This is a genomic window from Xanthomonas maliensis (assembly GCF_009192945.1).
GTDB lineage: Bacteria > Pseudomonadota > Gammaproteobacteria > Xanthomonadales > Xanthomonadaceae > Xanthomonas > Xanthomonas maliensis.
Genome location: NZ_NSET01000027.1, coordinates 1 through 53,444 on the forward strand (window position 1 = coordinate 1; position 53,444 = coordinate 53,444).

The window sequence follows — 53,444 nt, forward strand, 5'->3', positions numbered from 1 at the left end:
AGCTGTGCCAGTACGCCACTGCAAAACGCAGGTGCTCGGCCATCGTCTTCTCGCCGATGCGCTTGTTGGCATCGTAGACCTTGAAGGCCAGCGGGTTGTCCGAGTCGCGGCCTTCGAAGCCGATCTTGCCGATGCCGGGGAAGTATTCCTTGGCGCCGATGAAAACGGTGGTGCTCATGCGAACGGACTCCTGCAGGGTGAGGGAAGGCTCAGGATCTGGTCGTGCCGCGCGATCGGTCAGGCCAGTGCCGCACCGCCCGCCATGCGGCTGTCGTCCCGCCAGTACCCGCATGGCGGCGCCGGTCATGGTAGCGCTACCAAACGAACGTCTTAAAAAAGCCGCGCCGTGGAGCGAAGCCGGGGAACGTACCGATTCCAGATGAACTGTGCATCGACTTTACCCAGCCCGTCGGCGAAAGGCTTGCTGCGCTGCGAAACAGTGGCCGATGGAACCATTCGCCCGACCGCACGCAAGCGGTGTCTCAGCGCAGCACGCACACCGGCATCCAGCCAGCAGCGCTGCCGCGCTCAGGCGTCTTGCCGCTTGCCCTATGCATGCCGGTGCAGGCGGCCAGGGGGCTACAATGGCGGGCTTATGACTGCCGTCCTGCCGCTGCCGCGCCCCCTGGCCGATCCTGTATCGCGCGCGCCGCGTGCGCGCCTGCAGGGCGAGCAGGCGCAACTGGCGCAACGCCTGCGGCGCCAGGTCGGGCAGGCGATCGCCGACTTCCAGATGCTCGAGGCGGGCGACAAGGTGATGGTGTGTCTGTCCGGCGGCAAGGACAGCTATACCTTGCTGGATATGCTGCTGCAGTTGCAGCGCAAGGCGCCGGTGCCGTTCACCTTGCTGGCGGTGAATCTGGACCAGAAGCAGCCAGGCTTTCCGTCCGAGGTGCTGCCCGCCTATCTGCAGGCCTTGGGCGTGCCGTACCAGATCATCGAACAGGACACCTATTCGGTGGTCAGCCGGGTGATCCCGGCCGGCGGCACCCTGTGTTCGCTGTGCTCGCGATTGCGTCGCGGTGCCCTGTATGCCTTCGCCCAGGCCAATGGCGTGACCAAGATCGCCCTGGGCCATCATCGCGACGACCTGGTGACCACGTTCTTCATGAACCTGTTCCACCACGCCCGGCTGGCGGCGATGGCGCCCAAGCTGCGCAGCGACGACGGCCAACACGTGGTGATCCGCCCGCTGGCCTACGTGCGCGAAGCCGATATCGCCGCCTACGCGCAGGCGCGTGCGTTTCCGATCATTCCCTGCGACCTGTGCGGCAGCCAGGACAACCTGCAGCGCCAGCAGATCGCCCGCATGCTGCAGCAGTGGGACCGCGAGTCTCCCGGCCGGGTGGAGCAGATCGCCCGGGCGCTGGGCGATGTGCGGCCCGAGCAGCTGGCCGACCCGCGGCTGTTCGACTTCAGCCTGCCCGACGGCGCGCGCGCTGGTGCCGATGGCGCCGCGCAATCCGATTGATTCACCGCGCGCCAGCCTGGCGCGTGCCCCCTCCACGTTTGTTCTGGTTTGGTCCAACGCATGTTCTTTCGCAATCTCACCTTGTTCCGCTTTCCCACCACCCTGGACTTCTCGGAGATCGAGACCCAGTTGCCGCCGGTCCAGCTCAAGCCGGTCGGCCCGCTGGAAATGAGTTCGCGCGGTTTCATCTCGCCGTTCGGCCGCGACGAGCAGGAGGTGCTGTCGCACCGGCTGGAAGATTTCCTGTGGCTGACCGTCGGCGGCGAGGACAAGATCCTGCCTGGTGCGGTGGTCAACGATCTGCTCGAGCGCAAGGTCGCCGAGATCGAAGAAAAGGAAGGGCGCCGGCCGGGCGGCAAGGCCCGCAAGCGCCTGAAGGACGATCTGATCCATGAATTGCTGCCGCGCGCCTTCGTCAAGAGCTCGCGCCTGGACGCCATCCTGGACCTGCAGCACGGCTATATCGCCGTCAACGCGTCCAGCCGCAAGAGCGGCGAGAACGTGGTGTCGCAGATCCGCGGCGCGCTGGGCAGCTTTCCGGCACTGCCGCTCAATGCCGAAGTCGCTCCGCGCGCCATCCTGACCGGCTGGATCGCCGGCGAGCCCTTGCCCGATGGCTTGAGCCTGGGCGAGGAATGCGAGATGAAGGATCCGATCGAAGGCGGTGCGGTGGTCAAGTGCCAGCACCAGGAACTGCGTGGCGACGAGATCGACAAGCATCTGGAGGCCGGCAAGCAGGTCACCAAGCTGGCGCTGGTGCTGGACGACAATCTGTCCTTCGTGCTCGGCGACGACCTGGTGATCCGCAAGCTCAAGTTCCTCGACGGCGCGCTGGATCAACTCGAGCACAGCGAAGGCGACGGCGAACGGGCCGAGCTGGACGCCCGCTTCGCGTTGATGAGCGGAGAGCTGCGGCGGCTGTTCCTGTTGTTGGAAGGCGCGCTGAAGCTCAGCAAGGCCGAGGCCTGAGCCTTTCACCGGCTGACACATCGCGGCGCTATCCTTTGGGCATGTTCCGTCCCGTCCGCCGCCTGCTCGCGCCTCCCTCGCACATCGTCGAGCGCGATTGCGTGCGGCTGCAGCTGGAGGATCGCCAGGTCGAGGTGCTGCGCGTGCGCGACCCGCGCGCGCGCCGCATCAAGCTCAGCGTGGACGAGCGCGGCGCGCGACTGACCTTGCCGATGCGCGCCAGCCTGGCCGCTGGCGAGCGCTTCCTGCATGCACATTTGCCGTGGTTGAGCACGCAGCTGGCGCGCTACCAGCAGGTCGATGCGCTGCCGGCACTGGAGCGCGGTGCGCCTGGCTTGCTGCCATTGCGTGGTGCGCTGCTGCCGCTGCACTGGCACCAAGCACGCTATGCACGGGTGGAGGTCGACGCCGACGGCGCGCATCTGCATGTGCCGGCGCGCGTGAGCGATGCCGGCCTGCGGCGCACGTTGAAGGAGTTCTACGAGGCGCAGGCACGCGCCGATGTCGGCCGCTGGCTGCCGACCTATCTACCCGGACTGCCACGCGCACCGACGCGGCTGCGCTTCAAGGTGATGTCCTCGCAATGGGGGTCGCTGGCGCCGGACGGCACCGTGGCGCTGGACCTGGCCCTGGTGCTTGGGCGCGCGTCCGCCTTCGAATACGTGCTGGTGCACGAACTCTGCCATCTGCTGCAGGCCAATCACTCGCCGGCCTTCTGGGCCGAGGTGGAGCGACGCTGTCCGCACTGGCGGGACGAGCGCACGTATTTCCACGAGCATGGTCGCCAGTTGAAGGCGCAGCTGCGGCGTCTGTTGCAGGCCGGCTGAGGGCGAGGATTGGCGACGAGCGCTCGCCGTCGCTCCACCGATGCCGGCCTGGGCCGGCACCGCACGCTCAGGTGCGCAGGCTCGCCCAGAACGCGTCGATCACCGCCGCCACTGCGTGTGGCTGTTCCATGTGCACATGGTGGTTGCCCGGCAGCAGATGCAGCTGCGCGCCCGGCACCATGGCCACGCGATGATCGCGCAGCGCGGGCGGGAAGTACGGCTGCCCCGGGGTGGCGAAGATCACCTGGGTCGGGCAGGCGATGCCGGCCAACACCGCATCGATCTGCGCCTCGGTCATGCGGATGGCGGTCGGCAGGGTCAGCCGTGGATCGCTGCACCAGCTATAGCCGCCCTCCACCACACGCACGCCGCGTTCGACCAGCAAGCGCGCCGAGCCCTCGGTGAGCTGGTTGGCCATCATGCGTGCACGGACCGGCATCTCCATCGTCGGGAACACCCGCAACGGACGCTGCGCCAGCGTGCGTGCCGACGCCACCGCCTCGCGCAGCCGCTTGGCGGTGGTGGCGACCGGCTCGGCCAGCGCGCCCAGCGCTTCGATGGCGACCAGCGAGGCGATCCGCTCCGGCGCGGCCGCGGCCAGCAGGCTGGCGATGCCGCCGCCCAGCGAATGCCCCAGCAGGTCGAAGCGCTCCCAGCCCAGGGCGTCGGCGACCAGCAGCAGGTTGCCGAGTGCGCTGGCCAGGGTGTAGTCGGCCCCCACCGGCAGCCAGGCGCTGTGGCCGTGGCCAGGCAGGTCCAGCAAGACCAGGTCCATGTCGGCGGTCTGCAACTGCGCGCTCAGCGGCAGGAAGCTGGCGGCGTTGTCCAGCCATCCATGCAGGGCCAGCACGCGACGCGTTCCGCGTGTGCTGCTGCGCAATCCGCTGAGCGTGCCGATCGGCAACGCGCAGGTGAACGGCTCCAGCCTCACGCGCGACTCGCCACGGCGGCCAGCGCCTGCGCGTGCGCGGGGCTGTCGTTGAGGCAGGGGATGTAGCTGAGGGTGGCGCCGCGCTCTGCCAGCGTCTCGGCAAACCCCAGCGCCACTTCCTCCAGCGTCTCCAGGCAGTCGGTGGCAAAGCCCGGGCAGACCAGGTCGAAGCTGCGGACGCCGCCTTCGGCCAACGCCCACAAGGTGGGCTCGGCATACGGCTGCAACCAGCGCTCGGACCCGAAGCGCGACTGGTAGCCCATCTTCCAGGCCTCGGCCGGCAGCTCCAGCGCCGCGGCGATCGCCTGCGCACTGCGCTCGCATTGCTGCGGATAGGGATCGCCGGCGTTGGCCACCCGCTGCGGCAGGCCGTGGAAGGAGAACATCAGCAGCTCGCTGCGGCCATGCGCCTGCCAATGCGCGCGGATCGAATCGGCCACCGCCGCGACCCAGCCGCGGTCTTCGGCGTAATCGGAAATCAGCGCGACTTCGACCTGCGGCGCGCTGCGCTTCCAGGCGTCGACCACGTCCTGGATCGAGGCCGTGGTGGTGGTGGAATACTGCGGATACAGCGGCAATACCACGATGCGGCGGATGCCACGCCCGCGCAGGGCATCCAGCGCCTTGCGCAGCGCCGGCTCGCCATAGCGCATCGCCCAGGCCACCTGCCAGTCGGGCATGACCTGCTGCAGGCCGTCGGCCAGGCGACGGGTGTAGACCGCCAGCGGCGAGCCTTCCGGCAACCACACCTTGGCGTACTTTGCCGCCGACTTGGGACCGCGGATCGGCAGGATCACCCCGTACAGCAGGGGCTTCCAGAACAACGGCGGGATCGCCACCACGCGGCGGTCGCCGAGGAACTCGGCCAGGTAGCGCCGCACGGCCGGTGCGGTGGGCGATTCGGGCGTGCCCAGGTTGACGACCAACAGGGCGGTATCGGGGGAAGTGTCCATGTGGGCATTCTGGCAGAGGCGGCTGTCGCTGCCGACTACAGCGTGTCGATCGCCGCCATTGCCGGCCTCTTGCCACCCCTGCTGCGCTCACCACCGATTCATTGCGGCGCGACTAACGTCCCGCCAGTGCTTTATTGTTGCCCGATCGTCCCCTGGAGCTTGTCATGCCTCGTCTGCCACGCCTGGCCTTGTTGTTGTCGCTGACCCTCGCCGCCGGGCATGCCGTGGCCGGACCGGAAGAAGACCAGCGTGCGCGCAACGCGGTGCGTGTGCTCAACGAAATCATGAAGATTCCCGAGCAGGCCATTCCCGACAAGCTGCTCGACGAGGCGCGCGCCATCGTGGTGATCCCGGACACGCTCAAGGCCGGCCTGGTGATCGGTGGTCGCCGCGGCCACGGCCTGATGTCGGTGAAGAACGCCGACGGCAGCTGGTCGCAGCCGGTGTTCGTCAAGCTCACCGGCGGCAGCATCGGCTTCCAGGCCGGCGTGCAGTCCTCGGATGTCGTGCTGGTGTTCCGCAACGACCGCAGCCTGGACAACATCGTCAACGGCAAGTTCACCCTGGGCGCCGATGCCGGCGTGGCCGCCGGTCCGGTCGGCCGCAATGCCGCCGCCGCCACCGACGGCCAGCTCAAGGCAGAAATCTGGTCGTGGTCACGCGCGCGCGGCCTGTTCGCCGGCGTGGCGCTGGATGGTGCGGTGCTGCAGATCGACGACGAAGCCGACCTGAATGCGTATGGCAGTGGCAGTACGCCGCGCATGATCTTCGAAAGCCGTACCGGCGAGCGTCCGTCCACCGATGTGGTCGCCTTCCGCGACCGCCTGGAAGAAGTGACCTACGCGGCGCGCAACAACCGCCGCGATGGCGACGAGGCGCCGGCACCGATCGCCGTGCATCCGCCGGTGACACCGGCGCAGCAGGGCGGCAGCACGCCGCCGCCGCCGGCCGAGGCCAGTACCCAGCCGATGCAGTCCGGTGCCCCAGCACCGCAACCGCAAGGCTTCCAACCTGTGTCCGAAGGCGAGATCCGCACCGAATCGCTGGATGGTCACCGCTAGTGCTGTCATCCCCGTGCGCGGTCGCCTGGGGTATCCTGCGTCTTCTTCTCTTTAAGTAAGCGAGCGGATCATGGGCAGTCTCAGCATCTGGCATTGGCTGATCGTGCTGGTGATCGTCTTGGTGGTGTTCGGCACCAAGCGGCTCACCGGCGGTGCCAAGGATCTCGGCAACGCGGTCAAGGAATTCAAGAAAGGCATGCACGACGACGACAAGCCGACCGGCACGCTGGGTGACGACACCCGCACCGCCGAGCAGGCTCGCCAGGCGCAGGCCGAGCGCGACCGCGACGCTCGCTGACCCCGGTCGCGCGTCATGTTCGACATTGGCTTCAGCGAACTGGCGCTGATCGCGGTGGTGGCCCTGGTGGTGCTCGGTCCCGAGCGGCTGCCTAAGGCCGCGCGCTTCGCTGGTCTATGGGTGCGCCGCGCGCGCGCGCAGTGGGACTCGGTCAAGCAGGAATTGGAACGCGAGCTGGAAGCCGAAGAGCTCAAGCGCAGCCTGCAGGACGTGCAGGCCTCGCTGCGCGAGGCCGAAGGCCAGCTGCGCAGTACCCAGCAGCATGTCGAACAGGAAGCGCAGCAGTTGCATGAGGCCGTCAGTCGCGACATCGACATCCGCAGCGCCGCCCAGGCCGATGTGCTGGTGACACCGACCAACCCGGTCGACGCCCCAGTGATCGATCCGCTCGCGGCGCCGGCACCCGCGTCCCAGCCTACGCATCCGCCGAGCCCGCCGCTCGCCCATGGCCCGGCCCTGGTGCCGCCGCCGTCGCAGGCACCGGTGCCCGGCCCGCGGCTCACGCTGGTGCCTGGTCCGGGCCAGCGGCCGTCCGCGGCCAAGCCCGAATCAGACCGGGAGCCGCGTTCGTGAGCCTGTTTGACGATGCACAGGCCGAAAGCAGCCTGATCGAACACCTGGTGGAACTGCGCCTGCGCCTGGTGCGCGCGCTGATCGGCCTGGGCGTGGTGTTGCTGGCGATGCTGCCGTTCGCGCGCTCGATCTATTCGTGGCTGGCGATGCCGCTGATCTCGCGGTTGCCCGCCGGACAGACCATGATCGCGATGAATCCGGCCGGCGGCTTCTTCGCCCCGCTCAAGCTGACCTTCTTTGCCGCGGTGTTCGCCGCCGCGCCGTGGTTGCTCTATCAGGCATGGGCGTTCGTGGCCCCGGGCCTGTACCAGCGCGAGAAGCGGCTGGCGTTGCCGCTGCTGGGCTCGGCGGTGCTGCTGTTCTACATCGGCTGCGCCTTCGCCTATTTCCTGGTGCTGCCGTCGGTATTCCACTTCCTGACCACCTTCAAGCCGGACGTGATCCAGCTCACGCCCGATGCCGGTTCCTACCTGGACTTCGTGCTGGCGATCTTCTTCGCCTTCGGCCTGAGTTTCGAATTGCCGGTGGCGGTGGTGATCCTGGTGCTGCTGGGCTGGGTCACGCCCAAGCAGCTCACCGATGGCCGCGGTTACGCCATCGTCGGCATCTTCGTGATCGCCGCGGTGCTGACCCCGCCGGATATCGTCTCTCAGCTGATGCTGGCCATTCCGATGTGCCTGCTCTACGAGCTCGGCATCATCGCCTCGCGGGCGGTGGCGCCGAAGGCGATTTAGGGACAGTCCAAACGGTCATGTCTTTGACTGCCTCAGAGGGACTGTTTGAGGCCTTCTGCGCGCAGCACCGGCTCGATTGCCGGCGAATCGCTGAAACGTCGACCAAGACGCCGGATTATGCAGTGATGCTTGGCGGCACCGCAGTGGCGGTTGAGATCAAGCAGATCCAAAGTACACGGGGAATTTCCCCAGCAGGCGTCTGGTCGCGAACCATCCGATGGCACGTCCGACAACAGATCGTCGAGGCGCGCGGTCAGGTCCAGGCAGGCGCCAATGCGGGCATGCCGAGTGTGCTGTTGATTCACAACGCGATCGATCCGCTGCAGTCGTTCGGTACCGAACCTCATGACTTTCTCAGCGCCATGTATGGCGCATTGACTGTCCGGATCGACGCCTCAGGGAAGCGGGCGGGCGAGCCTTTCCATGGTCGAGACGCGCGCTTGCGCAAGGACACCAACACTTCTTTCAGTGGAGTCGGCCACTTGCAGAAACATTTTCGCCGCGCGTCCACTGCCGTTCGACGTCATGCCCACCTGTTTCAATGTCGTCCGGGTGGAGATCGACGAGATCGCCTAATCGATGGCGGGTCCTGCGGTGCGCAAAAGAGAGGGCTGCGCACCGGTTATGCCCTCGACCCTTGCCGCCTTGGCGGACAATCTCAAGCCGCAAACACATCCGGGCGCGTGGGCGCGCTCGGTTGGGTACCGCCTTCGTGGGTGAACAGCTGCTTCCACGCGGCGTAGACCGAACCGGCGAATACCGGCATCAGCACCGCCATCAACAGCAGCTGCGCCAGCCACATGGCCACCGTCTGCCCGGCGACCAAGCCGACGATCAACGCCACGATCATCACTGCGAAATAGATCGCGAAGATGGCAATGAAGGCCAGCACGAAGAACACCAGCATCGCCGGCAGGTTGTGCAGGCTGGCGCGCAGGCTCTCGCGCAGCGCATGGCCGCCGGTGCTGCGGTCGAACATCACCTGCGGCGGCATCACGAACAGTGCCAGCGTCAGTGCAGCGAAGGTCGCCACCATCATCAGCAGCCACAGCAGGATGCGACCGGCCGGCAGGCTGGCCGCCAGTTGCTCGATCTGCACCGGATCCGGCTGCGCGCCGGACTGGCTGATCGCGTTGATCTTGAGCATCACTTCCGACAGTTGCTGCAAGCCGCTGGGGCCGATCATCACCAGCAACAGCACGCCCAGCAGCAGCCCGGCGACCAGTTGCGGCAGCAGCGATACCAGCAGATGCGGCGCGCGTCCGTCCTGCAGCCCATGCAGCAGATGCACCGGGCGGGCGGTGCGGCCCTCGTCGACTTCGCGGATCGCCCACAGCAGGCCACCCATGAACAACGGGCCGGCCAGCACCATCAGGAACTGCAGTGCCGGGCCGAGCAGCGGCACCAGCATCGACAGCGACACCACCACGGTGGCGGCCACGGCCCAGATCACCCCCAACGTGCCCAGCGCCACTGGCGCCCGCTTGAGCAGGGAGAATCCCGTCAATAGCCATTCTGCGCCGGCGGAGGCCGGCACCTTGCGAATTTCGCTCATTCCCATTCCGGATCGATACGCACCGGACCATCCGGCTGGGTAGGATTATCGCGCCTTTTGCGTGTGTGCGGCGGGATGATGTGCAACGGCGTGCAGGCCGCGCGCATGTTGCACGAAACGCCGCAACAGCTTGCGCGCCAGCGGGGCAGCACTGACCTCGCGCGCGACCGTGCGGGCGCAGCGGCCGTGGCGGGCCAGGCACTCGGCACGCGCATGCACGTAGCCGCGCATGTGGTGGGTAGCGAACTCCGGGTGGAACTGCACGCCCCAGGTCGCCCGACCCCAGCGGAACGCCTGGCACTGGTCCTGCTGCGAGCGCGCCAGCACGGCGGCGCCGTCGGGCACGCGTACCACTGTCTGCAGATGCGTGGCATGGGCCGGGAACTGTGCGGGCAGGCCGGCGAACAGCGGATCCTGTGCCGCCAGCGGCTGCAGCTCCAGCACGATGGTGCCGGACTCGCGACCGGCCGGGTTGTAGTCCACCGCACCGCCCAGCGCATGCGCCAACAACTGGTGTCCGTAACAGATGCCCAGCAGCGGCGCGCCGCCCGCGGCGGCTTGCTGCAGCCAGGCCGCGCTGCGCTCGCTCCAGTCGGCCCGGTCGGTGACGAAGGCGGCCGAGCCGCTGATGAGGGTGCCGGCGAAGCCGGCGGGATCGGGCAGGGCGCCGCCGTGAGCGACGTCGACCACGACGGCCTCCTGCCGCGTCAGGCCGGCGGCGACGCGAATCCAATCGGCGAAGCGACCGTAGCGTTTCAGCGCCGGCACCGGCTGGCCGGTTTCGAGGATCAGGAACGGCAGGGAACCCATGCAGCACACACACCAGCCACCACGGAAGTCTCGATTGTAGGCAAGCCGGAGCGGCTGTGCGGCCTCAGCCGCCGGCTGGGGCCGGCGAGCTCATGCCTGGTTGGAATCTGTTTATACCGGGTGGCCGCGTGCGCGTTGGTCCGCACAGACGGGACGGGTCGCCGATCACATACCGTCACTCGGCATGCGCGCCGTCGCGATCTGCGGCCGGTCGCCAGCGCTACCGCGTCGCTGCCGGCCGCATTGCGCCGACACCAGTCCCAGCATCGGTACCGCGCCGGCTTCCATCGGCGCCGGCGGCAGTCGCGGCGGAGAGGGGCGATGCGCGTCTGACGACCACGCATCACGACGGTGGTTGCCTGTGGCCGGCCAAGATCCGTCGCGCCGACGCGGCTAGTCGCGTGGCGGCAGTACCGACAGCACTTCCTCGATGGTGGTCAGCCCGGCGGCGACCTTCTCCAGCCCGGTGCGGCGCAGTGTGCGCAGGCCTTCGCCGCGGGCGGCCTGGCTGAAGCTGGCCAGGTCGGTATCGGCGCGGATCAGGCTGCGCAGACGCGGTGTCACCGGCAACAACTCGTAGAGCCCGACCCGGCCCAGATAGCCGGTACGACGGCATTCCAGGCAGCCGACCGGCGCGTGTACGTTCAGTGGAGTCGGCAACGCTTCGCCGGGCTCGCGGATCGCCGCCCAGTCCGCTTCAGCCAGCGTGTGTGGCCGCTTGCAGTGGTTGCACAAGGTGCGCACCAGGCGCTGGGCCAGCACACCGTTGAGGGTGCTGGCGACCAGGTAATGCGGCACGCCCAGATCGAGCAGACGCGTGATCGCCGAGGCGGCGTCGTTGGTGTGCAGCGTGGACAGCACCAGATGGCCGGTCAACGAGGCCTGCACGGCCATCTGCGCGGTTTCCAGGTCGCGGATTTCGCCGATCATGATGATGTCCGGGTCCTGGCGCAGCAGCGTGCGCACGCCGCTGGCGAAATCCAGGTCGATGTTCTGCTGGACCTGCATCTGGTTGAACTCGGGCGCGATCATTTCGATCGGGTCTTCCACGCTGCAGACATTCACGTCCGGCGTGGCCAGCCGCTTGAGAGTGGAATACAGCGTGGTGGTCTTGCCCGAACCGGTCGGACCGGTGACCAGCACGATGCCGTGCGGGCGCTCGACCAGCGCGCTCCAGCCGGCGGCTTCTTCGGGGCTGAAACCCAACTGCTCGATGCTCTTGAACGCCGAATCCGGATCGAAGATGCGCATGACGCATTTCTCGCCGAAGGCGGTGGGCATGGTCGACAAGCGCATCTCGACCTCGCGCCCGCCCGGCGAACGGGTCTTGATGCGTCCGTCCTGCGGGCGCCGCCGCTCTGCCAGGTCCATGCGCCCGAGCACCTTGATGCGGCTGACCACCGCGGTCATCACCGACGGCGGCACTTCCAGCACCTTGTGCAGCACCCCGTCGATGCGGAAGCGCATGCGCCCGGCCTCGCGCCGCGGTTCCAGGTGGATGTCGCTGGCCCGTTGTTCGTAGGCGTACTGCAGCAGCCAGTCGACGATGTGCACGATGTGGTGATCGTCGGCATTGACGTCGCCCGTGCGGCCCAGCTCCACCAGCTGCTCGAAGCTGGGCAGCGTGGTGGTGCCGTCGCCGCCGCGCGCATCGGCACGCGCACCGCGCACCGACTGGGTCACGCCGAAGAACTCCATCGTGTAGCGATGCAGGTCCAGCGGATTGATCAGCGCCAGCTCGATGCGTCGGCGACTCAGATGCTGCAGGTCGGCCAGCCACTCCAGCGCCAGCGGTTCGCTGGTGGCCACCAGCACCCGCTCGGCGTCCACCGCCAGCGGCAGGATGCGGTGGCGGCGCGCATAGGCGTGCGAGACCACGCCGGTGACGGCGGCCACGTCGACCCGGGTGGGATCGATGCGCAGATAGCGCAGCCCGGTGCGCGTGGCCAACCATTCGGTCAGCCGCTCCAGCCCGAGCTCACCGGCCGGTGGCTGGGCGGCATGCAGCTTGAGGTTGGCCAGCAGCACCAGCGGATGCACCTCGCTGGCATTGCGTACGCCAGTGGCGGAGAAGCGCACGCGTTCGTGCTCGTGCGGCACCACCATGCCATCGTCCAGCAGCGCGGCGGCCACCGCATCGAAGCCCAGTCGCCCGCGCGGCAGGCCGGCAGGCGTGGGCTGGGGATCGGCCGTGCGCCGTTGTTCCATCTGCATTGGTCTCCGGCGGCGGTGTCCGGCGGCGAAGCGCCGCGGGTCGGCCGGTATACTAGCGCACCCCTTCCGTACGGCCTTGTTGCATGTCCGATTCCCGGCGCGTTCCGATCACCTTCCAGGGCCTGATCCAGACCCTCAACCAGTACTGGGCCGAACAGGGCTGCGTGCTGATCCAGCCGCTGGACCTGGAAGTGGGCGCCGGCACCTTCCATCCGGCCACCTTCCTGCGCGCGCTGGGACCGGAGCCGTGGAATGCCGCGTACGTGCAGCCCTCGCGCCGTCCAACCGATGGCCGTTACGGCGACAACCCCAATCGCCTGCAGCGCTACTACCAGTACCAGGTAGCGATGAAGCCCAACCCGGACAATATCCAGGAGCTGTACCTGGGCTCGCTCAAGGCGCTGGGCATCGACCCGCTGGTGCACGACCTGCGCTTTGTCGAGGACAACTGGGAATCGCCCACACTCGGCGCCTGGGGCCTGGGCTGGGAAGTCTGGCTCAACGGCATGGAAGTGACTCAGTTCACCTACTTCCAGCAGGCCGGCGGGCTGGAGTGCAAACCGGTGCTGGGCGAGATCACCTACGGGCTGGAGCGGCTGTGCATGTATCTGCAGAGCTGCGACAACGTCTACGACCTGGTCTGGACCTATGGCCCGGACGGTGCGGCCGTGACCTATGGCGATGTGTATCACCAGAACGAGGTGGAACAGAGCGCCTACAACTTCGAGCACGCCAACGTCGCCGAGCTGTTCCATCGCTTCGATGCCTGCGAAGCAGAGGCCAAGCACCTGGTGGAAGTCGACCTGCCGCTGCCGGCCTACGAGCAGGTCACCAAGGCCAGCCACGCGTTCAATCTGCTCGATGCGCGCCGCGCGATCAGCGTCACCGAGCGCCAGCGCTACATCCTGCGGGTGCGCGCGCTGGCGCAGGCGGTGGCACAGGCCTACCACGCGCAGCGCGAGAAGCTCGGCTTTCCTGGCGTCAAACGCTGATGCCGGCGGCTTGCTGATGCAGTTTCCTTCCCCCGCCTGCGGGGGAAGGTGCCCGCAGGGCGGATGGGGGCAGTAGGCCATCCCGCTCGGCACGACCCTCATTCGGCGCTGCGCGCCACCTTCTCCCGCCAGCGGGAGAAGCACATCCTCCAGTCACCTTCGCCCGTTGACGGCAGAAGGAACAAGCAAGGTCCATCTGACATGAGCGAACAACTTCCCCTGCTGATCGAACTGGGCACCGAAGAGCTGCCGGTCAAGGCGCTGCCGGGTCTGGCGCAGGCCCTCTTCGATGGCGTGCTGGCCGGACTGGAAAAGCGCGGCATCGCCGTTGAGCGCGGCGACGCCGTGCCGCTGTCGAGCCCACGCCGGCTGGCGGTGTTGCTGCCGGGCGTGGCCAGCGAGCAACCGGAGCAGCGCTCGGAAGTGTTGGGGCCGTATCTCAACATCGCGCTGGATGCCGACGGCCAACCGACCAAGGCACTGGCCGGCTTTGCCGCCAAGGCCGGCATCGATTGGACCGCGCTTGAGCGCACCAGCGACGCCAAGGGCGAGCGCTTCGTCCATCGCGCAGTGACCCCGGGCGCGCGCACCGCCGCGCTGCTGCCTGAGATCCTGCGCGAGGCGATCGCTGCGATGCCCATCCCCAAGCCGATGCGCTGGGGCGATCACGCCCACGCCTTCGCCCGCCCGGTGCACTGGCTGGTGCTGCTGCACGGCAAGGACGTGGTGGACGCAGAGCTGTTCGGTCTGCGCGCCGACCGCATGAGCCGTGGTCACCGTTTCCTGCACGACAAGACCGTGTGGCTGAGCCAACCGGGCGACTACGTCGAATCGCTGCGCGCGGCCAAGGTGCTGGTGGATCCGCGCCAGCGCCGCGCCCGCATCGTCGCCGAAGTCGAGGCCGCCGCCGCCCGCGCCGGTGGCAGCGCACGCATCACCGACGACAACCTGGAGCAGGTGGTGAACCTGGTCGAATGGCCGTCGGCGGTGCTGTGCAGCTTCGAGCGCGATTTCCTCGCGGTCCCGCAGGAAGCGCTGATCGAGACGATGGAGATCAACCAGAAGTTCTTCCCGGTGCTCGATGCCGGCGGCAAGCTCACCGAGCAGTTCATCGGCATCGCCAACATCGAATCCAGGGACGTCGCCGAAGTGGCCAAGGGCTACGAGCGCGTCATCCGCCCGCGTTTTGCCGATGCCAAGTTCTTCTTCGACGAAGACCTCAAGCAGGGGCTGGACGCGATGGGTGAAGGCCTGCGCACGGTGACCTATCAGGCCAAGCTGGGCACGGTGGCCGACAAGGTCGCGCGCGTGGCGGTGCTGGCCGAAGCGATTGCGCCGCAGGTCGGCGCCGATCTGGTGCAGGCGCGCCGCGCCGCCACGCTGGCCAAGAACGACCTGCAATCGCGCATGGTCAACGAATTCCCCGAACTACAGGGCATCGCCGGACGGCATTACGCCGATGCTGCCGGCGAACCCAGCGAGATCGCCCTGGCGATCGACGAGGCCTACCAGCCGCGCTTTGCCGGCGACGACATCGCGCTGTCGCCGCTGGGCAAGGTGCTGGCGATCGCCGAGCGCTTGGATACGCTGGCGGGCGGATTTGCGGCTGGATTGAAGCCGACCGGCAACAAGGATCCGTTCGCGCTGCGGCGCAATGCGTTGGGGTTGGCGCGGACGGTGATTGAGTCGGGGTTTGATCTGGATCTGCGCGGCCTGATCGATACCGCAATCGGCGGCCTTCCGCAGGCCGTGCAGCCGCACGCAGATCGTAATACCGAAACCCTTGCCCTGGATCTGTTCGACTTCATCCTCGACCGCCTACGCGGCTACTACGCCGAGAAGGGCGTACCGGCCACGCATTTCAATGCGGTCGCTGCGCTGTTCTCGGTGGCGCCCGAGGGTGCTCCTACACCGCCCAGCGTAGGAGCACCCTCGGGCGCGACCCCCGCCTCCCTCTACGACTTCGACCGTCGCATCGAGGCCATCGGCATCTTCGCCCAGCTGCCCGAGGCCGAAGCGCTGGCCGCAGCCAACAAGCGCATCCGCAACATCCTGCGCAAGGCCGAGGGCGACATCCCGGGCGACATCGACACGGCCTTGCTGCGCGAACCGGCCGAAGAAGCCCTGGCCGAAGCGGTGGAAGCAGCGATCGGCGACACCGGTGCCAGCCTGCACCACAAGGACTATGTCGCCGTGCTCGCGCGCCTGGCCCGCCTGCGACCGCAGGTCGACGCCTTCTTCGACGGCGTGATGGTCAACGCCGAGGACGCGCAGTTGCGCGCCAACCGGCTCGCCCTGCTGAAGAAGCTCGGCGAGCGCCTCGGCAGCGTGGCCGCCATCGAGCACCTGTCCAACTGATGGCCAGCTCCGCCGGCGCGGTGCACTGGCAAAACGCCCAGGCCGCGCTGGCGCGCCGCGATATGGCAGCCGCCTCAGCGGCGTTGCAGGCGGTCGTCGCAGTGGAGCCGACGCATGTCTCGGCCCGCGTCCTGCTCGCCGGAACCGTGCTCGCCGAGGGCAGAATGCGCGAGGCAGTGACGCAGCTGCGTTCGGCTGCGCAGCATGTCCCGCACGAGGATGTGGCGATGCGCTGCCGGGTGGCGCAGGCACTGTTGCGTGTCGGCGAGCACCGTGACCTGCACGCACTGCTGCGGCATCCGTCGGTCATGCGGTGCGCGGATGGCGCCACGTTGGCCCTGCTGGCGCATGTGCATCAGTCCCTGGGTGAACACCCCGAAGCGCTGGCGATGATGCAACGTGCCCAGGCATGCGGTTTCGACGGAGCGGACTTTCGCTTCTTCCTTGCGGTGCAGCTGCAGTTCAACGGTCGCCTCGACGAGGCGGCGCAGGCGTTGGACCAGGCGCTGGCGCTGAAGCCGGGATACGGTCGGGCAGCATTGACCCGGGCGCGATTGCGCCGGCAGACAGCGACCGACAATCATGTCGCACAATTGCGCGCGCAGTTGTCGCAGTCGGCTCCGGACAGCGAGGATCGCGCCGGTCTTGCGTTCGCGTTGTACAAGGAGCTGGAGGATCTGGGCCAGGTCGATGCGGCCTGGGATGCCCTCCAGCATGGCAATGCGGTGATGCACGCACGGCTGCGTCACGACGCCGATGCCGAAGCGTCGCTCTATGCGGAACTGGGTGCGCTGGCTGCGCAAGGGATCTTCGCAACCGGCGAAGCTGCCGCCGCACAGGGCCCTCAGCCCATCTTCGTCGTGGGGATGCCGCGCTCCGGCACCACGGTGCTGGAACGAATGCTCGGCAACCATTCGCAGATCGTCTCGGCCGGCGAACTGAATGACTTCGGACATCAGCTGCGCTGGGGTGCCGATCAGGCCGGGAGGAGCTTGCTCGATAGACCCCTGCTGCAGGCGCTTCCAACGCTGGACTACGCGCAGATCGGGCAGCGTTACCTGGAACAGACGCAGTGGCGCGCAGGCGCGGCGCGTTGGTATATCGACAAGCTGCCTGCCAATGCAGTGGCGATCGGGCCAATCGCACGCGCGTTGCCGGGCGCGGTGATCCTGCATCTGGTGCGCGATCCGATGGACGTGTGCTTTTCCAACTACCGCGCGCTGTTCGGCGACTCGTACGCCTACAGCTACGACCTGGGCACGCTTGCCCGGCATTACCAGACCTATCACGCATTGATGGTGCAATGGCGGGCCGCGTTGCCTGGTCGGGTGATCGATGTGGAGTACACACACATGGTGCGCGATCCTGCATCGGTACTGGAGCAGGTGATGGCGCGCTGTGGACTGGCGATCGAGCCGGGGCAGACCGATATTACCCGTAACGCGGCGGCATCGGCCACGCTGAGCACCGTGCAGGTGCGTGAAGGCGTGCATGCACGCAATGTGGAAGAGTGGCGCCGCTATGCAGTGCAGCTGGAGCCGCTGCGACAGGCACTGGTTGGCATGGACCTGGTTCGGCCTGGGCCGATCTAGCGACGCCCGCACGCCGCGGGTCTTGCCGTGAGCCCCGCTCGCCCGCATTGGCGCGGGCAGTCAGTGATATGAGCGCAGTCCGTGATGCTGCTCGGCTACAACACGATCCGCTCGTCGATGATCGCGGCTCGACGGTTGGCCAAGCCGCAGCGCCTGCCCCGTTGTCGGTCCGCAAATCCCAGCGGCAGCCATTGCGGCTGCCGCTGGATCACACGCCGATCAGCTGATCAGTGGGCGGCGCCAAAACGCCAGTTCAGTTCCAGCATGTAGGAACGGCCGTAGCCGGTGTAGTTGAAGATGTTGTAGTACGGGTAGCTGGTGTAGGTGCGGTCGCGCGGCGGACGCTGGTTGGTGAGGTTGTTGACCGTGGCCGTCAGCGAGACGTCGTCGTTGATCGCGTAGTCCAATGTTGCATTGAACGTGGTCCAGGGCCCGACCTTGCCTGCGCCGGCCACCGCATAGCCATCGGTGCTCTGCTGCGCAAGGAAGTTCGGTGTGCGCCCATAGCGTTGACCGAACAATGTGGTTGTCCACGCATCCTTCTGCCACGTCACCGATGCATTGGTGATGCTGCGGAACTCGGAGGAGAAGAACGGCTCGCTGAGCAGGTCGCGCACGGGGTCCTGCGGGAACTGCTGGCTTTCGTGCTTGAGCGTCAGGTTGTATTGCGCATCGAAAACAAACAGGCCCCAATTGGCGGTCGCCAGATTGTAGGTCGCCTTGGTGAGGATGCCGGAGATCTCCTCATTGGAAATATTCACCGGATTGATGCGGATATTGCTCAGGCGATTGGGGACAGGTGCATCGGGCCCGGTACGATCGATGCGTGAGAGCGCATCCACGCAGGTGGGCGAATTGATGTCCAGGTTGCCCAGTCGGCAGGCAGACTCGGTTTGCAGCAGGTTGTCGGTGCTGAGATCGCTGACCTTTTGGTCGATCTTGATGTGATAGTAGTCGCCGTTGACGCTGAAGCGTGCGCTTGGCGACCACACGACACCGTAGCCCCAAGACTTTGCGGTAATCGACTTCAAGTCGCGGTTGCCGGCGCGGCGCCCGGCGATCGTCGTACCAGCATAGGTGCAATCGGCGATCGGCACGTTCGGCTCTTCGACTGCGCAGCGGTAGTAGTCGTTGACGGACTGGAAGAAGCCGCTGTCGCCCGCGAAGCTGAAGGCCATATCCGGCGCCTTGAAGGCGGTCGCGTAATTGCCGCGGAACAGCAGCGAGTCGATCGGGCGGAACTCGAGCGCAGCCTTGTAGGTGAACTTGGAATCGCCGCCGCCGCCCTGATTCTTGTAATCGTCGTAGCGCCCGGACAGGTTGGCCGTCAAGGTGCTCAGGATCGGGATGCGGGTTTCGAAGGCAGCCGCCCAGTTTTTGCGCTTGCCGCTGCCCTGGGTGCCGGTCAGCTGATAGAAGTCGCCGGCAATGACGCGCGGATCGGTCGGATTGGTCCAGTATTGGTTGCCGGCTTGCAGCACGCCAGCGAAGCCGACGGCGCCTGCCGGCAGCTTGAACAGCTCGGTATTGGTCAGCTGCAGGTTGACGTTTTGGGTCCAGGTCCTGGACTTGGTGCGGATTTCATCGTTGAAGCTGCGGTACTGCGCCGGCGTCAATGCGCGATAGAAGTTGGCATCGTTCGGCGAATAGATCGGGTAGCCGTAGTACTCGCCCTGTTGTGGGCCCAGGAACTGTTCGCGGAAGAAGTCCTCGATACGGTCGGCCAGCGGCCATTGCTGGCGGCTTTCGATGCGATATTCCGAACGCGCGTAGTAGGCATCGTAAGTCCAATTGCTGGCGCCCAAGCCGCCTTTCACGCCAAGCGCGATGTTGTACGAATCGGCGGACTGGCGGTCGTTGTTGAAATCCAGGCTACCGGTTTCTTCCGGTGCGAAGATGCGCTGATAGCCTTCCAACTGCTGGGTGTTCTGGTTATAGAACAGACCGCCAGTGTCCGACGAGGTCTGCCAGAAGCGCGGTCCGCTGTTGACCTCCACCTTGGTGCGATTGAGCAGCAGGGTCGAGTAGAGTTGGGCATTGTCGTTGAATGCATAACTCAGGTTGGCATAGCCGCTGGCGCTGCGCTCCTTGTTGAGGATGCTCGCATAGCCGGGTTCGGCGCGACTGCCGCAGAAATTTCCGCGGTTGGCACGATTGTCGTACTGCACCGAGCCGTTGAACAGCGGTCCAAGCGCTGCGCAGTTCGCGGCGCCCGGGTCGATGTAGGTCCTGGGGGTGTTGTGCAGGGCGATCCGCGAGCCATAACGCAGCGTCGGGTCCGGGTTGTCGCTGGTCGAATCGAAATCGCGGCGCTGGAAGCCGTAGATCGGATCCTGGTTATTGAGTTGCAGACCCCAGACGATGTCCAGTCCGCCGAAGGTATTGCCACCGGTGAGCTGGAAGCGCTGGTTGTTGCCGCCACCGCCGTCATAGGTGCCCATGCGGTAATTCATCTGCACGCCATCCATGTGCTTTTTCAGGATGATGTTGACCACGCCCGCAATCGCGCTGGAGCCATAGATCGACGACTGATTGCCAGGCGCGACGTCGATACGCTCGACCATGCCCACTGGCACGCTGGCCAGGTCGACGAAGTTGCTTTGTCCGTTGTAGAGCAGGGGGTAGTCGGCCATCGGCCGGCCATCGATGAGCACCAGGGTGAAGCCTGGGTCCAGACCGAGCAGACTCAGCGACTTGGCGCCGGGCGTGAAGCCATTACTGAACTGGCCATCCTGCACCGAGCCGGTCGCCATTGGCTGCGAGCGCAAGACGTCATAGACGTCCTTAAAGCCACGCCGCTGGATGTCCTGGGAGGTGATCGAGAACACCGGCGTGGCTGTCTCGATCTGGGAACGCGGAATCAACGAACCTGTCACGGTGACCTTGTTCAATTCAGTCACGTCGCCTTGTTCCTGTGCCATCGCAAACGATGGCGCAGCGAGGGCGGTGCAGACGGCAGTGGCCAGCAAACGACGCTTCATAGAGGACCTCTCTCCAAAGGTGTGAAACGCGGCGCCCGGCTAGCGGGGAGGCGGGGCGCAAGGGGTGTCAACGAAACGTTAACAACAGGCCGACTCTAATCCAGGCCCCCGGGTGTCGTATAGTCGGGTCCGCTCACTTTTTGTGTCCCTTCACAGCGACGCTAGGTATTCTTGGCCGATGCTCAAAGTCGCGTTTGCTCTTTCCCTGTTGTGCGCGGTCCTGTTGCCCCTGCCGGTGCTGGCCCGCGGAACGATCGACAAGATCGAGATCAAGGGGCTGGATGCAGGCGATGACGCGGCCATGATCGAGAACATCGAGGTGTCGCTGTCTCTTTATGAGGCCGTGGGCAAGGTGCAGGGTGAGTCGCGGCTGGAGTACCTGCTGGCGCAGGCCGAGCGGCAGACGCGTGAGGCCTTGGAGCCGTTCGGTTACTACAGCCCCACCATCGACATCGCCGCGCCGCGCAATGGCGATCGCCTCACCGTGGTGATCACCGTGCAGCGTGGCGAGCCGGTCCGCGTGCGTCATTCGCATATCGCCCTGACCGGCTGGGCAGAGGACGATCGCTATCTTGGCGAAGACCTCAAGCGGTTCGAGCCGCGTCCGGGCCAGGTGTTCAGTCATCCCCAGTACGAGGCCAGCAAGGTGCGCATCACCCGCCGCTTGGCCGAGCGCGGCTATTTCGATGCCGACTTCACCCAGCGCCGCGTCGAGATCACGCGCGCCGAGCATGCGGCCGATATCGACCTGAGCTGGGACAGCGGCCGTCGCTACGACATGGGCAAGGTGCGCTTCGACTACGACTATTTTCGCGAGGGCCTGTTCGATCCGCTGGTCTACTGGGAGGAAGGCAGCTACTACCACGAGGGCAAGCTGGACCGCCTGCGAGAGTCGCTGACCAAGCTCGATTACTTCAGCACCATCGACATCCAGCCCAAGCCGGAGGAAGCCGACGCCCAGGGCCGGGTGCCGGTGGACGTGAAGCTGACCCGTGCCAAGCGCACCATCTACACCGCCGGCCTGAGCTACGGCAGCGAAAGCGGTGCCGGTGTGCGCGGCGGGCTGGAACGGCGCTACGTCAATGCGCGCGGGCACAAGATGGACACCCAGCTGGACTACGCGCAGAAGCGCAAGAGCCTGACCACCAGCTACCGCGTGCCGGCGTTCCGTTGGCTGGATGGCTGGTACACCGCCTCGGCGCGGCTGTACGACGAGCAGACCGAGTACATCGATCTGCGCAACGTCAAACTGACCGGCAGCCGCAGCGGCCAGATCAACGAACACTGGAGTGCCATCGCCTCGATCAACGCATTGCGCGAGCGCTGGCGTTTCAGCAGCGGCAACGACTTCACCGGCGCTGTGTACGAGAACTCCACCCTGGTGTACCCGCAGTTGCAGGTCAACTACATCAACGTCGACGATCGGCTGTTCCCGCGCCGCGGCGTGTCGGTGACGACGTTCCTGCGCGGCGGTGCCGAAGGCGCCGGGTCCGATACCAACTTCGGCCAGCTCTATGGGCAGCTGCGTTGGTTCCTCGGCGCCGGCGACAACAGTCGGTTGATCCTGCGCGGCGAAGGCGGTACCACTTGGACCAGCGACCTGGTCGCGATGCCGCCGAGCCTGCGCTTCTTCGCCGGCGGCGCCAACAGCATCCGCGGTTACGCCTTCCGCGAGGTCGGCCCGCGCACGCCCAAGCCGGACGAGTTCGCGCTGGGCGCCAAGAACGTGGTGACCGCCAGCGCCGAATACGAGCACTACCTCAACGGTGGCCCGTGGGGCGGGGCGGTGTTCGTCGACGGCGGTAGTGCCTTCGACGATCGCCCCGATTGGCATGCCGGTGTGGGTTTCGGCCTGCGTTGGCGGTCGCCGGTCGGCCCGGTGCGGGTGGATATCGCCCACGGCTTGAACAATCCCGATTCGCAGGTTCAGCTGTACATCGACATCGGGGCCAACCTGTGAGTGCGCCGACGCCGCCACCGGCCGCGCCACGCGCGCGCTTCTACCGGCGGCGCCGGTTCTGGGTCGGCTCTGGGCTGACCGTGCTGGGCCTGGGCGTGCTGGCGCTGATCGCCGTCTACTGGCTGCTGCAGACGGTGGCCGGGCGCGATGTGTTGCTGGCCCAGGTCGTCGCCCGCCTGCCGGTGGGTGCCAGCTTGAGCTATGGTGCGGTCGAAGGGCCGGTGGCCGGGCCGCTGACCCTGCGCAACGTCGACTTCCGCTACCAGGACATCCACTTCACCGCCGAGCGCGTGTACCTGGAGCCGGACCTGCGGCCTTTGCTGGGCCGCAAGCTGCAGCTGGATGCGGTGCAGGTCAGCAACGCCAGCTTGAACCTGGGCAAGAGCGAGGAACCGTTCAAGCTGCCCAGCTGGCCCGAGTCGCTGCCGCAGATCAACGTACCGCTGGCGATCCAGGCCGACCACATCGCGGTGGAGCAGTTGCGCATCACCCAGCTGCAGCAACCGATGATCGTCCTGCATCGGGTAGAGGGCGGGCTGGAGGTCGCCACCGGCGAGTTGCGCACACGCGCGCTGCGCGTGGACACCGACAAGGGCAATTTCCGCCTGCATGGCGATTACCTGCCCGGCAAGGACTACCAGGCCGATCTCACCGCCACCGCGGTGCTGCCTGCCGCGCGCGGGCGCACCCCGGCCAGCCTGGGGTTGGTGGCGCGCGGCGACCTGGCGCGAATGGAGGTGGCCATTGCCGGGCGTGCGCCGGCACCGTTGCAGGCCAGCCTGGTGTTCACCGGTCGCGACGATCCGAGCTGGGCGTTCAAGGCCGTCAGCGAGGCGCTGGATACCTCGCTGCTGATTCCGGCAGCCGACGGCGAGCAGCCCCCACCGGCCACCCCGATCGCATTGAACCTGCAGGCCTCCGGCAAAGGCGGCAATGCTGATCTGCAGGGCAGCCTGAAACAGGGCGAGCTCCGTCTCACCGTGCAGCCCTCGCATCTCCGCCTGCAGGACCAGGTGCTCACCGTCGAGCCGTTGATCGTCGATGCCTTCGAAGGCCGCACCCAACTGCAGGGCACGGCCGACTTCCGCAATGCCGACAATCCGAGCTTCCGCTTTGCCGTCAATGCCAGCAGCCTGCGCTTCACCCCGGCGCCCGATCCGAGCACGCCCGACGCACCGCTGGTGCCGGTGGAGCTGACCGAGGCGCGCCTGGGCGTGGCCGGGACCTTGCAGGCCTGGGCCGCGATCGGTCGCGCCAGCCTGGAGCGCGACGGCCAACAGGCCGCCGTCGTGTTCGATACCCGCGGCAACGCGCAACACGCCCAGCTCAAGCAAGTGCAGGCCACCACGCCGGGCGGCTCGCTGGATCTCACCGGCGATGTCGGTTGGACGCCCGCGCTGCACTGGGATGTCGCTGCGCAGTTGTCCAAGTTCGACCCGGGGTATTTCGCTCCCGGCTGGAACGGCAACCTGTCCGGCAAGATCGCCTCCAAGGGACGCCAGTTGCCGGCGCCGGCCGGTGGCGTGTCGCCAGGGGTGGAGGCCACCGCCGAGATTCCCAGCCTGAGTGGACAACTGCGCCAGCGCGCGCTGTCGGCCAATGGCAAGTTCGCCCTGCGCGGCACTCAGGGCGAGGGACAATTGCAGTTGTCGCTGGGCAATAGCCGCATCGATGCCAAGGGCAAGGTGGGCGACCAGCTCGATATCGCGGCGCAATTGCAGCCGTTGCAACTGGATGACGTGCTGCCCGGTGCCACCGGCAGCGTCCGTGGTCAGCTGCAGGTGAGTGGGCGACGCGATGCGCCCGACATCGTGGCCGATATCGCCGGCAATGGTCTGCGCTGGAACACCTACAGCGCGCAAAGCCTGAGCCTGCGTGGCCGCTTGCCGTGGCGCGGCAGCGATGGACAACTGGCGTTGCAGGGCACCGCGATCGAGGCGGGCGTGGTGCTGGACAGCGTGCGTGTGCAGGCACGCGGTGCGGTGGAAGCGCTGGGCCTGCAGGCGGACATCGCCAACAGCATGGCCAGCCTCGCCGTGCAAGGCGATGTGCGTCGCAACGGCGCCCGCTGGCAGGGGCAAGTCGGCACGCTGCGCATCGTGCCGGCCAAGGGCGATGCCTGGGCACTGCGCCAACCGGCGCAGTTCAGCAGTGACGGTGCCACGTTCACCTTGTCCGACACATGCCTGGGCGCCAGCAGCGGCGGAGCGCTCTGCGCCAATGCCAACTGGCCGCGCGAAGGCATGGTGGTGCATGGCGACGCACTGCCGCTGGCGCTGGTGCAGCCGTGGCTGCCCAAGCAGGAAGGCCGGCAGATCTATCTGCGCGGCGAACTCAGCATCGACGGCAGCTTCAAGCCGCGCGGCAACGCCTGGGAAGGCAGCTTCCGCGTCGCCTCGCCCGAAGGCGGTATCCGTCTGGGCGAGAACCGTTATGCCGCGGTCGCCGGTAACCCCAATCGCGGCGAGTTGTTGCGCTACGACCAGTTCAGCATGCAGGCCGATTTCACCCAGCAGCAGATCCAGGCCAAGCTCGGTATCGGTTTCCAGGGCGCCGGCTTCGTCGATGCCAAGTTCAATACCGGCTGGGATGCCTACGCACCGCTCAATGGCGAGCTGTATCTCAACATGTCGCGGCTGTACTGGCTGGAGCTGGTGGTGGCCGACGTGGTGCGCCCCAAGGGGCTGGTCGAAGGCCACGTCAGTCTGCGCGGCACGCGCGACAAACCGCTGCTCGGCGGCGATGCCACGCTGAGCGACTTCACTGCCGAATATCCGTCGATGGGTCTGACCCTGAGCGAGGGCAAGGGCCGCTTCGACGCGCTGCCGGATGGCTCGGCCAAGATCACCGCCTCGGCCAAGTCGGGCCCCGGCACGCTGACCGTCGACGGCGGGTTGTCGTGGTTCGGCACCAGCACGCCGCTGCTGCTCAATATCCGCGGCGACAACGTGCTGGCGTACAACACCAGCGAACTACGCATCATCGCCAATCCCGACATGCAGTTCGGCATCGCCGACAAGACCATGCAGCTGCGCGGCAAGGTTACCGTGCCGGAAGCGGACATCGACCTGGAACGACTGGATCGCGGCACCTCGGTGTCCGAAGACGTGGTGGTGCTCGATCCGGTGGATCCGGAGCAGACGCCGGCTTCGCCGCTGGATATGGACCTGGCCATCGTGCTCGGCGACAAGGTCAACATGAGCGGCTTCGGCCTGAAGGGCGGCCTGAGCGGGCAGATGCAGATCCGCGCACGTCCTGGCCGTGAGATGACCGCCAATGGCGGGCTGGACGTGCGCGGCCGCTACAAGGCGTACGGCCAGGACCTGACCATCACCCGCGGCGAGCTGACCTGGAACAACAATATCGTCTCCGATCCGCGCGTGAGCCTGCGTGCCGAGCGCAAGGTTGGCGACGTCACCGCCGGCATCGATGTCAGCGGTCGCGCCGAATCGCCGCGCGCCGATGTCTGGTCGGACCCGGCGATGTCGCAGTCCGAAGCGCTGTCGTATCTGGTGCTCGGCCGCGGCCTGTCCACCGCCAGCAGCGACGAGTCGCAACAGGTCAGCGCCGCCTCCGCCGCCCTCTCGGCGGGCAGCAGCCTGGTGGCATCGCAGATCGGCGCCAAGCTCGGCCTGGACGAAGCGGGCGTCAGCCAATCCAGCACGTTAGGCTCGGTCGTGGGCTTCGGCAAATATCTCTCGCCCAAGCTCTACGTCGGCTACGGGGTCTCGATGATCGGCGGCAGCTCGGTGCTGACGCTCAAATACCTGCTCAGCCGCGGCTTCGACATCGAAGCCGAATCCAGCACGATCGAGACCAAGGGCTCGGTGAACTGGCGGCGGGAGAAGTGATCAGGGCACGTCAAGGCGCGCGGGGGCGGAGTATTTCTTCGGCAGATCATGCGCCGGTCAAACAGATGCTCAATGTGTTTCGTGCTGGGCGGTCACTGGCGTTGGGGGAAAGCGGCACCTGACACAACGATGGAGCTTCTTCGTCACGGAGTTTGCATACCGTCATCTGGGTGTCGAAGCATTACGCGAAACTTGAATAGGACGCTATCCGTTGTTTGCGTGAGATTTCTATTGCTGGCCGGCCTTGTACAGGCGGGAGCCTGCTGGAGTTCCGCTCAGTGGCTCCAGTCGCTGCGCTCAACATGTCTACGAGATAGGCGCCATTGAAGAACGGCCACCAGTGCCTCCTGAAAAATCGCTGCCTTGAAACCGCTGGGCTAGAACTCTGATTGATCACCATCCGCGTATTCTGAGTGTCGCCTCTTAAAATATGTCAATCATAAAAACACTCCTGACCAACCTATTCGGTCGTCGTCCCGATACCGGGGCGACAACCAATGCTCCCCCCAGGACGGTACAACTTGAGACCCAGCCCGATTTCCCTGAGGACTTCGGCTTAAAGATGAATTGGTTTGCAATCAAGACATCCGATGTCAATGCCGTACTCAAGGTATTGAACTTCGGGTCGGGAAGTAGTGCCAACTGGAGCTCTGGAATACGGGCTGCCTACGATACGCGCGCGCGTGGTTTCGACAAGGACCTTGCCTTCGTCACTCCGCCTATTGACGGATGGGTCATCGTCGCGGGAGCCGCGCTACCTTATCCGGTGATGCATACGCCAGATCGTCATGAGGGTATTGGTGATGCATTCGACGTTCTGTTTTCCCGCCTTGCTGCTTCCTTCTCCGATGTCCAGTTCTTCGGTAGTTATAGGGTGGTGGACTTCGTCGCTTGGGCGCGCCGAAAGATGGGTGAACCTGATCGTATCTTTGCATTCGGCGATGGCGACGTATATGCCAATGTTGGAAAACAAACTGCAGACGAAGTGTTGCTGGGATTGCCGAACCTTGATGATCTTTCGCTTGAAGAGGCAACAGCGAGGATGTTCGAAGACGAGGCTCCGTTTCTTGATGAGGAAGCGCCGTTACTGTTGGCAGGGCGATGGAGCATTAATCCCGGAAAGTTGTCAGAGACATCCTTGTCCGCGGCTTGCGGCGTCGTTGTCGAACTACCCCGTATAAAATCCTATCGATAAAGGCAGTTGGGATGTTTCCCATCACGGCGCTCACATGCCGTTGCGGCTGAGCTTGCGCTCAATACGGCTAACGGTAGGAGCTCCTGAGTGCGGCGTCGATAGCTGAACGTAGGGAGATCTGCATGGCGGCCAGCGGCGATTCCTTGGGGTAGGCAGTTTGTGACCATCGCGCCGGTGGTATATGCGTCCCAAACGCGTAAGCGTTAGGTGACCAGAAACACATAGGCTGTATGCAGATATGGTGTGGTGCTGAAACTGCCCAGCTCTGTTTCTGCCAAGTGTTCCAGACGCGCTCTGCTACGCACTGCGCCAGGCCTGCGCAATGGTGCCGCGGTGCTTGATTACGTCCATCGCCCACAGCACCAGGGCGCCGACGCCGGCGATTTCGCTGAAGACGAAGATCAGGGCGCCGAGTTTGAACAACGGCGCCAGCAGCAGAAAGCTCCAGCCCTTGAATTCGAACGAGAGTCGCGCGCGTTGCATGTAGCGGCGCACGGCCAGCAGCAGTGCGGGCACCAACGCCATGCTGCCGAGGATGCGTTGGCTGCCGGAATGGATCAGCAGCACACCCAGGCAGACCAGCACCGGAATGAAGGCAAGTCGCCAGAAGATGGCTTGCTGGCTGGCGCCCGCATGTTCGTCGCGGGACTGCCAGGCGATCAGCGCGGTGATGACGAACCACCCCAGCCAGACCGCGACCGTGGCCAGTGCAAGGCCGAGTGCGAGATTGACTGCATCCATGCGTCCGGCCCACAGCGTGAGCAGCAGGGTCAGTATGCCGATCGCTGTGCCGACCAGGGCGCTGCGCGCCAGCCCGACCAGTAGGCGCGGTGCATTGGCGTGGCCGCCATTGGCCAGCGATGACCAGAACACGACCCGTTGTCGGTTGAACTGCGGAGGCAAGGAGCCGTGTGGATGGCCGAAGGCTGCCAGCAGTTGCAGCACCTTGTTGACGTTGGCCGGCAGCAGCGCGGCGCCGACCAGCTTGCTCCAGGAGAATACGCCGCGCAGTTTGCCGACCAGCGCGCGCGCCTGGTCGGGCGAAGAGGCGATGCGCATGCGATGGATCAGATGCCAGTGCAGGGTCGATTCGCCCGCCGGCTCCAGTAGCCAGCGCTTGTGCATGGCCTGTCGTAATTGGCCGATCAGGTGGGGATCGATCTCGCTGCCGAGCTGGTCCCAGTCGAAGCAGCGGATCAGCAGGTCGCAGCTGTCTTCGCAGATGCCGGGCCGCTGCTGCAGCAATCGCTCGGCAAGCAACTGACCGATGATCGGCTTGTGCTGCAGCGACCACAGCGTGGGCTGGGCCTGCAGCCACTGTGCGAGCGCTTCGGTCGTCTGCGTGCAGGCCTGCTCCACGATCGCGTCGGCGGTTGCGGCGACATCGATCGGTGCAGGGAGCTCGATGGCGAGCGCGCTGTTGGCCGCTGCCCAGGAGACCGGCGCGGCCGGCGGATGCTCAAGGCGGCGCGCTGGCGGCGGGGACGCGATGTCCGCCAGTGGTGCAGCCGTTTGCGGCGCGCTCTCGGCCGCCGGGGCGGCGGGCAGCGGCAGCGGCGATTGCGCATCGTCGTGCTCCGATACCTCCGATGACGGTTGCTGCGTCCGCCACCAGGCCAGCGCGGCCTGATACGTCTCATGCAGCTGCTGGAACCCCTGCGGATCCTCGTCCGGGCGGGTGAGCTTCAGGCGCGCGGCATAGGCACGCTTGATGCTGCGTTCGTCTGCGTCGTCCGACAATCCCAGCGCCGCCAGCGCCCAGCTCATGCGCGCGCTTCCAGCTCGTCCAGGGCCTGTGCGAGTTCCTCGCGATGGCGTTCGATGCGCGCCAGGTCCTGGCTTTCGAGCACTTCGCGAAACTGCGCAAGCCACTGCTGCACCATCTGGCGCGCGTCGATGTATTCCTCATAGACGCGCTCGGTGCGGGCCAACAACGCGAGGTTTTGCTGTTGTTCGCGAGGATGCACCTTGAGCTCGGCCAACGCCGCAAGACGCTTGGCGATCTCGTCGCGGTCGAGCAGGCCGGGATTTTGTTCGAGGATCAGTTCGTGCCGCTTGCCGGTGGCGTCCTCGATCACCTCCACCTGCAGCAATCCATCCACGTCGTAGGTGAAGCGGGTCAGGACGCTCTGCTCGCTGCGCGGGCGCTTGGGATCCAGCGCGACACGCAATTCGCCCAGTTTGATGTTCCGGTCGACCATGGGGTTCTCGCCCTGGTACACATCGATGACCACCTGGGTCTGCTGTTCGTGGGTCGGATGAAAGCGATCCTCGCGGCTCACCGGCACCACGCTGTTGCGCGGGATGATCGGGTGGAAGTAGCCGCTGCGCATCTGTCCATCGCCGCCGCGACGCGCCACCTGGGTTCCCAGCGTGTAGGGGCAAACATCGGTCAGCACCACCTCACGCAGGCTTTCGTCGCGGCTTTTCAGACCTGCCGCCACCACCGCACCCAGCGCGATCGCATGGTCGGGATTGACGTGGCGCAACGGCAAACGGCCCAGCATGCGCGTGGCCAAGCGGCTGATCATCGGCATGCGCACCGCACCGCCGACCAGCACGATGTCGTCCAGCTCCGATGGCCGTAGCTTGGCATCGCGCAGCGCCCGCTCGATCGGCACCCGCATGCGTTGCAACAAGGGTTCGGCCAGCTGGGCGAAGCGTGCTTCGTCGATTTCCCAACCATACGCCTGTCCGGCGATGCTCAGGCTCAGCGTGCCCTGCGGCTGTGTGCTCAGTTCGCGCTTGAGCTGTTCGATCCGGCGCCGCAACTGCGCGCTGTCGCTAGGCGCGAGCTTGGCAGGGTCGAGCCGATGTTCGCTGCAGAAGCCATCGATCAAGACCTGCAGGAAGTCCTCGCCACCCAGGAAGTTGTCGCCCGCGCTGGCATGCACTTCGACCACGCCGTCGAACATCTCCAGCAGTGAGACGTCGAAGGTGCCGCCGCCGAGATCCAGCACCAGCACCCGGCCTTCGCCGCCGCGCTCCTGCAGCCCGTAGGCCAGCGCAGCGGCGGTGGGTTCGTTGATCAGGCGTTCGACCCGAATGCCGGCCAGCTCGCCGGCAACGCGGGTGGCCTTGCGTTGCGCATCGGAGAAATACGCAGGGACACTGATCACCGCCTCCTCGATCTTGTTGCCCAGCGCCGCTTCGGCGTCGGCGATCAGCGAGCGCAGGATCAAGGCCGACAGTTCTTCCGGGCGGAAGCTGCGCTGGCCGAGTTTGGTCTCACGCGGGCTGCCCATCCAGCGCTTGAACGCCGCCACGCTGTGGCCGGGGTGGGTCACCAGGCGCTCGCGCGCGGGTTGGCCGACCAGCAGGCCGCCGTCGTCGTCGACGCTGATCACCGACGGCGTCAGCAAGCTGCCGTGCGGATTGGCGAACAAGCGCCCGCCGTCGGCATCGTGCACGCCGATCAGCGAGTGGGTGGTGCCAAGGTCGATACCTACGATCATGAGCGAATCCTTGTGGTCCTTTCCATTACGGGAATTCTAGCGGTGCTCTTGCAGGCGATGATGCTGTGCGTCCTGGATCAGCGTGACGGGCCAGACCAGCAGCGCAAAGATCGCGCCGGGCCAGGCGCCGGCCTGCACCACCAAGGCGAGGAGCGAGCCCAATACCACGCAGCTTGCGATGGCGAGCACCATCAATTGCGCATCGGCGTCCATACGCCGCGTCAGGCGAAACAAGGCGATATACGCAAGCGCCGCGCCGCCGGCGACTCCCATGCCACCGCTGCGCATCCCGGCCAGGACCAGCAGGCTCGCTACCGGTAGCAGCCAGGCATGCGCGATGCGTTTGCTCCTGGACATGCGCCGGATGGATGCCTGCCAGCGTGCGGCGAACTGCACCAGCACCCCTACACTCCAGATCGCCAGCCCGGTTCCGATCGCGCCGAACAGCCATGCGCTGGCTGCGGCGCCGGCGATCGGAAGCATCACCAGCGTGCCGATGGCAAGCATGGCAGCAACGGCCAGCCCACGCGCCAATCCAAGCGTCAATTGCCAGCCATGTGGGCGGCGCGGATCTCCGACCTGCCGCCAGAAGCGCACGTGTCGGGGCTGCAGCGATGCAGGCAGACCGTCGGGAAACCATCGATCGATGATGCCGCAGAAGCGGTACATCCAGGCTGGGCGCGCGGGCGGCAACGCGGACAGCAAGCATCCCCAACGTAACGGAGGGCCGACGACGCGTGCGCGTAGCGTTTCCGCCCATTGCGCTGTCATCGGCTGCCAGTTTTCCGTCTCGAGTTCATAAGCCAGCACCGCGGTATCGCCGCCCGGTGCCAGTGCAGCGCACCGGCGTTGGACGCGAGCCTGCGCTCTGGCCGCCTTGCGTGTCTCGGTCAGCCATGCACGGTCGTCGCGATCGAGCTCGAACTGCTCCCAGCGGAACGCCTTGGACAAGGCATCGAGCGTCTCCAGCGACGGGGACGTGTCTTGCTCGCGCAGTGCACGCAGCACGTGCGCGCCGATGGCAGCATGCTCCTCATAAGGCAGCGGGATGAGGCGCGGCGCCAACCAGTCTGCCAAGAACTCAGGTGATTGTTTCAACGCGACGGCCAGGACGCGGCCGGTCCAGAGCGCATGACGGAATGCGCCATCGTCCTCGTTGCAGAAGCAGGCGATCAAGGTGTCGAAAGCCGTATCCGAGACAGCCAGTCCATCGCGCGCGAACCGGTCTGCGATGGCCTGGCCAACACGCGGGCGCAACTCCAGCGACCACAGCTCCGGCAGGCCATGCAGCCAGCGTTCGAAGTCCGCTGAGGGCTGGTGATGGGCGGCGGCGAGGATGCGCATTGCGACCTGCTGCACATGCGAGTCGTCCTGCCATTGCGCCAGCTCCGCCTCGAGAGCCGGGTCTTGCACGAGGTCGGCCAGCGGGCGGGAGCGGCGCCTGGGTGGCGTCTCTGCGGCGGGCGGAGCTGCCACGGCAGGCTGCGCTGGCGATCTGTCGGTCTCCGCGTCGACGCCGGCGTCAAGGTCCTCGACCTCGGCCTCGACCGTCGCGTTCGCGGCTAACCATGCGTTCGCCTCTGCCCACGCCAAGGCCGCCTGGTAGGTCTCGTGCAACTGCTGGAACGCGACCGGGTCCTCGTCGGGCCGGGTGGTCTTCAGGCGCGCGGCGTAGGCACGCTTGATCGCGCGCGGTTCGGCGTCCGGTGGCAAGCCTAGCGCCTCGGTTGCCCAGCTCATCGCGCGGCTCCGGCGCTGGTGCGGTGTCGTTCGCGTTCCATCCCTGGCTGGTTCCCTGCGCGTACGGTGCCGTTGAGATCAAGGCGCTGTGGATTGCCGTGTCGCTGGCCTTCCCCCTCGCCCGGAGTGGAAATATCGGCCAGCCCCGAGCGAACTTGATCGCGCGTGCACCGCCTCTGCTGGCGTCGATTTCGCCATTACGCACTCTTTATGCCGGCGGTCCAGGGCACGGATAGCGCCTTTATGCCGCCCAGTCCTACCTTGGCAGTCCCGCACGCGAGTGCGTTGAGCCGAACACGATGTGTATCCTGATTTTGCAAGGTCCCCAGGCCGAGACCGCGGCGTTGCCGGCAGTGGCATCGGAGTGTGCCGGGCGTGCGTTGCGCACCCAGGCCTGTGCCGATGTCGCGACCCTGATTGCCGGCTTGCACGCCGCCGGCGATGACGCCGAGGTGGAACTGGTTGTGCTGGATTCGGGCGATCTGCCGTTGTCCGAGCGCAGCTGCGCCAGCGCCCTGCGGGCGGCCGTGGACGCGTTGCCGACGCCGTACATCGAGTTGCATACCGATGCGGCACAGGAACTGGAGCCATGGCTGCATCCGCAACATGCGCCGCTGGCGGTGGTCATCACGCCCCACGATGCCGAACGTGCCTACGCGATGTCGCTGGGCATCGCCGCCCGCTGCCTGCCGACGCGTGGCGTTGCGCTGCGCGTGGCTGCCTGAGGAGCCTGCCATGTCGATCATGATCCTGCGCGGCCCGGAAGTGGACGCCGCCTTGGTGCGCGGGCCGCAGCCGCTGCCGCGCGATGTCATCAAGCAGTTGGTGGCCTGCGCCGGCGATGCTGGCAAGACGGTGGCGCTGCGTGCCTGCGGCTCGGAGCAGGAACTGCTGGATGCGCTGCGGGTCGCCGCCCAGGCGCGGATGGAGGTTGCCTTGATCGATCCGGGCAGCTGCGTGGACAGCGCGCGCCTGCACCGGGTGCTGGCGACGTTGGATACCCCGTACGTGGAGACCCACGACGACAGCGCCGATCGACCGGAACGCTGCCTGCCGCCCGCGCTGGGCCGGCGCCTGGCGACAGTGCGCGGCTATTGTGCGCAGAGCTATCTGCTGGGGTTGGAGATTGCGTTGGAACACCTGGGCTGCACGGAGATTCAAGGCGATGTCCACGTCGGTACCTGAGCGGCGACGGCTGCATTACTTCGCCAACTACGAGGCCTATTGCGATGGCAGGCCCGTGCTCTGGGGCCAGCTGACGCACAGCGTGGACGTGCCGGACGGCGACGAGCTGGATGCCGCGGCGCTGGTCGGTTGCCTGCGCCGGCGCGCCGCCGAAGCGCATGGCCTGGAAGCGGGTCAGATCCGCTTGTGCCAGGTCACGCGGTTGTAGACCGCGTGTGGTCCGCGCCCTGCCGCAATCGGCGCGCGCGCAGTGGCCTGGCGTCGGTACCGATCCGCGTGTCGGCGACGACCCGATCGACATGCAGTCGCAGAGCGTCCGATCGTCCTGAACGAACACCGCCGCGCGAGCGCGGCGGTGTTGTGCTGCAAGATCGTAGACAAACACAGTGCAGTGGGCCGACGAGTGGCCCACGCACTGTGCCTGATGGTTACTTCGCCGCAGCGGGGCTGCTCGGGACGAACTTGGTCAGCTGATTGCTGCTGGCCGCTGTCCCGAAGTTGAAGCGTCCATAGCCTGCGCCCCAGTACAACGCGCCGTCGGAAATGGCCGGCGAACTGAGCACCGAGCCGGGCGCGGTGTAGTTCCACAGGGTGGCGCCGGTGTCCGCGTCGAGCGCGACCATGATGCCCGCCATCGAGCCGGCGTAGACCAGGTTCGGCGAGACCGTCAGCGAGCCCTGACCACCGGCCGGGAACGTGGGCGTCACCGGATTCACCCCAGGCACCTTGACCTGCCAGAGGATCTTGCCGGTGGCCGCGTCCAGCGCCGCCCACGAGCCACCGTTATGGGTCTGGGTGTTGTCCGGGCCCAAGGTATAGCTGGTGTGGTCGTTGTTGTTGATGGCCACGTACACGCGCGACTTGTACGGATCGAACGCAGTGCCCCATTCGATGCCGCCGGTGGCGCCGCCGGGGCCGACCTGGGTCGACCAGACCTTGTCACCGGTCTTGGCGTCGAAGGCCCAGTAGATGCCGCTCTTCTGGCCGGCGCCGATCAGTTGCTGCGGCTTGCCGTCCTTCCAGACGGTGAACAGGTTGACGCCGGCGCCGCCGAAATCGTAATCCGGACCGGCCAGATTGGTCGCCTGCGTGTTGGGGCACAGGCCATTGGTCGGCGCCACCAGGCACGACAAGTTCCAGGAGTCGTAGCCCTGGGCGCGGTTGGCCCAGACCAGCTTGCCGGTATCCAGGTTCAGCGCGACCACCGAGTCGACATAGTTGTCCGGCGCCATGCAGTTCAGCTCGTCCTGCACGGTGGCCTTGCTGCCCAGGTAGGAGCGCACGTTGGAGACGCAGTTACCCACACTGAAGGGAATGTTGTAGTTGTTGCCGGTGCCGAAATACAGGCGACGTTTGGCCGGGTCGATCGCGACCTGGCCCCACACCGACGCACCGGTATAGCCCTCCGGCACCGTGTAGAACTGCCAGATCTTGTTGCCGGTGGCCAGGTCCAGCGCCACCACGCTGCCGCGGAAGCTGAAGGTGTGGGTGGCATCCAGATTGCCCCAGTCGCCCGAGGACACGCCGACATAGACGCGGTTGCCGACGATCACCGGCGAGGAGGTGATGCGGGCCTGGGCATTGGCCTCGACTGTGCTCTTCCACAGCAGCTTGCCGGTCTTCTTGTCGATTGCCAGCACGGTGCCGGCGGCCTGGTCGCCGACGACGATGCTCTTGCTGCTGATGGCCGGCGTATTGCGCGTGACCGAGCTGGTATTGCCGGTGTAGTCGGATAGCTTGGCCTGCCAGTTCGGCTTGCCGGTCTGGGTGTCCACGCTGTACAGGCTGCCGCCCCAATCCGGGACGTACAGGGTGGTGCCTTCCACGCTGGGCGTGGCGGAGATATCGCCGCTGGTGGTCAGGGTCCACGCTGGCTTCAGCGTCTTGACGGTGACCGGGTTGATTTTCCACTCGCCGGGGGCGAAGCGCGTATTGAAGTAGCCGCCGCCGGCAGTCGGCCACAGCTTGGGCAGGGCGAACGGCGGGTTGCTGCCGAAGCTATGCCAGACCTGCCCGGACTGGGCGAAGGCCTGGGTATCCAGCGACGTCGTCGCCCGCGGCGCAGCGGAGGGGGCAGACTGGGCGAGCGCAACGGCGCTGGCCAGCAGGCAGGGGACGACGGTCAAGCGACGGAACCACAAGCGGCGAGGAGTGTTGGTCATCACGGCATGTCCATGGATGGAGGTGGCGCTGGATCCCCCCGGATCTATTGGCCGCACCTTCGCCGATCGCCGTGACCATGCAAGCGGCGCCGCAGCGCCACGTTCATGCTATGGCCGGTTCTCAGCGTATCTGGTTGAACCAGCTTGAAAAAATTCTGTTCAACCTGTGCGGTATCCGCGCAAATCGTGATGAATCATCACTATCTGGCCCGCTGGCGATAGGCAAAACATTGCCCACGTTCAGCCAGTTTGGCGTGCGCTTCTGCTCGGTCTCTTGCAGGAACCTGGAAATTCCGCGCTACCTGGCCGATGCCGCGCGCAGTCGTGCTACTGCCAGCCTGGGGCGGTTTGCCTCTCGCGGCTGCCCTCGTTAAGGTCGCAGACCGTTTCGAATGGAAGCATCTGCATGCGCGTCCCGACCGTTCCGTTGGCCTCCCTTGCCCTGGCACTCTCGCTCGCTGGCGGCGCGCGTGCCGATGAGGGCATGTGGATGCCCGCCCAATTGCCGGATGCAGCCCAAGCGCTGCGCAGCGCCGGCTTTGTCGGCGACCCGCGCCAGCTGGGCGACGTCACCCAGGCCCCGCTCAATGCGGTGGTCAAGGTCGGTGGCGCCACCGGTGCCTTCGTCTCTGGCGATGGCTTGCTGCTGACCAACCACCATGTCGCCTTCGGTGTGATCCAGTACAACAGCAACGCCCGCGAGAACTTCATCGATCAGGGCTTTGTCGCCCGCGATCGTCGCGACGAGCGGCCGGCCAATCCCGACTTTCGCGTGTTGGTGACGGTCGGCTTCGACCGCGTGACCGAGCAGGTACTGGCGCAGGCGCGCGGCAAGCAGGGGCGCGCCTACTTCGATGCGGTCGATGCGGCCAGCAAGCGCATCGTGGCCGACTGCGAACGCGAGCCCGGGGTGCGCTGCAGCGTCGCCTCTATGTACGAAGGCAGCGACTTCTACCGCATCCGCCAGCTGGAGCTGCGCGACGTGCGGCTGGTGTATGCGCCGCCGCGCGCGATCGGCAACTACGGCGACGAGGTCGACAACTTCATGTGGCCGCGGCATAGCGGCGACTTCACCCTGCTGCGGGCCTACGTGGATCGGCAGGGCCGGCCGGCGGCCTACAGCCCGGACAACGTGCCCTATCAGCCGCCGGCGCACCTGCAGGTCGCGCAGGACGGGCCGAAGGTTGGCGATTTTGCGATGCTGGCCGGCTATCCCGGCACAACCTATCGTCATCGCACGGCAGCCGAGTTCCAGGCACAGGTGGAATGGACGCTGCCGCAGCGGGTGGCGACGCTGGACCAGTTGATGGCGGTGATCGAGACGGCCGGACGCACCGATGTCGATGCGCGCACGCGCTACGCTGCCCAGCTGCAGTCGCTGAAGAACAATCGCAAGCGCGCGGCGGGCGAGCTGGAGGGATTGCAGCGCAGCGATGCGGTCCGCCTGCGCAGCGACGACGAGCGCGCGATGCTGGCGGCCACGCGCGGCGCCGACGCGCGCGATATTGCGGCCTTGCAGGAACGCCTGGCCAAGAGTTCGGCCACCCGCGAACGCGATCTGCTGCTAACCTTGCTCGGCAGCCAGACGCAGCTGCTGCGCGCAGCCTTGACGCTGGAGCGCTTGCGCATCGAATCCGCAAAGCCCGATGCGCAGCGCGAGAGCGGCTACCAGCAACGCGACCACGCCTTGATCGAAGGCCAGCTGCGGCAGGTGCAGCGTCGTTATGCCCCGCAGGTCGAAAAGGTGCTGATCACCGCCCTGCTGACGCGGTACCAGCAGCTACCGCCAGCCCAGCGGGTAGCGGCGTTCGACGCGGCGTTCGGCACCACCCCGGCTGCGTTGCAGCAGGCGCTGGACGCGGTGTACGCGCAGACCCGCCTCGGCAGCGAGGACGAGCGGCTGGCGCGCTTTGCCGCCGCCCGCGAAGGCCGGGCGATGGCAGCCGATCCGCTGCTGACCCTGGCCGCGGCGTTGGTGCCAGCGCAGCTGCAGCTGGAGGACGCGCGCAAGGCGGCAGAGGGCGAACAGCTGCGCCTGCGTCCGGCCTATATGCGCGCGCTGACGGCCTGGCGACAGCAGCAGGGGCGGGTGCTGTATCCCGATGCCAACGGCACGTTGCGGGTCAGCTACGGCCGTGTGCAACCGCTGGCGCCGCGCGATGCGGTGAGCTTCGCACCGGTGACCACGGTGGCCGGCATCGTCGAAAAGAACACCGGCACGGTGCCGTTCGACGCCCCGGCGCCGCTGTTGCAGGCCATTGCCCGCGGCGACTTCGGCAGCACCGCCGATCCACAGCTCAAGACCCAGACGGTGAACTTCCTGACCAATCTGGATACTACCGGCGGCAATTCCGGCTCACCGGTGCTCAACGCGCGCGGCGAGTTGATCGGGCTGAATTTCGACAGCAACTGGGAATCGGTGAGCGCCAGCTGGTGGTACGACCCGCGCTACAAGCGCGCCATCCACGTGGATATGCGCTATCTGCGCTGGCTGCTGGCCAAGGTGTATCCGGCGCCACAGCTATTGCGGGAAATGGCGCTGCCGGCCGAATAGCCGGCGCATGCAGGACGACTGGCGCAACCAGGGCGTTGCGCCAGCCGAGTGCCGGATTGCCGATCATGCGCGCGACGGTCAGCGCGCGGACTGCGGCGTGCACCACATGCGGCGTGCGCGATGCGCCTGCCGACCCAACGGCGGTCGCCGAACCACTGGGGCTCGTCACGCAGGGCGTGTCAGCGGCCACAACGCTTGTGCGCGTTCGCTCCATACACGGACGGCGAAACCGCTGCGTCGCGCTGCCAGTCGAGGCGTTGCTGCATCGCTCGCACGCCTGCCCGTCACGCGATGCGACCTCGACAACGGGCGGCCGACCCAGCACGCAACCGCAAGGCCGCATGTGGCTGCGCGCGTGCGGTTATCGGCAACGCCAGCGTGACCTGCAACGACACAAGGCGAATCCCGGTACACGGGCGCTTGGCTCAGGCCTGCTGCAGTGGCGGCCTGGCGGCCGCGATCGCGGGCACGCCGCTGCGTGTGAGCTGCGCGACTGCCGCCTGCACCACCTCCGGCACGCTGGCGGACACATCCACCGCGATCACGTCCGCTTCGTCCATCGGCGGCTGCAAGGCCTGCAACTGGCTGTCGAGCAAGCTGGGCGGCATGAAGTGCCCGGCGCGTGCGCTCAGCCGCGCAGCGATCACCTCCGGTGCCGCATGCAGGAACACGAACCGCATCGGCACCTCGCTGGCCCGCAACAACTGCCGGTGTGTGGCGCGCAGACCGGAGAACGCCAGCACCACCGAGCTGCCGTCGTGGACGCACTCGCGCAGCGTGGCCGACAGCAGCTCCACCCACGGCAGCCGCATGGCATCGGTGAGCGGTTGCCCAGCCGCCATCTGCGCGCGTGCCGCCACGCTGTGGTAATCGTCCGCATCCAGAAAGCGAACGCCGTAATGCGCGGCCAATGCCTGCGCAATGGTGGTCTTGCCACTGCCGGACACGCCCATCACCACGATGGCCAAAGGCAAAGCGAGCGCGGGCGTGGCGTTGCTGTCGATCTCCATCACGTGGGGTTATATCTCCGGATCAATTCGGCATGTTGGTCAGTTTCACGTTGGCGGCGGCCGATGCGTGGTGTAGCGTCGGCGCTCCTTGCCAGGTGAGCGTTGCAGCAGCGTAACGGCGCGCTCGGCCGGGTTCAACGCATCCAAGGGCGGCCGATGACGTCTCCATCCGCAACGTCTGCATCGTCGGCGCCCCTGCGCTGGCGCGAAAAACTCGGTTACGGTTCCGGCGATCTTGGCCTGAACCTGTACTGGGCCAATATCTCGGCGTTCCTGCTGATTTTCTACACCGACACCATGCACCTGCCGGCCGCGGCCGTCGGCACCATGATCCTGTTGACCAAGGTGGTCGATGCGATCGCCGATCCGGTGATGGGTGCGCTGGCCGATCGCACGCGAACGCGCTGGGGCAAGTTCCGGCCCTATCTGTTGTGGGGCGCCGTGCCGATGGCGCTGACCGGTGTGCTCGCCTACACCACGCCCGCGCTCGATCAGGACGGGCGCATGTGGTGGGCGACGCTCAGCTTCCTGTTGATGATGCTCGCCTATACGGTGGTGAGCATTCCGTACTCTGCCTTGTCCGGCGTGATCACCGCCGATGGGGCGCAACGCACCAGCCTGATCAGCCTGCGTTTCATCGGCGCTTTCGCCGGCACCACCCTGGTCAATTACTGCACGCTGGATCTGGTGGCCTGGCTCGGTGGCGGCAACGATGCCGATGGCTGGCAACGCACCATGATGGTGTACGGCGCGGTCGCGGTGGCGCTGTTCGTGGCGGTGGCGCTCACCACCCGCGAGCGCGTGCAGCCACCGCCGCAGCAGCGCACGCCAATTCGCCAGGACATCGCCGACCTGCTGCGCAACCGGCCGTGGTGCGTGTTGTTCGTGTTGTCGCTGATCATCATGGTCACCATCGTCATGCGCGGCGGCACCGGTGTGTACTACCTCAAGTACTACGTGCAGCGCCCAGATCTGACCGGGCTGTTTTTGGGCAGCTATTCGGTGGCGCTGGCGGTAGGCGCAGCGATCACGCCGCTGTTGACGCGGCGCTGGGACAAGCGCCGCCTGATGGCGGGGCTGATGGCCCTGGTCGGGGTGCTGAGCTGCGCGATGTTCTTCGTGCCGGCCGATGCGGTGTGGGCGATCTTCGGCTTGAACGTGCTGATCGGCCTGGCGCTGGGTCCGAAATCGCCGTTGGCGTTCTCGATGTACGCCGACAGCGCCGACTACACCGAGTGGCGCACCGGACGGCGCGCGACGGCGATGACCTTCGCCGCGGCGACGTTCTCGCAGAAGCTTGGCGGTGCGCTCGCTTCTGCCGGTATCGCCTGGGTGCTGGCCGGCATGGGGTATGTCGCCAACACCGCGCAGTCGCAGGTGTCGCTGACCGGCATCGTGCTGTTGTTGACGGTCATCCCGGGCGCAGTGGCGTTGCTGGCTGCCTGGACCATGCGTTTCTATCCGCTCGATGACGGCCTGTTGCGCCGCATCCAGCACGACCTGGCCGCGCGCAAGCGCGACGAACCCGAGGCCCCCTGACGTGTCCGTATCGCCTTCCGATATGCCCGAGGATCTGTCCGACCTGTTGGCGCCCAGCGCCGATGGCGCGCGCTATGTGCTGCGCAGTCCCACTGCCATGCCCAACGCCAGTGGCTTTCTGTGGAACCGGCGGATGATGCTGCAGCTGACCTGCCGCGGCTATGCGACCGGGCAGTTCATGCAGCCGGAGCCGTCCAAATACGCGCATGCCCCGATCCTGGAAGCGCGCAATTTCATGATGCCCGAGCAGCCGTATTACGCGCATCACCCCGGGCGCTTCTTCTATCTGAAGGACGAGGAGACCGGCGCGTTGTATTCGGTACCGCATGAGCCGGTGCGCGCGCCGCCGCAGCAGTTCGAGTTTTCCGCCGGCAAGCACGACGTGCGTTGGCGCGTACGCCACGACGACATCGTGGTGGAACTGTGCGTGGCACTGCCGACCGACGATGCGCTGGAGCTGTGGGAATGCCGTGTCCACAATCTGTCCGGACGCACGCGTCGGCTCAGTCTGTACCCGTACTTCCCGATCGGCTACATGTCCTGGATGCACCAGGCTGGCGACTACGAGCCGGCCTTGGGCGGCATCGTCTGTCGCAGCGTGGCGCCCTACCAGAAAGTGCAGGACTACTTTCGCCAGCGCGATTTCAAGGACTGCACCTTCCTGTTGCACGAGCAGGCACCGCTGGCCTGGGATGCGCAGCAGATGGCGTTCGAGGGCGAAGGCGGATTGCATGCACCATCGGCGGTCATGGCCGACCAGCTGGGCAATACTCCGGCCCACTACGAAACCCCGGCCGCCGCGCTGCAATACCGGCTGCAATTGCAGCCACAGGCCGATGCGCTGTATCGCTTCGCCTTCGGGCCGGCGCGCGACGATGCCGAGATCGCCGCGTTGCGCGCGCGCTATCTGTCGGCCGAAGGCTTTGCCACGGCGGCACGCGGTTATGCGGACTATCTGCAAGGTGGTCAGGGCTGCATCGAGATCCAGACCCCGGACGCGGCGCTGGACAACCTGGTCAACCACTGGTTGCCGCGGCAGGTGTTCTACCACGGCGACGTCAATCGCCTGACCACCGATCCGCAGACCCGCAACTATCTGCAGGACCACATGGGCATGGCCTACCTGCAGCCGGCCACAGCGCGTGCCGCGTTGCTGCATGCGCTCTCGCAACAGGAAGCCAGCGGCGCCATGCCCGATGGCATCCTGCTGGTGGAGGGCGCGGAGCTGAAGTACATCAACCAAGTGCCGCATACCGACCATTGCGTGTGGTTGCCGATCTTTCTGAGCGCGTATCTGGCCGAAACCGGCGACAGCACGATCCTGCAGGCGATGGTGCGCAGCGAAGAGGGTGAGCAGCGCTCGGTCGCCGAGCGCCTGGATGCGGCGATGCAGTGGTTGCTGGACGCGCGCGACGCCCGCGGGCTGAGCTATATCGCCCAAGGCGACTGGTGCGACCCGATGAACATGGTCGGCTGGCGCGGCAAGGGCGTGTCCGGTTGGCTCACCGTCGCCACCGCCTATGCCTTGAAGCTGTGGGCGGAGTTGTGCGCTGCGCATGGCCGGCCAGAGCAGGCAACGCGCTTCGCCCAGGCGGCCCACGCCATCAATGCCGATGCCAACCGCGAGCTATGGGATGGCCAGTGGTACGCCCGTGGCATCACCGACGACGGCGTGCGCTTCGGCATCGCCGAGGACGTGGAAGGGCGCATCTACCTCAATCCGCAAAGCTTTGCGCTGTTGGCCGGTACCGCCGACGCCGCGCAGCGGGCCGCGCTGCTGGAGGCCGTGCGCGAACAGTTGCACACCCCATACGGCCCGGTGATGCTGGCGCCGGCCTACACCCATATGCGTGACGACGTCGGCCGGCTGACGCAGAAATTTCCCGGCTCGGCGGAGAATGGCGCGGTCTACAACCATGCTGCCGCGTTCTATCTCTACAGCCTGTACCGGATCGGCGAGGCCGACCGCGCCTGGGAGATTCTGCGCGCGATGCTGCCCGGTCCCGGACGCGCCGACGTGCTGCAACGCGGCCAGTTGCCGGTCTACCTGCCCAATTACTACCGCGGCGCCTGGCACCAGTTTCCGCGCACCGCCGGCCGCTCCAGCCAGCTGTTCAACACCGGCACCGTGGCTTGGGTCTACCGCTGCGTGCTGGAGGGCTTGTTCGGCTTGGTGGGCGACGGCGATGGCCTGGCGATCCGTCCGCAGCTGCCGGCGCATTGGCCGCAAGCGCGCGCCGTGCGTCGCTTTCGCGGCGCGCGCTTCGAGGTGACGCTGACGCGCGAGCCTGGCCGGCAGGCGGTGGAAGTGGAAGTGGACGGTGTGGTCTGCGCCGATCAGCGGGTGCCGGCGGTGGTGGCCGGCCGCAGCTACCAGGTGCAGGTGCGGCTGCCGGGTTGAAGGTGGTAACCGAGCGGGGCGGCGGCGTGAGCGTCCGAGCCGGCCGCCGCCGTCGCGCGCGCTCGATCGTCGTCGTCGGCGGCGCGTGGCGGGCGTCATCGATCGCCATGGCCCGCCTGGCACGTCGGACAAGGCGTGGGTCAGGCGCATTGGCCGAACGCCGAACGATCCGTGCCACTGCTCCTGCCGGCAGACGCAATCGCCCCTTGCCAGCCACCACTGCGTAAACTCCCGGTTGGTCTGACCGCCAAGGAACACCGTTGGTTTCGAGCTGGATCCTGCTGCTGGTGTCGCTGGGCTACGCCGCGCTGTTGTTCGGGGTGGCCTGGTGGGGCGACCGGCGTCCGTTGTATCCGGAGCGGCCGTGGTTGCGGCCGGCCGTCTACAGCCTGGCCCTGGCGGTGTATTGCTCGTCGTGGACCTTCTATGGCGCGGTCGGTTCGGCGGTGCGCAATGGCCTGGGCTATCTGCCGATCTATCTGGGGCCGCTGCTGTTGCTGCTGTTCGGTTGGCGCATCATCGAGCGGTTGGCGTTGATCGCCCGGGCCGAGAACACCGTGTCCATCGCCGACTTCATCTCCTCGCGCTATGGCCGTTCGCGACGCCTGGCCGCGCTGGTGGCGGTGATTGCGTTGGTGGGCATCGTTCCCTACCTGGCGTTGCAGTACAAGGCGGTGGCGATGAGCCTGGAGGTGCTGACCGGGCATGCCAGCGCAGGCCGCGGGGTGTTGGCCGATCCGGCCTTGTACGTGGCCTTGCTGATGGCGCTGTTCGCCACCCTGTTCGGCACGCGTCAGGTGGATGCCACCGAGCATCACCACGGCATGATGCTGGCCATCGCGCTGGAATCTGTGATCAAGTTGGTGGCGATCGTGGCGGTGGGCATGTTCGCCTGGTCGTGGTTGGCCAAGCAGCCGTTGCAGATCGTCGACTCGGCACGCGCGCTGTTCGTGCATACCCCCTCGGTCGGCTTCATCTCCCAGACCCTGCTCAGTTTCCTGGCGGTGATCTGCCTGCCACGGCAATTCCACGTGGCGGTGGTCGAATGCAGCGAGGTTGGCGACATTCGCCGCGCGCGCTGGCTGTTCGGCGCCTATCTGGTGGTGATTTCGGCGATGGTGATCCCGATCGCCTCGGCCGGCGTGGCGCTGTTCGGCAAGGGCAGTGCGGTCGCCGATGACACCATGGTGCTGGCGCTGCCGTTGAGCCAGGGCCAGAACGTGCTGGCCCTGGTCGCCTACGTGGGCGGCTTCTCGGCGGCCACCGGCATGGTGATCGTGGCCAGCATCGCGCTCGCCACGATGGTCAGCAACGACCTAGTGATGCCGGTGCTGCTGCGCCGGCGTGGCAGCGCGCAGGCGCGCGCGGCGGTGGCCTCGCGGGTGCTGTGGATCCGCCGCGTGGCCATCCTGCTGCTGGCGCTGATCGCTTACGGCTACCACCGCAGCGTGGCCGACGATGCCACGCTGGCCTCCTATGGGCTGATGGCCTTCGCGGCCGTGGCCCAGTTCGCGCCCGGGCTGATCGGCGGGCTGTACTGGCGCGGTGCCAGCCGCAAGGGCGTGGAGACCGGCATGGCGCTGGGTTTCCTGACCTGGATCTATACGCTGCTGTTGCCGGCGGCCACCCAGGCCGGATGGCTGGAGCCGTCCTGGCTGGTGGATGGGCCGTTCGGCATTGCCTGGCTGCAGCCGCAGCAGTTGTTCGGCATGAGCGGCTGGGATCCGCTCGCACACGGTACCTTCTGGTCGCTGCTGATCAACACCGGCGCGATGATGGTGGTGTCGGCGCGTCGACGTCCCGGGGTCGATGAGCGCTTGCGCGCCGCGCCCTTCCTCGATCCCTATGCGCAGCGCCCGGCGGTGGGAGGCGAATGGCCGGGGCATGTGCGGGTAGCCGATCTGCAGGCACTGGCCGAGCGGGTGGTTGGCGAACGCCACGCCCATCGCGCCTTCGCCGACCAGGCCCAGTTGCTGGAACGCGAACTGCAACCGACTGCGGTGGCCGATCGTGCGTGGGTGCAGTTCACCGAACGTCTGCTGGCGGCCACCATCGGTGCGGCCTCGGCACGCTTGGTGCTGACCAGCCTGTTGCGCGGCTCTGGCATGGAGCTGGGCGAAGTGGTGGCGGTGCTCGACGAGGCCGGCCAGGAGCTGCGCTTCAACCGCGAGATCCTGTCCACCACGCTGGAAAACATCAGCGCGGCGGTCAGCGTGGTCGATCCGGAGATGCGCTTGACTGCCTGGAACCGGCGTTACCAGCAATTGTTTGGTTACCCGGACGGCATGCTCTACGTCGGCCGCCCGGTGGCCGATCTGATCCGCTACAACGCCGAGCGCGGCGAGCTGGGCGAGGGCGATGTGGAGGACCAGATCGATCGCCGCATCCGCCATATGCGCGCCGGTTCGCCGCATGTGTTCGAGCGCACGCGCAGCGATGGCAAGGTGATCGAGATGCGCGGCCAGGCCTTGCCCGGCGGCGGCTACGTCACCAGCTACAACGACATCACCGACTACAAGCGCGCCGAGCGCGCGTTGCTGGACGCCAACGAGAACCTCGAACAGCGCGTCGCCGAACGCTCGCGCGAGGCCGAGCTGGCGCAGCAATCCAAGACCCGCTTCCTGGCCGCGATCAGCCACGATGTGCTGCAGCCGCTCAACGCTGCGCGACTGTTCGCCTCTGCGCTGCGCGAGCACCAGCACAACAGCGAGGAGCAACGTCACCTGGCCGAGCGCGTGGATGCCTCGTTGCGCGCGGCCGAGGAGCTGCTCGATGGCCTGCTCGACGTCTCGCGGCTGGATGCCGGTGGATTGCGCCCGACGGTGGAGGATCTGGACGTGAGTGCGTTGATGCATGAGCTGGCCGCGCAGTACACGCCGGTGGCGGCTGCCCGCGGCCTGCGGCTACAGCTGCATACCCGTCCGCTATGGGTGCGCAGCGATCGCCGCCTGCTGCGCCGGGTGATGCAGAACTTCCTGGCCAATGCGCTGCGCTACACCCGCCAGGGACGCATCGTCCTGGGTATGCGTGGCCGTGGCGCGCAGGTCGAGCTGCAGGTATGGGATACCGGTCCCGGGATTCCCGAACATCATCTGCGGCAGATCTTCGAAGAATTCCGTCGTTACCAGCAGCCGTTCGATTGGGGCGAGCAGGGACTGGGGTTGGGACTGTCGATCTGCCAGCGCATCTCGCGCCTGCTCGATCACGATTTGAACGTGCGCAGCCAGGTCGGCCGCGGTAGCATGTTCTCGATCCTGCTGCCGCGTGTATCGGCGGCCACCGTCGCAGCGCCCACCGCCAACGCACGCGCGCAAGCGGGCGACGATTCGCTGGCCGGCCTGCGAGTGCTGTGCGTGGATAACGATCGCGAGATTCTCGACGGCATGCGCGCCCTGCTCGGTCGCTGGCAGGTGGAGGTGATCACCGCCAGCACCGTCGATCAAGCGCTGGAACGCGCCAGGGAGCGACCGGACCTGATGCTGGTGGATTACCACCTGCACGATCGGCTGGATGGCCTGGACACGCTCGATGCCGTGCAGGCAGCCGCACCCTCGCCGATTCCTGGTGCCTTGTTGACCGCCGATGGACGTGACGAACTCAAGCAGTTGGCACGCGCGCGGGGCTATCGCCTGCTGACCAAGCCGGTCAAGCCGGCCTCGCTACGCGCGTTTCTGAGCGCCTATCACGACGCCAAGCGCTGACGGCGATTGCCGTCGGCATGCAGCGAGCCTCGCCGCGCTCGCTGGCGCCGCTCAGGCCGCGCCGCCCAGGTGTTCGTAGAGGATCACGCAGCCGATCAGCACCAGGATCACGCCGCCGAGGATTTCCGCCCGGCGGCCGATCAGCGCGCCGAGCGCGCGTCCCAGCATCACACCGGCGGTGACCATGGTCAGCGTGCACAGGCCTACCACCGCGGCCACGACGCCGATATGCACGTCCAGGAACGCCAGGCTGACCCCGACCGCCATGGCGTCGATGCTGGTGGCAAAACCAGTGGCCGCCAGGGCCAGCAGACCGTGGCGCTTGGCTGGCGGCGGCTCCTGCTCGGTCTCCGGTGCCTGCCGCAGACCGGCGATGATCATGTGCGCGCCGAGCGCGCCGAGCAGGACGAAGGCGATCCAATGATCGAAGGCGGCCAGATAGCTGGACGCCGCGCGCCCCAGCAGCCAGCCGATCACCGGCGTGATCGCCTCGATGGCTCCGAACACCAGCCCGGCGCGCAGTGCGTCGCGCCAGCGCGGTTTGCGCATCGCAGCGCCCTTGCCGATCGCTGCGGCGAAGGCATCGGTGGACATCGCAAAACCGATCAACAGGATGGATAACGGAGACATCGACACTCCCGGGTTGGGCGTAGGCAACGGCATGCGCCCGCGCCAACCATCGTCGTGCACGCATGCCGCTGGTCTCGCCAAACCCGATCTGGTTGTCCGCGCCACGGCGCATCGGCCGAGTATGTTGACGCGGACGCTTCCGGTGACGGAAGCCGGCTACTCCCCAAGGGGCGCGCAGTGTAGCAACGGAAGATCGCATTTGGACGCGCGCGAACGCACGCGAAGGTCGGTCTGATCTTTATAGCCTTGGCTATGCGGGCGGGTCCGGGTGTGGCTGCGGTTGGATTGCATCACCGCGCTGCAGCGCGCGAACCGCCTCGATATCCGCATCGCGGCCGTGTTGTAGATCCTGCGCGGTGAGCTGGACCGACACGTCGGGCAACACGCCGCGATCTGGCTGTGGGCTGGTCGGAAACTGCCCGACCAAGGGCACGTCCACTTCGATCTGTGAGTGTGGCAGGTGCAGAAAAAAGAACGCGCTGCCATTGGTGCCGCGCAGGTTGCCACCGGTTGGCCGGCCGACCAGGGTGGCCAATCCGGCGTATTGCACCTGCTGTGCGAACGCGAAGGTCGCCGAGCTGTTTTCCGGGCCGATCAATACAAACACCTTGCCCGTGTAGCGCGGCGTGCGCGTGGGCACACTGGCTGGAACATCGGCGTCGGGTGTGGGCGTTAGGCTGTAGAAACGCGCATCGTAGGCAACCGCGCGCGTGCCCCAGTCGCGAAAGGAGGTGTCCCAGGTGGTGACATACGGCGCCAGTGCATCGGGCAACCGCCGGTAGCGCACCAGTGCGCGCATCGGCGGCAGCGCGTTTTCGCTTGCGGGCAGATAGCCCAGCAGGACGCTGCCCACATCCAGCCCCCCTTCGTTGCCGCGTAGATCGATCACCAGTGCGGGAATCTCGCGTTCGCTTAGTGTGGCAAAACTGCGTGCCAGAAAGGCCTGCCAGTCCCAGTTGCTGCGGTACACGGCCCAGGTGGGCATCCGTAGCACGCCCAGGTCCGGGTCCGACAGGTCCAGATGCCATGCCGGTGACGCACTGTCGGCGCCACGCGATGATGCCAGCGCGCTGCGTTGTGCCGCGCCGATCCGGTGGACCCGCAGTTCTTGCTCAGGCGTGGCCCCGGGCCCGCGCACCCGCAGCAGCGGGCTGGCCGACAACTGCGGAAACAGCAGTGGCAGGTAGACATCGAACGCCTCGACCGGTGCGAAGCCTTGTACCTCCATCTGTGCGATGCGCTTGCCATCATTGCTTCCGTCGGCACGTGCCACCGTCATCAGCGCCGCCAGGATCTGGGAGGCGGCAATGCCATCGATCGTCAGCACTTCCGTACCGGGCAGCAGGGCGGGCTGGTCGGAGTCGTTCTGGCTGATGATCATCCGGCCCTGCAACCAGCGGAACCGAAAGGGCAAGGATAGGTCGTCGTCGAACAAGGCGTGCCGGACCGGCTCGGGTTGATTGACGAAATTCGGAAAGCTATGGCCGCAGCGCACGCTGGCGGTCAGGCGCGAGATGGCCAGATAGGCCTGGCCGAGCGTGGCGCCATGTGCCAGCTCGGCACGCAGCGCGGCGAAGCGTTGCGCGACCTGCCGTTCGCTCGCATAGCGGTACAGGCCCGGGTGCAGTCCCTCGTAGGCCTGTTGCAGCACATCGATATCGGCCAGCAGCGCCGGGCCGGCGAGGCGACTGTCCCTGGTCAACGGCGGCGCTGGTGGGGCCGCCCACGCGACGCAGGTGGGCCACAGCAGCACGAACCACAACAGCACCGGGTGAGGGCGGATACGAGGGCGCATGGCAACTCCTGGGCAAGAGTCGCCAGCGTCGCCGGCTGCATCGCAGCGGGCGACTCAACTGGCCAATTGCTGGGCGATATTCACGATGTGCGACGTTGCGCGCGCCGGTAGTCGCTGGGTGTGCAACCGACGTGCGCACGAAACACCCGGTTGAAGCTGGCCTTGGAGCCGAAGCCCACTGCCAGCGCGATGGCGAGAATGTCCCGGTCGCCAGTCAGCAGACGCTGTGCTTCGGCAATGCGCAGCGCGTTGATGAAGGCGCTGAAGGTCTGTCCCAGCCCCTCATTGAGCGCACGCGACAGGTAATTGCTGTTGGTACCGATGCGGCGCGCCAGCGCGGCCAGGCTGAGGTCGGGCTCGCGCCACCAGCCGTGCGCGCTGACCTCGGCAGCCACGCGCTGCCCCAGCGCCTGCCAATCCTTCTCCGCGGCCGCAGGCGGTGGGGCGACAGCCGCTGCCGGGTCGGCCGCAGGGGTTGGTACATCCAGCACCTGCGGCGCATCGCGGCGCGGGTAGTGCGTGCGGGCGTGTCGCCAGCCTTCCAGTCCCAGGTAGTAGACCAGGGCAACGGTGGCCAGATAGCGCGGAAACTCGTCGAAATAGGACAGGCGATGCCACAGGCGGTCGCTGGCGGTGAAGCCCAGCCGCAATGCCACCAGCAACGAGGCAGCCAGCAAAAAGCCGCGCAGCCAGGGCAACCGCAGTTCCTCGCGCGCGCCGCTGTGATGCTCCAGCCAGCGTTGATAGGCCAAATAGTCGCGCCAGGCCAGCAGCAAATACAGCGCTAGCGAGGCCAGCACCAAGGCATCTTGCAGCGGGGCGACCCAGGGCAGATGGACGGTGGCGGTCCAGGCCCACTTGCGTTGCAGCGGCCAAGTGAACAGCCAGGTGTAGTAAGCCCCTTGCAACAGCGCCGGCAGCAGATGCAGCGCCCAGCGCGGTGGCAGCTGCTGGCGTGCCAGTTGGCGCACGTAGAGCCATATCAGCGGCCCGATGGCCAGTTCCCAGAACAGCGGGGCGTAGGTCAGGGTCGGGTAGGCATCGTAGGCGCCGGCATAGCCGAGCGTGTAAGGCGTGATCAGCGCCACCACGACCAACAGCAGTGCTGCCAGGCAGCGGTTGGCGGCGCGATTGACCGGCGTCAACAGCAACAGGCTCGCTCCGAGCACGCCATGTGCGCTACCAAGCAGCAGGATGGTGCTCCACATGCCGAACTTGAGACTGGACATGCCATCGCGCCTGATCGATCGCGCCGAGTATAGGGGCCACCGACGGCTCCCAGGCGCTTGCCAAGCGTGCGCGGCCCGGTTTGCGTGCGGCTAGTGCAGCCCGCTGGAGATCTCGGTGGTGGCCGCACACAGGGCTTGCAATGCCGCCTTGATGCCAACCAGCTCAGGGCGCCGCTCGATGAAGGGCACCGTGAGCGTGTAGGTGGCGCTGCCGCGTTGCAGGATTGGCGCGGTCAGATCGACCACGCCGACCACCGCTTCGCTGGGCTGCATGGCGTAGCCATCGCGACGCGCTTGTGCGGCGGCGGCCAGGAACTGCTCGCGCTCGAACGGCACCTCGCTGGCATCGAGCATGTCCAACCAGCGCGCCTGCACCTCCGGCTGCTGGAAGGCGAACAGCACCAGGCCGGAGCTGGAATGCGTCAACGGCCGACGATGCCCCGGCCGTACCACCAGGCCCAGGTCGCTGGGCATGTCCATCTGCGCGATCACCACGATCTGGTCGCCCGACGGCGCGACCAGATGGCAAGGTTGGTAGATCGCGTCGGACAACCGCCGCATCACCGGCAACGCCGCCTCGCTGATGTTCTGCACATGGGGCTGCTGCATGCCCAGCATGAACAAGCGATTGGTGAGCACATAGTTGCCATCGGTGTCGCGCAACAGATAGCCGCGTTCCTCCAGCACCTGCAGCATGCGGAAGATCTCGCCACGCGAACGCCCCACGCCCTGCGAAATCGCGCCCATGCTCATGCCGCCCCCCGTGCGGGCGAGCAGTTCGAGGATATCCAGCCCCTTGTCCAGAGCCGGAGCGCGATATTTGGTGGGAGCGGTGCTCATCCGTTGGCGGTCCGGCAGCGGGCGGTGGGCGCGCTAGCGTAACCGCCCAGCGGGCTGGGCGAACACGCTGACGCGCCGTGCAAATATAAACAAAGTTTTTATATTTGCATGCGGCGGTGCCGCGCAGTACGCTCGCCCGGCACAGACGCAAGCGCCACAGCCTTGGGAGGGGAGAGGCCGCATGCATTACAGCGACACCGCCGCGTCATCGCGCGGCAACCTGGCGCGTACCGCCCTGGTTCCCCTGTTGTTGATCGTCAGCCTGTTCTTCCTGTGGGGAATGGCCAACAACCTCAACGACATCCTGATCAAGCAGTTCAAGAAGGCGTTCGAGCTCAGCGACCTGCAGGCCGGATTGGTGCAGAGCGCCTTCTACCTGGGCTACTTCGTGTTCGCGATGCCGGCGGCGATGTTCATGCGTCGCTATAGCTACAAGGCCGCGGTGGTGCTGGGCTTGCTGCTGTATGCCGCGGGCGCGTTCCTGTTCTATCCGGCGGCGCAGGTGCATACCTACTGGCTGTTCCTGCTGGCGTTGTTCGTGATCGCCAGCGGGCTGGCGTTTCTGGAAACCACCGCCAATCCGCTGGTGACCGTGCTGGGCCCGGCCGACGGCGCGGCGCGGCGGCTGAATCTAGCGCAGGCGTTCAACCCACTGGGCTCGATCACCGGCGTGCTGGTCGGCCAGCATTTCATCTTCTCCGGGGTGGAACACACGCCTGCAGAGTTGGCGGCGATGGCGCCGGCGGCACGCGAGGCCTTCTTCGCCGCCGAATCGGCCGCCGTGCAGACGCCTTACCTGATCATCGGCGCGGTGGTGGTGCTGTGGGCGCTGCTGATCGGAGTGGTGCGCTTCCCCACTACCAACGACAGCGCCGACACTGCACCGCGGCGCGCACGCTTTGGCGAACTGCTGCGCACTCGCCGCTTCGTGTTTGCGGTGGTGGCGCAGTTTTTCTATGTGGGCGCCCAGGTCGGCATCTGGAGCTATCTGATCCGCTACCTGCAGGATGCGGTGCCCGGCACCCCGGAGAAGACCGCAGCCACCTACCTGACGATCTCGCTGGTGCTGTTCATGGCTGGTCGCTTTATCGGTACTGCGCTGTTGCGTTACCTCGCGCCGGCACGCCTGCTGGCCAGCTTTGCGACCATCAACCTGCTGCTGTGCGCGGTGGCGATCGCGTTGCCCGGCTGGACCGGGCTGTATGCGCTGGTGGCCGCGAGCCTGTTCATGTCGGTGATGTTCCCGACCATCTTCGCGCTGGGCCTGGACGGGTTGCATGACGATGCCCGCAAACTGGGCTCGTCGCTGCTGGTGATGGCGATCATTGGCGGCGCGCTGCTGACGGCGGTGATGGGCGCGGTGTCGGATGTCGCCGGGATTCATTGGGCGATGGCGGTGCCTGGCATCTGCTTTGCCGTCATTCTGCTGTTTGCGCTGCGCAACCGCAGCGCCGCCATTCCTGCGAGGGCTTGAGCATGCCGCGGCTGTGTTATGTGCTGGATCTACATGACGATGCGGCGCTGATCGCCGAATACGAGCGCTGGCATCGGGCCGATCAGGTCTGGCCGGAAGTGGTGGCCTCATTGCAGCAGGCCGGCATCCTGGAATTGGAGATCTTCCGCAGCGGCGACCGGCTGGTGATGCTGATGGAGGTGAGCGAGCACTACGACCCCGCCGCCAAAGCGGCGCGCGATGCAGCCGATCCGCGTATCCAGGCGTGGGAAGACTTGATGTGGCGGTTTCAAAAGCCGCTGCCGGGCAGCGCGCCAGGAGAGAAGTGGCGCGAGGCCGGGCGGATCTTTGCACTGAGCGAGGCGATCCAGGCGCAGCACTGAGCCTGGCCGGCCCTCATCCGCCCTGCGGGCACCTTCTCCCGC

The 53,444-nt window shown here is 66.6% G+C and carries 39 protein-coding genes, 1 pseudogene and 1 riboswitch; of the genes and pseudogenes, 23 read left to right on the forward strand and 17 right to left on the reverse strand.

Annotated features, from left to right (window positions below; translation table 11 throughout):
- A pseudogene (locus CKY51_RS09310) lies at positions 1-178 on the reverse strand (xylose isomerase); the annotation flags it as partial.
- A gap of 417 nt (positions 179-595) precedes the next feature.
- Between CKY51_RS09310 and ttcA the strand changes: the two are divergent.
- Genes ttcA through CKY51_RS09325 form a run of 3 tightly spaced genes read left to right on the forward strand, consistent with a single transcriptional unit; the run spans position 596 to position 3,267 of the window.
- Positions 596-1,471, forward strand: a complete 876-nt coding sequence (gene ttcA, locus CKY51_RS09315) for a tRNA 2-thiocytidine(32) synthetase TtcA (RefSeq protein WP_022974397.1) — start codon at positions 596-598, stop codon at positions 1,469-1,471.
- Between the two features lie 60 nt (positions 1,472-1,531).
- On the forward strand, positions 1,532-2,440 hold the full coding sequence (locus tag CKY51_RS09320; RefSeq protein WP_022974396.1) for a recombination-associated protein RdgC: 909 nt from the start codon (positions 1,532-1,534) through the stop codon (positions 2,438-2,440).
- 41 nt (positions 2,441-2,481) lie between these two features.
- Entirely contained in the window at positions 2,482-3,267 is a 786-nt protein-coding gene (locus CKY51_RS09325) for a YgjP family zinc-dependent metalloprotease (protein WP_022974395.1), read from the forward strand.
- Between the two features lie 67 nt (positions 3,268-3,334).
- Here CKY51_RS09325 and CKY51_RS09330 read toward each other — a convergent pair whose 3' ends face one another.
- Complete coding sequence (locus CKY51_RS09330) at positions 3,335-4,192, reverse strand: alpha/beta fold hydrolase (protein WP_031340878.1); 858 nt, start codon at positions 4,190-4,192, stop codon at positions 3,335-3,337.
- A 2-nt stretch (positions 4,193-4,194) separates the two neighbouring features.
- Positions 4,195-5,151: a ferrochelatase gene (hemH, locus tag CKY51_RS09335; RefSeq protein WP_022974393.1), complete on the reverse strand. Its 957-nt coding sequence runs from the start codon at positions 5,149-5,151 to the stop codon at positions 4,195-4,197.
- A gap of 164 nt (positions 5,152-5,315) precedes the next feature.
- Here hemH and CKY51_RS09340 point away from each other — a divergent pair, with 164 nt between their 5' ends.
- The 4 genes from CKY51_RS09340 (at position 5,316) to tatC (ending at position 7,817) form a co-directional block, all read left to right on the forward strand.
- Positions 5,316-6,212, forward strand: a complete 897-nt coding sequence (locus tag CKY51_RS09340; protein WP_022974392.1) for a lipid-binding SYLF domain-containing protein — start codon at positions 5,316-5,318, stop codon at positions 6,210-6,212.
- Positions 6,213-6,282: 70 nt separating this feature from the next.
- The gene (tatA, locus tag CKY51_RS09345; RefSeq protein WP_022974391.1) at positions 6,283-6,510 is read left to right on the forward strand and encodes a Sec-independent protein translocase subunit TatA; all 228 of its coding nucleotides are present in this window, start codon (positions 6,283-6,285) and stop codon (positions 6,508-6,510) included.
- 15 nt (positions 6,511-6,525) lie between these two features.
- Positions 6,526-7,083 carry a Sec-independent protein translocase protein TatB gene (gene tatB, locus CKY51_RS09350; protein ID WP_152249141.1) on the forward strand — a complete coding sequence of 186 codons (558 nt, stop codon included), beginning with the start codon at positions 6,526-6,528 and terminating at the stop codon, positions 7,081-7,083.
- Positions 7,080-7,817, forward strand: coding sequence for a twin-arginine translocase subunit TatC (gene tatC / locus CKY51_RS09355; protein ID WP_152249142.1), 738 nt, complete (start codon positions 7,080-7,082; stop codon positions 7,815-7,817). Before tatB ends, tatC begins: the two co-directional genes overlap by 4 nt.
- A 32-nt stretch (positions 7,818-7,849) precedes the next feature.
- On the opposite strand, the gene CKY51_RS22435 is transcribed toward tatC, so the two are convergent.
- The 4 genes from CKY51_RS22435 to CKY51_RS09375 all read right to left on the reverse strand — a co-directional run bounded on the left by CKY51_RS22435 (position 7,850) and on the right by CKY51_RS09375 (position 12,390).
- Positions 7,850-8,164: a hypothetical protein gene (locus CKY51_RS22435; RefSeq protein ID WP_155975921.1), complete on the reverse strand. Its 315-nt coding sequence runs from the start codon at positions 8,162-8,164 to the stop codon at positions 7,850-7,852.
- 311 nt (positions 8,165-8,475) lie between these two features.
- Entirely contained in the window at positions 8,476-9,372 is an 897-nt protein-coding gene (locus CKY51_RS09365; protein ID WP_022974386.1) for a BPSS1780 family membrane protein, read from the reverse strand.
- Between the two features lie 45 nt (positions 9,373-9,417).
- Positions 9,418-10,182, reverse strand: a complete 765-nt coding sequence (locus CKY51_RS09370; RefSeq protein ID WP_022974385.1) for a glutamine amidotransferase — start codon at positions 10,180-10,182, stop codon at positions 9,418-9,420.
- Positions 10,183-10,575: 393 nt separating this feature from the next.
- Positions 10,576-12,390, reverse strand: coding sequence for a GspE/PulE family protein (locus CKY51_RS09375; RefSeq protein WP_022974383.1), 1,815 nt, complete (start codon positions 12,388-12,390; stop codon positions 10,576-10,578).
- Between the two features lie 89 nt (positions 12,391-12,479).
- On the opposite strand from CKY51_RS09375, the gene glyQ reads away from it, so the two are divergent.
- The 3 genes from glyQ to CKY51_RS09390 all read left to right on the forward strand — a co-directional run bounded on the left by glyQ (position 12,480) and on the right by CKY51_RS09390 (position 17,338).
- Entirely contained in the window at positions 12,480-13,388 is a 909-nt protein-coding gene (gene glyQ / locus CKY51_RS09380) for a glycine--tRNA ligase subunit alpha (RefSeq protein WP_022974382.1), read from the forward strand.
- Positions 13,389-13,589: 201 nt separating this feature from the next.
- Positions 13,590-15,746, forward strand: coding sequence for a glycine--tRNA ligase subunit beta (gene glyS, locus CKY51_RS09385; RefSeq protein ID WP_022974381.1), 2,157 nt, complete (start codon positions 13,590-13,592; stop codon positions 15,744-15,746).
- Complete coding sequence (locus tag CKY51_RS09390) at positions 15,746-17,338, forward strand: tetratricopeptide repeat-containing sulfotransferase family protein (protein WP_022974380.1); 1,593 nt, start codon at positions 15,746-15,748, stop codon at positions 17,336-17,338. The genes glyS and CKY51_RS09390 overlap by 1 nt, the downstream gene beginning before the upstream one ends.
- Before the next feature lie 227 nt (positions 17,339-17,565).
- On the opposite strand, the gene CKY51_RS09395 is transcribed toward CKY51_RS09390, so the two are convergent.
- The gene (locus CKY51_RS09395; RefSeq protein WP_211904881.1) at positions 17,566-20,259 is read right to left on the reverse strand and encodes a TonB-dependent receptor domain-containing protein; all 2,694 of its coding nucleotides are present in this window, start codon (positions 20,257-20,259) and stop codon (positions 17,566-17,568) included.
- 238 nt (positions 20,260-20,497) lie between these two features.
- Between CKY51_RS09395 and CKY51_RS09400 the strand changes: the two genes are divergently transcribed.
- The 3 genes from CKY51_RS09400 to CKY51_RS09410 all read left to right on the forward strand — a co-directional run bounded on the left by CKY51_RS09400 (position 20,498) and on the right by CKY51_RS09410 (position 27,325).
- Complete coding sequence (locus CKY51_RS09400) at positions 20,498-22,279, forward strand: autotransporter assembly complex protein TamA (RefSeq protein WP_022974378.1); 1,782 nt, start codon at positions 20,498-20,500, stop codon at positions 22,277-22,279.
- Positions 22,276-26,130, forward strand: a complete 3,855-nt coding sequence (locus tag CKY51_RS09405; RefSeq protein WP_022974377.1) for a translocation/assembly module TamB domain-containing protein — start codon at positions 22,276-22,278, stop codon at positions 26,128-26,130. Before CKY51_RS09400 ends, CKY51_RS09405 begins: the two co-directional genes overlap by 4 nt.
- A 430-nt stretch (positions 26,131-26,560) precedes the next feature.
- Entirely contained in the window at positions 26,561-27,325 is a 765-nt protein-coding gene (locus CKY51_RS09410; RefSeq protein ID WP_152249144.1) for a hypothetical protein, read from the forward strand.
- Between the two features lie 297 nt (positions 27,326-27,622).
- On the opposite strand, the gene CKY51_RS09415 is transcribed toward CKY51_RS09410, so the two are convergent.
- The 3 genes from CKY51_RS09415 to CKY51_RS09425 are packed head-to-tail and all read right to left on the reverse strand — an operon-like array spanning position 27,623 to position 32,373.
- Positions 27,623-29,092, reverse strand: a complete 1,470-nt coding sequence (locus tag CKY51_RS09415) for a J domain-containing protein (RefSeq protein ID WP_022971210.1) — start codon at positions 29,090-29,092, stop codon at positions 27,623-27,625.
- Positions 29,089-30,780 carry a molecular chaperone HscC gene (locus tag CKY51_RS09420; RefSeq protein ID WP_022971211.1) on the reverse strand — a complete coding sequence of 564 codons (1,692 nt, stop codon included), beginning with the start codon at positions 30,778-30,780 and terminating at the stop codon, positions 29,089-29,091. The genes CKY51_RS09415 and CKY51_RS09420 overlap by 4 nt, the downstream gene beginning before the upstream one ends.
- A 36-nt stretch (positions 30,781-30,816) precedes the next feature.
- Positions 30,817-32,373, reverse strand: coding sequence for a hypothetical protein (locus CKY51_RS09425; protein WP_211904876.1), 1,557 nt, complete (start codon positions 32,371-32,373; stop codon positions 30,817-30,819).
- Between the two features lie 446 nt (positions 32,374-32,819).
- On the opposite strand from CKY51_RS09425, the gene CKY51_RS09430 reads away from it, so the two are divergent.
- Genes CKY51_RS09430 through CKY51_RS09440 form a run of 3 tightly spaced genes read left to right on the forward strand, consistent with a single transcriptional unit; the run spans position 32,820 to position 33,913 of the window.
- Entirely contained in the window at positions 32,820-33,245 is a 426-nt protein-coding gene (locus tag CKY51_RS09430; RefSeq protein WP_022971213.1) for a hypothetical protein, read from the forward strand.
- Between the two features lie 10 nt (positions 33,246-33,255).
- Entirely contained in the window at positions 33,256-33,705 is a 450-nt protein-coding gene (locus CKY51_RS09435) for a 3-dehydroquinate dehydratase (protein ID WP_022971214.1), read from the forward strand.
- Complete coding sequence (locus CKY51_RS09440) at positions 33,686-33,913, forward strand: hypothetical protein (protein WP_022971215.1); 228 nt, start codon at positions 33,686-33,688, stop codon at positions 33,911-33,913. Before CKY51_RS09435 ends, CKY51_RS09440 begins: the two co-directional genes overlap by 20 nt.
- A gap of 220 nt (positions 33,914-34,133) precedes the next feature.
- Here the strand turns inward: CKY51_RS09440 and CKY51_RS09445 are convergent, their stop codons facing one another.
- On the reverse strand, positions 34,134-35,867 hold the full coding sequence (locus tag CKY51_RS09445; protein ID WP_022971217.1) for an outer membrane protein assembly factor BamB family protein: 1,734 nt from the start codon (positions 35,865-35,867) through the stop codon (positions 34,134-34,136).
- Positions 35,868-35,938: 71 nt separating this feature from the next.
- Here CKY51_RS09445 and CKY51_RS09450 point away from each other — a divergent pair, with 71 nt between their 5' ends.
- Both CKY51_RS09450 and CKY51_RS09455 read left to right on the forward strand, forming a co-directional pair.
- A complete protein-coding gene (locus tag CKY51_RS09450) occupies positions 35,939-36,241 on the forward strand; it encodes a hypothetical protein (protein ID WP_211904879.1) in 303 nt (100 codons plus the stop codon).
- 32 nt (positions 36,242-36,273) lie between these two features.
- On the forward strand, positions 36,274-38,421 hold the full coding sequence (locus CKY51_RS09455; protein WP_022971218.1) for a S46 family peptidase: 2,148 nt from the start codon (positions 36,274-36,276) through the stop codon (positions 38,419-38,421).
- A 425-nt stretch (positions 38,422-38,846) separates the two neighbouring features.
- Here CKY51_RS09455 and CKY51_RS09460 read toward each other — a convergent pair whose 3' ends face one another.
- A complete protein-coding gene (locus CKY51_RS09460) occupies positions 38,847-39,431 on the reverse strand; it encodes a gluconokinase (RefSeq protein WP_022971219.1) in 585 nt (194 codons plus the stop codon).
- A gap of 156 nt (positions 39,432-39,587) precedes the next feature.
- On the opposite strand from CKY51_RS09460, the gene CKY51_RS09465 reads away from it, so the two are divergent.
- The 3 genes from CKY51_RS09465 (at position 39,588) to CKY51_RS09475 (ending at position 47,072) form a co-directional block, all read left to right on the forward strand.
- Positions 39,588-40,970 (forward strand): MFS transporter, encoded by a 1,383-nt coding sequence (locus tag CKY51_RS09465; RefSeq protein ID WP_022971220.1) that lies wholly within the window; start codon positions 39,588-39,590, stop codon positions 40,968-40,970.
- A 22-nt stretch (positions 40,971-40,992) separates the two neighbouring features.
- Positions 40,993-43,371, forward strand: a complete 2,379-nt coding sequence (locus CKY51_RS09470) for a GH36-type glycosyl hydrolase domain-containing protein (protein ID WP_022971221.1) — start codon at positions 40,993-40,995, stop codon at positions 43,369-43,371.
- 260 nt (positions 43,372-43,631) lie between these two features.
- Positions 43,632-47,072 carry a hybrid sensor histidine kinase/response regulator gene (locus CKY51_RS09475; RefSeq protein WP_022971222.1) on the forward strand — a complete coding sequence of 1,147 codons (3,441 nt, stop codon included), beginning with the start codon at positions 43,632-43,634 and terminating at the stop codon, positions 47,070-47,072.
- 51 nt (positions 47,073-47,123) lie between these two features.
- Here the strand turns inward: CKY51_RS09475 and CKY51_RS09480 are convergent, their stop codons facing one another.
- The 4 genes from CKY51_RS09480 to CKY51_RS09495 all read right to left on the reverse strand — a co-directional run bounded on the left by CKY51_RS09480 (position 47,124) and on the right by CKY51_RS09495 (position 51,566).
- The gene (locus CKY51_RS09480; protein WP_022971223.1) at positions 47,124-47,702 is read right to left on the reverse strand and encodes a manganese efflux pump MntP; all 579 of its coding nucleotides are present in this window, start codon (positions 47,700-47,702) and stop codon (positions 47,124-47,126) included.
- Positions 47,703-47,711: 9 nt separating this feature from the next.
- A riboswitch (yybP-ykoY riboswitch) is annotated at positions 47,712-47,873 on the reverse strand.
- A gap of 79 nt (positions 47,874-47,952) precedes the next feature.
- A complete protein-coding gene (locus tag CKY51_RS09485) occupies positions 47,953-49,497 on the reverse strand; it encodes a S41 family peptidase (RefSeq protein WP_052172170.1) in 1,545 nt (514 codons plus the stop codon).
- A gap of 80 nt (positions 49,498-49,577) precedes the next feature.
- Complete coding sequence (locus CKY51_RS09490) at positions 49,578-50,705, reverse strand: helix-turn-helix domain-containing protein (protein ID WP_031338789.1); 1,128 nt, start codon at positions 50,703-50,705, stop codon at positions 49,578-49,580.
- 111 nt (positions 50,706-50,816) lie between these two features.
- Positions 50,817-51,566, reverse strand: coding sequence for an IclR family transcriptional regulator (locus CKY51_RS09495; RefSeq protein WP_022971226.1), 750 nt, complete (start codon positions 51,564-51,566; stop codon positions 50,817-50,819).
- A 181-nt stretch (positions 51,567-51,747) separates the two neighbouring features.
- On the opposite strand from CKY51_RS09495, the gene fucP reads away from it, so the two are divergent.
- Both fucP and CKY51_RS09505 read left to right on the forward strand, forming a co-directional pair.
- Positions 51,748-53,040 carry an L-fucose:H+ symporter permease gene (gene fucP, locus CKY51_RS09500; protein ID WP_022971227.1) on the forward strand — a complete coding sequence of 431 codons (1,293 nt, stop codon included), beginning with the start codon at positions 51,748-51,750 and terminating at the stop codon, positions 53,038-53,040.
- A 2-nt stretch (positions 53,041-53,042) separates the two neighbouring features.
- On the forward strand, positions 53,043-53,402 hold the full coding sequence (locus CKY51_RS09505) for an L-fucose mutarotase (RefSeq protein ID WP_022971228.1): 360 nt from the start codon (positions 53,043-53,045) through the stop codon (positions 53,400-53,402).
- Positions 53,403-53,444: the final 42 nt, after the last annotated feature.

What these genes read in the sequence shown, in the direction of transcription:
- CKY51_RS09375 (WP_022974383.1), bottom strand. Translation starts at nt 12,390, where the DNA reads ATGGAACAACGGCGCACGGCCGATCCCCAGCCCACGCCTGCCGGCCTG.
- CKY51_RS09370 (WP_022974385.1), bottom strand. Translation starts at nt 10,182, where the DNA reads ATGGGTTCCCTGCCGTTCCTGATCCTCGAAACCGGCCAGCCGGTGCCG.
- CKY51_RS22435 (WP_155975921.1), bottom strand. Translation starts at nt 8,164, where the DNA reads ATGAGGTTCGGTACCGAACGACTGCAGCGGATCGATCGCGTTGTGAAT.
- glyQ (WP_022974382.1), top strand. Translation starts at nt 12,480, where the DNA reads ATGTCCGATTCCCGGCGCGTTCCGATCACCTTCCAGGGCCTGATCCAG.
- CKY51_RS09470 (WP_022971221.1), top strand. Translation starts at nt 40,993, where the DNA reads ATGCCCGAGGATCTGTCCGACCTGTTGGCGCCCAGCGCCGATGGCGCG.
- CKY51_RS09495 (WP_022971226.1), bottom strand. Translation starts at nt 51,566, where the DNA reads ATGAGCACCGCTCCCACCAAATATCGCGCTCCGGCTCTGGACAAGGGG.
- CKY51_RS09400 (WP_022974378.1), top strand. Translation starts at nt 20,498, where the DNA reads ATGCTCAAAGTCGCGTTTGCTCTTTCCCTGTTGTGCGCGGTCCTGTTG.
- CKY51_RS09485 (WP_052172170.1), bottom strand. Translation starts at nt 49,497, where the DNA reads ATGCGCCCTCGTATCCGCCCTCACCCGGTGCTGTTGTGGTTCGTGCTG.
- CKY51_RS09415 (WP_022971210.1), bottom strand. Translation starts at nt 29,092, where the DNA reads ATGAGCTGGGCGCTGGCGGCGCTGGGATTGTCGGACGACGCAGACGAA.
- CKY51_RS09505 (WP_022971228.1), top strand. Translation starts at nt 53,043, where the DNA reads ATGCCGCGGCTGTGTTATGTGCTGGATCTACATGACGATGCGGCGCTG.
- CKY51_RS09455 (WP_022971218.1), top strand. Translation starts at nt 36,274, where the DNA reads ATGCGCGTCCCGACCGTTCCGTTGGCCTCCCTTGCCCTGGCACTCTCG.
- glyS (WP_022974381.1), top strand. Translation starts at nt 13,590, where the DNA reads ATGAGCGAACAACTTCCCCTGCTGATCGAACTGGGCACCGAAGAGCTG.
- CKY51_RS09490 (WP_031338789.1), bottom strand. Translation starts at nt 50,705, where the DNA reads ATGTGGAGCACCATCCTGCTGCTTGGTAGCGCACATGGCGTGCTCGGA.
- CKY51_RS09410 (WP_152249144.1), top strand. Translation starts at nt 26,561, where the DNA reads ATGTCAATCATAAAAACACTCCTGACCAACCTATTCGGTCGTCGTCCC.
- ttcA (WP_022974397.1), top strand. Translation starts at nt 596, where the DNA reads ATGACTGCCGTCCTGCCGCTGCCGCGCCCCCTGGCCGATCCTGTATCG.
- CKY51_RS09340 (WP_022974392.1), top strand. Translation starts at nt 5,316, where the DNA reads ATGCCTCGTCTGCCACGCCTGGCCTTGTTGTTGTCGCTGACCCTCGCC.
- CKY51_RS09365 (WP_022974386.1), bottom strand. Translation starts at nt 9,372, where the DNA reads ATGAGCGAAATTCGCAAGGTGCCGGCCTCCGCCGGCGCAGAATGGCTA.
- CKY51_RS09420 (WP_022971211.1), bottom strand. Translation starts at nt 30,780, where the DNA reads ATGATCGTAGGTATCGACCTTGGCACCACCCACTCGCTGATCGGCGTG.
- tatB (WP_152249141.1), top strand. Translation starts at nt 6,526, where the DNA reads ATGTTCGACATTGGCTTCAGCGAACTGGCGCTGATCGCGGTGGTGGCC.
- CKY51_RS09395 (WP_211904881.1), bottom strand. Translation starts at nt 20,259, where the DNA reads ATGGCACAGGAACAAGGCGACGTGACTGAATTGAACAAGGTCACCGTG.
- CKY51_RS09460 (WP_022971219.1), bottom strand. Translation starts at nt 39,431, where the DNA reads ATGGAGATCGACAGCAACGCCACGCCCGCGCTCGCTTTGCCTTTGGCC.
- hemH (WP_022974393.1), bottom strand. Translation starts at nt 5,151, where the DNA reads ATGGACACTTCCCCCGATACCGCCCTGTTGGTCGTCAACCTGGGCACG.
- tatA (WP_022974391.1), top strand. Translation starts at nt 6,283, where the DNA reads ATGGGCAGTCTCAGCATCTGGCATTGGCTGATCGTGCTGGTGATCGTC.
- CKY51_RS09480 (WP_022971223.1), bottom strand. Translation starts at nt 47,702, where the DNA reads ATGTCTCCGTTATCCATCCTGTTGATCGGTTTTGCGATGTCCACCGAT.
- CKY51_RS09435 (WP_022971214.1), top strand. Translation starts at nt 33,256, where the DNA reads ATGTCGATCATGATCCTGCGCGGCCCGGAAGTGGACGCCGCCTTGGTG.
- CKY51_RS09440 (WP_022971215.1), top strand. Translation starts at nt 33,686, where the DNA reads ATGTCCACGTCGGTACCTGAGCGGCGACGGCTGCATTACTTCGCCAAC.
- CKY51_RS09325 (WP_022974395.1), top strand. Translation starts at nt 2,482, where the DNA reads ATGTTCCGTCCCGTCCGCCGCCTGCTCGCGCCTCCCTCGCACATCGTC.
- CKY51_RS09445 (WP_022971217.1), bottom strand. Translation starts at nt 35,867, where the DNA reads ATGACCAACACTCCTCGCCGCTTGTGGTTCCGTCGCTTGACCGTCGTC.
- CKY51_RS09390 (WP_022974380.1), top strand. Translation starts at nt 15,746, where the DNA reads ATGGCCAGCTCCGCCGGCGCGGTGCACTGGCAAAACGCCCAGGCCGCG.
- CKY51_RS09465 (WP_022971220.1), top strand. Translation starts at nt 39,588, where the DNA reads ATGACGTCTCCATCCGCAACGTCTGCATCGTCGGCGCCCCTGCGCTGG.
- CKY51_RS09430 (WP_022971213.1), top strand. Translation starts at nt 32,820, where the DNA reads ATGTGTATCCTGATTTTGCAAGGTCCCCAGGCCGAGACCGCGGCGTTG.
- CKY51_RS09320 (WP_022974396.1), top strand. Translation starts at nt 1,532, where the DNA reads ATGTTCTTTCGCAATCTCACCTTGTTCCGCTTTCCCACCACCCTGGAC.
- fucP (WP_022971227.1), top strand. Translation starts at nt 51,748, where the DNA reads ATGCATTACAGCGACACCGCCGCGTCATCGCGCGGCAACCTGGCGCGT.